This is a genomic window from Longimonas haloalkaliphila, from assembly GCF_055379825.1.
This window is the reverse complement of record NZ_AP043948.1, coordinates 2,503,158-2,560,828: the sequence shown is the minus strand read 5'-3', so window position 1 is coordinate 2,560,828 and position 57,671 is coordinate 2,503,158. Positions and strand designations below refer to the sequence as shown.

General features: G+C 58.9%; 45 protein-coding genes (2 of these 45 cut by a window edge). 26 read left to right on the top strand and 19 right to left on the bottom strand.

All coding sequences use genetic code 11. The features are described 5' to 3' along the window. The 18 genes from ACZ48V_RS09930 to menC all read left to right on the top strand — a co-directional run. On the top strand, nucleotides 1–2,337 hold the 3' portion of the coding sequence (locus ACZ48V_RS09930) for a SusC/RagA family TonB-linked outer membrane protein (RefSeq protein ID WP_464538695.1). It extends 555 nt beyond the left edge of the window; 2,337 of the gene's 2,892 nt are visible here — the last part of the coding sequence; the start codon falls outside the window, past its left edge; it ends in the stop codon at nucleotides 2,335–2,337. Between the two features lie 61 nt (nucleotides 2,338–2,398). Further along, entirely contained in the window at nucleotides 2,399–3,892 is a 1,494-nt protein-coding gene (locus tag ACZ48V_RS09925) for a hypothetical protein (protein ID WP_464538693.1), read from the top strand. 177 nt (nucleotides 3,893–4,069) lie between these two features. After that, complete coding sequence (locus ACZ48V_RS09920; protein WP_464538691.1) at nucleotides 4,070–4,720, top strand: peptidoglycan DD-metalloendopeptidase family protein; 651 nt, start codon at nucleotides 4,070–4,072, stop codon at nucleotides 4,718–4,720. A gap of 204 nt (nucleotides 4,721–4,924) precedes the next feature. Further along, nucleotides 4,925–5,254 carry a Smr/MutS family protein gene (locus tag ACZ48V_RS09915; protein ID WP_464538689.1) on the top strand — a complete coding sequence of 110 codons (330 nt, stop codon included), beginning with the start codon at nucleotides 4,925–4,927 and terminating at the stop codon, nucleotides 5,252–5,254. Between the two features lie 131 nt (nucleotides 5,255–5,385). Next, the gene (locus tag ACZ48V_RS09910; protein WP_464538687.1) at nucleotides 5,386–7,203 is read left to right on the top strand and encodes a hypothetical protein; all 1,818 of its coding nucleotides are present in this window, start codon (nucleotides 5,386–5,388) and stop codon (nucleotides 7,201–7,203) included. 163 nt (nucleotides 7,204–7,366) lie between these two features. Beyond that, nucleotides 7,367–8,212: an enoyl-CoA hydratase/isomerase family protein gene (locus tag ACZ48V_RS09905; protein ID WP_464538685.1), complete on the top strand. Its 846-nt coding sequence runs from the start codon at nucleotides 7,367–7,369 to the stop codon at nucleotides 8,210–8,212. A gap of 201 nt (nucleotides 8,213–8,413) precedes the next feature. After that, nucleotides 8,414–10,375, top strand: a complete 1,962-nt coding sequence (locus ACZ48V_RS09900) for an aconitate hydratase (RefSeq protein WP_464538683.1) — start codon at nucleotides 8,414–8,416, stop codon at nucleotides 10,373–10,375. Nucleotides 10,376–10,577: 202 nt separating this feature from the next. Beyond that, nucleotides 10,578–11,519 carry a sulfotransferase family protein gene (locus ACZ48V_RS09895; RefSeq protein ID WP_464538681.1) on the top strand — a complete coding sequence of 314 codons (942 nt, stop codon included), beginning with the start codon at nucleotides 10,578–10,580 and terminating at the stop codon, nucleotides 11,517–11,519. Between the two features lie 52 nt (nucleotides 11,520–11,571). Then, nucleotides 11,572–12,849 (top strand): glycosyltransferase family 4 protein, encoded by a 1,278-nt coding sequence (locus ACZ48V_RS09890; RefSeq protein WP_464538679.1) that lies wholly within the window; start codon nucleotides 11,572–11,574, stop codon nucleotides 12,847–12,849. Nucleotides 12,850–12,873: 24 nt separating this feature from the next. Next, nucleotides 12,874–13,869 (top strand): YbbR-like domain-containing protein, encoded by a 996-nt coding sequence (locus ACZ48V_RS09885; protein ID WP_464538677.1) that lies wholly within the window; start codon nucleotides 12,874–12,876, stop codon nucleotides 13,867–13,869. 24 nt (nucleotides 13,870–13,893) lie between these two features. Continuing rightward, nucleotides 13,894–14,877: a hypothetical protein gene (locus tag ACZ48V_RS09880; RefSeq protein ID WP_464538675.1), complete on the top strand. Its 984-nt coding sequence runs from the start codon at nucleotides 13,894–13,896 to the stop codon at nucleotides 14,875–14,877. 7 nt (nucleotides 14,878–14,884) lie between these two features. Next, nucleotides 14,885–15,586 (top strand): DUF4230 domain-containing protein, encoded by a 702-nt coding sequence (locus ACZ48V_RS09875; protein WP_464538673.1) that lies wholly within the window; start codon nucleotides 14,885–14,887, stop codon nucleotides 15,584–15,586. Between the two features lie 147 nt (nucleotides 15,587–15,733). Then, on the top strand, nucleotides 15,734–16,414 hold the full coding sequence (locus ACZ48V_RS09870; protein ID WP_464538672.1) for a hypothetical protein: 681 nt from the start codon (nucleotides 15,734–15,736) through the stop codon (nucleotides 16,412–16,414). Between the two features lie 16 nt (nucleotides 16,415–16,430). Next, nucleotides 16,431–17,063 (top strand): histidine phosphatase family protein, encoded by a 633-nt coding sequence (locus ACZ48V_RS09865; protein WP_464538670.1) that lies wholly within the window; start codon nucleotides 16,431–16,433, stop codon nucleotides 17,061–17,063. A 72-nt stretch (nucleotides 17,064–17,135) separates the two neighbouring features. After that, on the top strand, nucleotides 17,136–18,545 hold the full coding sequence (locus ACZ48V_RS09860; protein ID WP_464538668.1) for an isochorismate synthase: 1,410 nt from the start codon (nucleotides 17,136–17,138) through the stop codon (nucleotides 18,543–18,545). Between the two features lie 150 nt (nucleotides 18,546–18,695). After that, entirely contained in the window at nucleotides 18,696–20,462 is a 1,767-nt protein-coding gene (gene menD, locus ACZ48V_RS09855) for a 2-succinyl-5-enolpyruvyl-6-hydroxy-3-cyclohexene-1-carboxylic-acid synthase (protein WP_464538666.1), read from the top strand. A 440-nt stretch (nucleotides 20,463–20,902) separates the two neighbouring features. Beyond that, entirely contained in the window at nucleotides 20,903–21,811 is a 909-nt protein-coding gene (locus ACZ48V_RS09850) for a 1,4-dihydroxy-2-naphthoate polyprenyltransferase (RefSeq protein WP_464538665.1), read from the top strand. A gap of 78 nt (nucleotides 21,812–21,889) precedes the next feature. Beyond that, nucleotides 21,890–22,945: an o-succinylbenzoate synthase gene (menC, locus tag ACZ48V_RS09845; protein WP_464538663.1), complete on the top strand. Its 1,056-nt coding sequence runs from the start codon at nucleotides 21,890–21,892 to the stop codon at nucleotides 22,943–22,945. A 44-nt stretch (nucleotides 22,946–22,989) separates the two neighbouring features. Here menC and mce read toward each other — a convergent pair whose 3' ends face one another. Both mce and rlmB read right to left on the bottom strand, forming a co-directional pair. Continuing rightward, on the bottom strand, nucleotides 22,990–24,138 hold the full coding sequence (gene mce, locus ACZ48V_RS09840; RefSeq protein ID WP_464538661.1) for a methylmalonyl-CoA epimerase: 1,149 nt from the start codon (nucleotides 24,136–24,138) through the stop codon (nucleotides 22,990–22,992). 92 nt (nucleotides 24,139–24,230) lie between these two features. Continuing rightward, a complete protein-coding gene (gene rlmB / locus ACZ48V_RS09835) occupies nucleotides 24,231–25,010 on the bottom strand; it encodes a 23S rRNA (guanosine(2251)-2'-O)-methyltransferase RlmB (RefSeq protein WP_464538659.1) in 780 nt (259 codons plus the stop codon). Between the two features lie 137 nt (nucleotides 25,011–25,147). Here rlmB and ACZ48V_RS09830 point away from each other — a divergent pair, with 137 nt between their 5' ends. Next, nucleotides 25,148–26,443 carry an acetyl-CoA C-acyltransferase gene (locus ACZ48V_RS09830; RefSeq protein ID WP_464538658.1) on the top strand — a complete coding sequence of 432 codons (1,296 nt, stop codon included), beginning with the start codon at nucleotides 25,148–25,150 and terminating at the stop codon, nucleotides 26,441–26,443. Between the two features lie 54 nt (nucleotides 26,444–26,497). After that, the gene (locus ACZ48V_RS09825) at nucleotides 26,498–28,645 is read left to right on the top strand and encodes a 3-hydroxyacyl-CoA dehydrogenase NAD-binding domain-containing protein (RefSeq protein WP_464538656.1); all 2,148 of its coding nucleotides are present in this window, start codon (nucleotides 26,498–26,500) and stop codon (nucleotides 28,643–28,645) included. A gap of 36 nt (nucleotides 28,646–28,681) precedes the next feature. Here ACZ48V_RS09825 and ACZ48V_RS09820 read toward each other — a convergent pair whose 3' ends face one another. The 3 genes from ACZ48V_RS09820 to pncA all read right to left on the bottom strand — a co-directional run bounded on the left by ACZ48V_RS09820 (nucleotide 28,682) and on the right by pncA (nucleotide 31,497). After that, nucleotides 28,682–29,521, bottom strand: coding sequence for a hypothetical protein (locus tag ACZ48V_RS09820; protein ID WP_464538654.1), 840 nt, complete (start codon nucleotides 29,519–29,521; stop codon nucleotides 28,682–28,684). Nucleotides 29,522–29,855: 334 nt separating this feature from the next. Continuing rightward, a complete protein-coding gene (locus ACZ48V_RS09815; RefSeq protein ID WP_464538652.1) occupies nucleotides 29,856–30,731 on the bottom strand; it encodes a glycosyltransferase family 2 protein in 876 nt (291 codons plus the stop codon). Nucleotides 30,732–30,873: 142 nt separating this feature from the next. Further along, nucleotides 30,874–31,497 carry a bifunctional nicotinamidase/pyrazinamidase gene (gene pncA, locus ACZ48V_RS09810; protein WP_464538650.1) on the bottom strand — a complete coding sequence of 208 codons (624 nt, stop codon included), beginning with the start codon at nucleotides 31,495–31,497 and terminating at the stop codon, nucleotides 30,874–30,876. Nucleotides 31,498–31,601: 104 nt separating this feature from the next. Between pncA and ACZ48V_RS09805 the strand changes: the two genes are divergently transcribed. Further along, nucleotides 31,602–33,080 carry an aldehyde dehydrogenase family protein gene (locus ACZ48V_RS09805; RefSeq protein WP_464538649.1) on the top strand — a complete coding sequence of 493 codons (1,479 nt, stop codon included), beginning with the start codon at nucleotides 31,602–31,604 and terminating at the stop codon, nucleotides 33,078–33,080. Nucleotides 33,081–33,371: 291 nt separating this feature from the next. On the opposite strand, the gene ACZ48V_RS09800 is transcribed toward ACZ48V_RS09805, so the two are convergent. The 4 genes from ACZ48V_RS09800 to ACZ48V_RS09785 all read right to left on the bottom strand — a co-directional run bounded on the left by ACZ48V_RS09800 (nucleotide 33,372) and on the right by ACZ48V_RS09785 (nucleotide 37,142). Next, nucleotides 33,372–34,475: an NHL repeat-containing protein gene (locus ACZ48V_RS09800; protein WP_464538647.1), complete on the bottom strand. Its 1,104-nt coding sequence runs from the start codon at nucleotides 34,473–34,475 to the stop codon at nucleotides 33,372–33,374. Between the two features lie 97 nt (nucleotides 34,476–34,572). After that, the gene (locus ACZ48V_RS09795) at nucleotides 34,573–35,280 is read right to left on the bottom strand and encodes an alpha/beta hydrolase (protein WP_464538645.1); all 708 of its coding nucleotides are present in this window, start codon (nucleotides 35,278–35,280) and stop codon (nucleotides 34,573–34,575) included. Nucleotides 35,281–35,470: 190 nt separating this feature from the next. Then, on the bottom strand, nucleotides 35,471–35,830 hold the full coding sequence (locus ACZ48V_RS09790; RefSeq protein WP_464538644.1) for a nuclear transport factor 2 family protein: 360 nt from the start codon (nucleotides 35,828–35,830) through the stop codon (nucleotides 35,471–35,473). Between the two features lie 70 nt (nucleotides 35,831–35,900). Further along, nucleotides 35,901–37,142, bottom strand: a complete 1,242-nt coding sequence (locus tag ACZ48V_RS09785; RefSeq protein WP_464538642.1) for an IS256 family transposase — start codon at nucleotides 37,140–37,142, stop codon at nucleotides 35,901–35,903. A 176-nt stretch (nucleotides 37,143–37,318) separates the two neighbouring features. On the opposite strand from ACZ48V_RS09785, the gene ACZ48V_RS09780 reads away from it, so the two are divergent. Beyond that, nucleotides 37,319–38,457, top strand: a protein-coding gene (locus tag ACZ48V_RS09780; RefSeq protein ID WP_464538641.1) for an IS630 family transposase whose coding sequence is annotated in 2 segments (ribosomal slippage) — nucleotides 37,319–37,751 and nucleotides 37,751–38,457 — 1,140 coding nt in all. Because the reading frame shifts where the segments join, the coding sequence is not laid out codon by codon here. A gap of 238 nt (nucleotides 38,458–38,695) precedes the next feature. On the opposite strand, the gene ACZ48V_RS09775 is transcribed toward ACZ48V_RS09780, so the two are convergent. Further along, complete coding sequence (locus tag ACZ48V_RS09775) at nucleotides 38,696–39,181, bottom strand: MarR family winged helix-turn-helix transcriptional regulator (RefSeq protein WP_464538640.1); 486 nt, start codon at nucleotides 39,179–39,181, stop codon at nucleotides 38,696–38,698. Between the two features lie 132 nt (nucleotides 39,182–39,313). Between ACZ48V_RS09775 and ACZ48V_RS09770 the strand changes: the two genes are divergently transcribed. Then, entirely contained in the window at nucleotides 39,314–40,720 is a 1,407-nt protein-coding gene (locus tag ACZ48V_RS09770; RefSeq protein WP_464538638.1) for a pyridoxal phosphate-dependent decarboxylase family protein, read from the top strand. A gap of 126 nt (nucleotides 40,721–40,846) precedes the next feature. Here the strand turns inward: ACZ48V_RS09770 and ACZ48V_RS09765 are convergent, their stop codons facing one another. The 4 genes from ACZ48V_RS09765 to ftsH all read right to left on the bottom strand — a co-directional run bounded on the left by ACZ48V_RS09765 (nucleotide 40,847) and on the right by ftsH (nucleotide 45,621). Next, nucleotides 40,847–41,365 carry an SPOR domain-containing protein gene (locus tag ACZ48V_RS09765; RefSeq protein WP_464538636.1) on the bottom strand — a complete coding sequence of 173 codons (519 nt, stop codon included), beginning with the start codon at nucleotides 41,363–41,365 and terminating at the stop codon, nucleotides 40,847–40,849. Nucleotides 41,366–41,590: 225 nt separating this feature from the next. Next, complete coding sequence (gene deoC / locus ACZ48V_RS09760; protein WP_464538634.1) at nucleotides 41,591–42,427, bottom strand: deoxyribose-phosphate aldolase; 837 nt, start codon at nucleotides 42,425–42,427, stop codon at nucleotides 41,591–41,593. 266 nt (nucleotides 42,428–42,693) lie between these two features. Then, nucleotides 42,694–43,113 (bottom strand): peptide-methionine (R)-S-oxide reductase MsrB, encoded by a 420-nt coding sequence (msrB, locus tag ACZ48V_RS09755; protein WP_464538632.1) that lies wholly within the window; start codon nucleotides 43,111–43,113, stop codon nucleotides 42,694–42,696. A 492-nt stretch (nucleotides 43,114–43,605) separates the two neighbouring features. Beyond that, nucleotides 43,606–45,621, bottom strand: a complete 2,016-nt coding sequence (gene ftsH, locus ACZ48V_RS09750; protein WP_464543117.1) for an ATP-dependent zinc metalloprotease FtsH — start codon at nucleotides 45,619–45,621, stop codon at nucleotides 43,606–43,608. Nucleotides 45,622–46,231: 610 nt separating this feature from the next. On the opposite strand from ftsH, the gene ACZ48V_RS09745 reads away from it, so the two are divergent. Then, nucleotides 46,232–48,208, top strand: a complete 1,977-nt coding sequence (locus ACZ48V_RS09745) for an AMP-binding protein (protein ID WP_464538630.1) — start codon at nucleotides 46,232–46,234, stop codon at nucleotides 48,206–48,208. 291 nt (nucleotides 48,209–48,499) lie between these two features. Continuing rightward, the gene (locus ACZ48V_RS09740) at nucleotides 48,500–50,221 is read left to right on the top strand and encodes a PAS domain-containing protein (RefSeq protein ID WP_464538628.1); all 1,722 of its coding nucleotides are present in this window, start codon (nucleotides 48,500–48,502) and stop codon (nucleotides 50,219–50,221) included. Nucleotides 50,222–50,634: 413 nt separating this feature from the next. Here the strand turns inward: ACZ48V_RS09740 and ACZ48V_RS09735 are convergent, their stop codons facing one another. The 5 genes from ACZ48V_RS09735 to pgsA all read right to left on the bottom strand — a co-directional run bounded on the left by ACZ48V_RS09735 (nucleotide 50,635) and on the right by pgsA (nucleotide 55,459). Further along, nucleotides 50,635–51,180, bottom strand: a complete 546-nt coding sequence (locus tag ACZ48V_RS09735) for a phosphatase PAP2 family protein (RefSeq protein WP_464538626.1) — start codon at nucleotides 51,178–51,180, stop codon at nucleotides 50,635–50,637. Nucleotides 51,181–51,361: 181 nt separating this feature from the next. Then, nucleotides 51,362–52,417, bottom strand: a complete 1,056-nt coding sequence (gene recA, locus ACZ48V_RS09730; protein WP_464538624.1) for a recombinase RecA — start codon at nucleotides 52,415–52,417, stop codon at nucleotides 51,362–51,364. A gap of 379 nt (nucleotides 52,418–52,796) precedes the next feature. Then, entirely contained in the window at nucleotides 52,797–54,083 is a 1,287-nt protein-coding gene (locus ACZ48V_RS09725; RefSeq protein WP_464538622.1) for a competence/damage-inducible protein A, read from the bottom strand. Between the two features lie 41 nt (nucleotides 54,084–54,124). After that, nucleotides 54,125–54,781, bottom strand: coding sequence for an orotate phosphoribosyltransferase (gene pyrE / locus ACZ48V_RS09720; RefSeq protein WP_464538620.1), 657 nt, complete (start codon nucleotides 54,779–54,781; stop codon nucleotides 54,125–54,127). Nucleotides 54,782–54,847: 66 nt separating this feature from the next. Continuing rightward, on the bottom strand, nucleotides 54,848–55,459 hold the full coding sequence (gene pgsA / locus ACZ48V_RS09715) for a CDP-diacylglycerol--glycerol-3-phosphate 3-phosphatidyltransferase (RefSeq protein ID WP_464538618.1): 612 nt from the start codon (nucleotides 55,457–55,459) through the stop codon (nucleotides 54,848–54,850). A 354-nt stretch (nucleotides 55,460–55,813) separates the two neighbouring features. Between pgsA and dnaK the strand changes: the two genes are divergently transcribed. Then, nucleotides 55,814–57,671, top strand: partial view of a molecular chaperone DnaK gene (gene dnaK / locus ACZ48V_RS09710; RefSeq protein WP_464538616.1) — the 5' portion only. 92 nt of this gene lie beyond the right edge of the window; the window shows 1,858 of its 1,950 coding nt (coding positions 1–1,858); the start codon lies at nucleotides 55,814–55,816; its stop codon lies off the right edge, out of view.

Sequence of the window (57,671 nt, the reverse complement as noted above, 5' to 3'; positions counted from 1 at the left end):
CAGACACCGGTCATTTACGTGGATGGCGTGCGCGTAGACAACAATTCGGGCACGAGTTTTAGTTTTGGGGGCGAGTCAACCTCCGCGCTCTCCGATCTGCTCACCAACGACATTGAACGCATCGAGATCACAAAGGGCGGGGCGGCAAGTACGCTTTACGGATCCGACGCAGCCAACGGCGTTATCCAGATTTTTACGCGCCGTGGTCAGGAAGGGAGTCCAACAGTTCGGTTTCGAGTTGAGCAGGGACTTGACGTGCCCACAACGAAGTTTTTCCGTGATACCGGGTTTTCCTTTGCCGGCAACGTAGAGGATCCCGATGATCCGGACTTCGGGCGCTCAAATTTCATCCGGGATGAGATTCTCAGCACGGCGCACATGCAGAACTACTATGTGGGAGTGTCAGGTGGAAGCGCCGACATGACCTACAATGTAAGTGGGCGGGTACAGCAGAGTGGTGGCGTGCAGCCTAACAACGCCAGTACGCTCTACGCGCTGCGCGGTAACGTGCAGACCGAGCTTGCAGAAGACCTAAACGTGGGTTTTACAGGAGCATATACGCGGTCAAATTTCTCACGCCTCAATAACGGAACAGCAATTGCCGACCCACTCACCGCCTTTGAAGTAGGCGATGCCAAGTTCTTTTCGGGGCAGGGGACTTTCGACGAGGCCCTGAACCTGTTCTTGCTTCCCCGCATCAAAGAAGGTGTCGACCGCTTTACGCTTTCCGTAAATGCGCAGTACGCCCCCTCCGACTTGTTTAGCTCGCGCTTCACGGCAGGCATTGACAGTCGCACGAACGAACAGCGGCTCCGCAATCCCTCAGAAGCGGATCCGCTGACCGGATTCGACAGTGGGTCGCTGACCCGGTTTAACCGTGACTTTAAGTCGGTAACGCTCGAATATGTTGGAACGCTCAGCTATCCACGGGAAGGACGCATCACGTCTGACTTTACCTTTGGAGTGCAAGGGTTCCGCGACGAAACAAGCATCATCTTCGCCGATGCTGAAACCTTTGCGCTTCCAGGTACGGAAGACTTCGGCGAAGCCGGTTCTATCATTGCCGATGAGCAGCGGAGTGAAGTCTTCAACGGTGGGTTTTTCTTTCGTGAGCAGATCGGCATTGATGACCGCGTCTTTATCAACGCGGGGCTCCGCTTCGATGGAAACAGCGCGTTTGGTGAGGCTGTCGGCTTAGAGGCCTATCCGAGCTTGGGCGTAGCCTATACCATCTCCGATGAGCCGTTCTGGCAGCGGCTTGGATACGGCAATATCACGAACGAGCTTAAGCTACGGCTTGCATATGGCGAAACGGGCAAGTTTCCGACGCCTTTTGCACGCGACGTAACGTTCCAGGCTGCTTCATTTCGTGGGGAAGCGGCGCCACGCTTCGACAATCCCGGCAACACGGACCTGGGCCCTGAGCGGACTTCAACCCTCGAAGGAGGCATTGAAGCATCGTTCTTCGACGATCTGTTCTCTTTTAACTTTACCGTCTACAATGCTGTAACGTCCGATGCGATCTTCTCCATTCCCGAACAGCCTGTCACTGGACGAGGCTTGCAGCTGCGTAACATCGGGGAAATCCAGAACCGAGGAATTGAGCTTGATATGGATGTTCGCGTCTTGAATACGCGCAACGCGACATGGTCGCTGGGTGCTTCCTATGGATACGTGAAGAACGAGGTCACCGATATGGGTGGTGCTGCTGACTTTAGCCTTACCGAAACGGTCAGCGCCCAGCAGCGCGTCAGCGAGGGGCAGTCGGTTGGTGCGTGGCGAGCCGCTACGCCGTTCGACAGCAATGGTGACGGCTTGCTCGACGCGTCCGAGTTTCGGTTTACGGGCTCCACACCGTATCCCAACCATACCGGAGCCTTCACCACACGGCTCACGCTCTTCCAAGACCTGAGCATCTTCGCCCTGGCGGACTGGGCCACCGGAGCCGAGGTATTCGACTGGGGTAGCCACTGGTCGGCCTTCAACGGACTGGTCCGTGCTGACCGCCCAACACGCTTCGATCAGGACGGCAATGAGGTTGGTCTCTTCAGCACGGCAGAAGCGGGTACATCGCTGCTGCAGAGTGGTAACTATCTGAAGATTCGCGAGGTATCGATGAGCTACCGGCTGCCCGACCAATTGACGGGGGCGCTAAACATTGAGCGGGCTTCACTTTCGCTTTCGGGTCGAAACCTGTTTACGTTCTCCGAACAAGACCTGGTTGATCCTGAGCTGGCTGGCATAACCAGTGGAGGGGGGTTGCAGCTGGGAGGCACGCAGAGCATTACGCTCTCGCCGCCGCGCCAAGTGCGCCTGAGCCTGGAGGTTACGCTGTAGCGCTCCAAGCGACACCCACGTACCCTAATCTGCTGCTGTCTACCCTCAACCCGCCCATTTTATGTTTAGTACACACACGTTCCTTAAATCAACACTCGCGACCCTTGCGGTTCTCACGCTGCTCATAGCCGGATGTGACTTCCTGGACCCGACCGATGTTGAGAATCCGCGTACGACCGACGACGACCTGGCTGCTGCCGAGCAGCCGGTTTCGGCACTCCTTCCCGGCATACGCGCACAGTTCACCCGTGCTCTCGGAAGCACCGTCGTGACGTCAGCCGTTGCGACCGATGACTACTCCATCAATGGCACCGGGCTCGGCGGAAATGACATGGACTTCCCCAGTCTCATCAACCCAAACACCGCCGTCATTAACTCGACAGGAGCGGCATTCGGAAGCTACTGGAATCTGCAGGAGCTGAATGCTATTGCAAGTTTCGTGATCGATGACATCGCCCCAGGAGATGAGAGTGCGACCAACACGCTCCTTGCTGAGGCGCACTACTACCGCGGTATGGGCCGCCTCATGCAGGCAGAAAACTTCTCCGCGATTCCCACTGAGGTAGACGGCGAGCCGGTGCCTGCTTCTGCACTGTATACGCTGGCCCTTGATGATCTGCAGGCGAGTCTCGACCTGGACCCTTCGGGAGCCCTTGCTCTTCCTGCCGAGGCTGCTTTGGCGCGCCTCTACCGGGGGCAGGGGGACGCAGGCGCTGCAGCCTCCTTCGCGCAATCGGTTCTCGATCAGGATCCCAATTTCCTGTTTTCACAGGATTACGATGCCGACAACCTTGTGAACCCGGCGCACCTGTTTATCATAACCCGGGCGCTGAAAGAACTGCAGCCCCTGCCGCGTCTTGACTTCCTGGATCCGAAGTACACGTCGCGCTCTGCGCCTATTGCCGTTGCAAAAGCGGAGGAAATGCACCTTATTCTTGCTGAAGCTGCTCTCGACGCCGGTGATACCGGCTCAGCGCAGGAGCACCTGCAGGATGCTCGCACGATTGCCCTCGAACGAGCAACAGCGGAAATAGAGGATGATGATCAGCGCCTCGACAATGACCTTAATCCGCGTCCGCGTTCCGCTGAGATTGCAATTGCGTTTGAGCCCGGCGGTGATCTCGTAGAGGGACTCGTCCTCACCCGTCCGGGCGTTGTGGAAACGCCTACGGTGTCTAGCACGTCAGTCACCGAAGATCAGATCGACGGTGCGGCCACCGCTACCGAGCTCGCGCGTTTGCTTTACCTGATGCGCCAAGAAGTGTTATTTCTGGAAGGGCGTCGCCTGCACGACCTGGGTATGCGTCTCCCGATCATGCTACGCGAAATCGAGCAAAATCCCAGCATCAATCCTGGCGATCTGGGCACAGAGACGGTCATCCCGGCCTACATCCCGCCAAGCAATGAGTTGGATCTCTACACGCCGGTCGATATCTACGACAGTAACGATCTGGATGCAGCGCTCGAAGAAACGGAAATTGCGATGCTCCATGACATGAACCGCATTCTCGCGGAGGATCGCGGACTGGTGATCAGCAATCCACAACTGCCGTAGTCGCAGTAGATCGTTCTGTTGGTCGCATCGTGAAAGCCTGCTCCAACAAAAGGCAGAATTCCGAACGAAGAGCGCCCCTCTCTGATAAGAAGGGGGCGCTTTTTTATGCAGCGATTCGTTGTGAGGCAGCATGGCGCGCGCATCCACAGAGCCCGAGCGCGGTACCTTCTTCACGTAGTGATTGCACGAACAGGCAACGGAGACGAAGACCGTACCATGATCGACTTCAAAGCGTATAACTTTCATCCGGCTATTTTATTTCCGGATGGGGAGGTGCCCCCGGTGGTAGACCTAACGGCAAACTACGATCGTGACCGGCTTCGCGCGCTCACGTGGGCGATCGGGCGCTACAACGAGGTGCGCACGCAAGCCATGTACAGCGCGCCCCAGTACGACAGCGAGCGACGTGTTCACATGGGGCTTGACATATGGGCCCCTGCTGGTACGCCGGTTTATGCTTGCTATGATGGTGTTGTGGCCGCGTGTACGTACCACGATGAGCCAGGCAACTATGGGGGAACGATTATCACGCGTCACAAGCCAGGCGATACGCCGTTCTGGGTGCTATACGGACACCTGAGTGCTGAAAGCGCGGAGCGCCATGAAAAGGGAGCGCCGATCTGCGCTGGAAATGCACTTGGAGCGCTCGGTGAGGTGCACGAAAACGGCGGTTGGGTGCCGCATCTCCACTTCCAACTGGCTCTGCATCCGCCAACCGGATCCGACTACCCGGGGGTAGTACGCCTGGAAGACCGGGCTGCTGCGCGCCAGCGCTACCCCGACCCGCGTCATATTCTGGGCCCGCTGTATCGTAAAAAAGAGTGGTGAAAGAGCACGCGGCGGTCAGGTAGCGTGCAACATGTATTGCGACACGATGTGATTGATGCCAGGGCATCGTAAATTTGTAACAACAGCCCCGCATCATGGACCAGCGTAAAACCTTCGTTCGATCTACACGTTTACAAGAATGTATAGGTATAATTGCTTACTCTTTAACACCCTCGCGCGACGCACAACCAAGATAGATGGCGCATGGTCCGACTTGATGACGACGGAACTACTGTAACGCTCGATCTGCACGGGTTAACCGTAGACGAGGCATTATCAGTGACGCAGCAGACCCTGAACCTGGCTGAAGACCGAGGCCGGACCACCCTTAGAATCATTCACGGGCATTCAACCTCAGGCGGTATCGCGCCACGCACAATCAAGACAGCCTTACATGATGCACTTGATACTGGCTTCTTGCGCCCCTACCGAGAAGCGTGCCACCGGCAGCAGGGGGTCTTGCTGATATCACTCGGAATCACAGCCGGTGCTCAAGACCAGCCAATCCGAGCCACAGAGGTGTGGCCGCCCTGACTGCGGACCGCTTTTTGTTTGGGTTGTACTGTGATCAGCGTTTGAATTGGTGCGCCATACCTGTACGGTACCTGTCCGAGTCGCTCAATGCTGCTCCAGCCTCTGAATCCTGCTTAATGGAAGTACCTACTATGTTTTCACGTTTTTGGACATTCGGAGTTGCCGTGCTCAGACGCCGGTCGCAGGGGCCTACACCTATACAGATGATCGGGGGCTTCGTAGTTGTTTTACTGGTAACAGCCGTGCTGGCAGGTCCGCTCAAAGGCCTTGCGCAGCAGATGATTGCCCAGATGCCCATTGCGAGCAGTCCCGCAGCGGCTGACACAACGCAGGCTATGCATCCGGCAGCGTTTACAGTGGGCAACCACCCCAGTCATCCCGACACGCAGTATCCGGCGTATCTCATGCCAAGCGTCTTTGCGGGAGAGAAGCAGAATGCCCTGAATCAGTTCCACCAGATTCTCGACATCTACTCCAAGCGCCAGGGCGTCGATGACAACTTTACCATCCGCGTCTTCGACAGCCGCACATACGACGTCTTGGGTGTGTACAGTGTAAACCACCTGCGGAACCAGTGGCAGTCTGGAACTGCCATGGATTGGCTGGAGGTCGACCGTGAGCGTCGCCAGCTCTCGCGCCGCATGGTCGACAAGCACGTGCGCGAGGGGTATCCGCGTGAGCACATCGCTGTACGTTGGGGGCGGGCGAACCAGATCCAGGAAGCATATGAGCGCGACCTTCCGTTTGCGGAGTACGAGATCCGGTTAGCGCAGTACCTGGGGATGAGCCTGCTTCCGACCATGCTTGGCGTAGTCGAAACCTTTAACCAGGATGATCTGGTCTCTTCGGCAGGTGCACGCAGCCGGTACCAGATGATGCCTTCGGTGCTGCGCCAGTTTGACGTAAGCACATACACCCTTCCAACCGATGGCGGACAGCGTGTGCGGGTACGCGAAGAACTACACCCACTCATTACAATGGAGCCTGCGTTCACGCTGATGCGAGGCTATATCAACGCGGTAGGGCACGAGCTGCCAGGACTGTCCGCGTATCATACTGGACCGAGCAATATCTTTCATGTATACCGTTCCTACCTGATGGAGCAGGGCAGTAGCCTCGACAGCTCCCCCAGTGTCGTAGATGCTTTTGTGTGGGGACTTACTGACGGTTTCGATACGGTCAGTGAAAGCTCCACGTTCAAGACACGCTCGCGTGGCTACATTCCAGCCGTCATGGGCGCGATGCGCGCGTACAACCCCAACATCATTGATCCTTCGTACACGCAGCGAGCGGTACGCGTACAACTGGCTCCTCGCGAACGCACGACCCTGCGCGACCTGCTGGGTGACCTGGCCGACGAGCGGCTCGACTGGGGGCCGGATACATACGCCTCGTCGATGTACGAGCGGTTTCGACACCTGAACCCGCACATGCAGCTCCCCGCATCTGCAGATGGAAGTGTACCCGATCGAGGCAATATCGTCCTCACCGACCGGACCGGCAGTACACCGATCCGTTTCTTCCTGCCACTGGGAGCGCCCGATCTGCTTGCAGCCAGCGGGCGCGTGGCGCTCAATGACGAAGCGACGTTCGTATTCGATGAGTCAACGTACACGCATCCTGTCAACGGCACACGCACCGAAGCCGACCGCGCGTACGACCGGCTGGTAGAGCGCATCGGTGCGTTCGGGTTCACTTCTGAAAACAGGAGACAGCTCAATCGGCTGTATGAGCGTTTCAAGGAGCTGGAACGCGAAAATCCCACGCACTACCGTCAGATGCAGCTGTCCATCATTGAGACGCACCGGCGCGTCTGGCTCTCGCGTCCGTGGCGTGAAATGGCCCGCGCTGCCGAAGCCGTTACGCGCCTCTCGCGTGTGAATCCGCAAGCGCCGCACGAGTTTGACGTTGAGCCTGCAATCCCCTCGGCGCTGCGAGGTGCGCAATAGAATTGCGCTATAGCGCTATAGATGGTCAAAAGCGATAAGGCTTTCTCCACTTGTTTGGGAAGCCTTGCCCTGCAGCTGTTTCGTACGGACTGCATTTGGTGATGCCCGGCGCATCCTGTATATTGCAGGGTATCGCCATCTTCCTTGATCAGTCTGATGTTGTATGTCGCTCATTGAATCGACCATAGACCGCGGAACGCGCACCCTTACGCTTAATCGGCCTGACAAGCGAAACGCCCTGAATAGCGCGATGGTCGAAGCCCTTCATGATGCGCTAAGGGCCGATGCGAAAGATAGTACAAGCCGCGTTGTTGTCCTGACCGGTGCAGGCTCTGCGTTTTCCTCAGGAGCTGATCTGGAAGCGCTTCGCGGAATGCGTACGGCGGGTCCCATGCAGAACCGGGCCGACTCGGAGCGGCTCGCTGCGCTCTTCGACATGATCTACACGCATCCTAAGCCGGTTATTGCCAGAGTAAATGGCCACGCAATTGCCGGAGGCTCCGGCCTGGCGGCAGTGTGCGATTTTGCGATCGCCGTCGAGTCTGCCAAGATGGGGTTTACCGAGGTGCGCATCGGGTTCGTGCCAGCGATTGTGATGGTCTACGTGCGTCGGAAGCTTGGAGAGACGGCACTGCGTGACCTGATGCTTCGCGGACGGCTCATCAATGCCGCCGAAGCAGCCGAGCTTGGACTCATCCACCAGGCGGTTCCCGAGTCAGACCTGGATGCGTCGGTGCAGGCGCTTGCGCGCGAGATAGGCCGCGACACCAGTGCATCAGCCGTTGCACTCACCAAGCAGATGCTGGCGGACGTGCCGGGCATGGGCTACCGAGAGGCGCTCGACCATGCCGTGCAGATGAATGCCTTCGCCCGCGCTACAGACGACTGCCAGGCAGGTATCCAGGCGTTCCTCAATAAAAGTGAAATGCCATGGACGAAAGCCTTCGACGCAAGTATGTCAGGCAAGCCCGATGAGGAGCAGGGAAGGGGGCCGGGCAAACAGTCCTAAGCAAGACCCGATCAGCACTATCCGGCTACTATCCGGCTACTCTGTGCGCTTCCATTTCACAGCTGTATTGCCTTGTGGCAGCACCAGCTTGTTGTAACACTTGTGCAACAGCATCGATTCTTTCCACCTTTCCGAGAGCTTTGCTGTTGCATTATACAAAATCACCGTTACTGATTCCGATCATAAACACGACAACACATCATGGGCAAAAACGTAGCGGAAAAACTCATCGCGAGCCACCTGGAAGGGGGCACGATGAAACCCGGCGAGGAAATCGAACTCAAAATGGACCAGACGCTGACCCAGGATGCCACAGGCACCATGGTTATGCTGGAGTTTGAGGCGATGGGCATCCCTCGCGTGCAGACCGAAGTGTCGGCACAGTACGTAGATCACAATCTTATTCAATCTGACTATAAAAACCCCGACGACCATCTGTTTCTGCGGAGCGCGTGCAAGAAATTTGGAGTGTGGTACAGCCGTCCCGGAAACGGAGTGAGCCACCCGGTGCACCAGGAGCGCTTTGGCAAGCCCGGAAAAACACTCATCGGGTCGGACAGTCACACGCCGGCAGCAGGTGCTGTTGGCATGCTCGCCATTGGGGCGGGCGGACTCGACGTGGCCATGGCGATGGCTGGAAAGCCGTACACCATCAACATGCCTGAGGTCTGGGGCGTAAAGCTCACCGGTGAGCTTCCCGACTGGGTAAGCGCCAAAGACGTGATTCTGGAGATGTTGCGCCGCCATGACGTAGACGGTGGCGTGAACCGTATCATCGAATATTACGGTCCGGGGCTCGACAACCTGAGCTGTATGGATCGTCACGTCATCGCAAACATGGGTACGGAGCTGGGCGCAACCAGCACAGTCTTCCCGTCGGACGACGAGGTGAAGCGCTTCCTGCGTTCACAGGGCCGCGAAGACGACTGGAGCGAACTGAAGGCCGATGAAGACGCTACATACGACGTGCACGAGCACATCGAGCTGTCGGAGCTTGTGCCGATGATCGCCAAGCCGAGCAGTCCAGGCAACGTCGTACCGGTCCGCGACGTCGAAGGCAAAGAGATCTACCAGACGTACGTTGGCTCCTCAGCGAACCCTGGCTTCCGCGACTTTGCGTCGGCGGCTGAGATCGTAGACGGCAAGCAGGTGCATGACCGCGTGTCGTTTGACGTGAATCCCACGTCGCGCCAGATCCTGGAGAACCTGATGAACAGCGGCCACCTGCAGATGCTGACGCGCGCAGGCGCTCGCATCCACCAGGCCGGATGCAACGGCTGCATTGGGATGGGGCAAGCACCTGCCACCGGACAGATTTCGCTGCGTACGGTGCCACGCAACTTCCCGGGACGCTCAGGCACGAAAGAAGATGCAGTCTATCTTGTAAGCCCAGAAACGGCTGCCGCTTCGGCGCTCACTGGTAAGATTACCGATCCACGTGATCTTGAAGAGCTCTACGGTATGAGCTATCCGAATGCCAGGGAGCCTGAAGATATCATCGTGAATACCGACCAGCTTGTGGAGCCGCCTTCGGAAGACGAGGCCAAGCACCTGGAGCTGGAGAAAGGGCCCAATGTCGTGTCGCTGCCGGAATTCGATCCGCTGCCCGACGCTATGGAGGTGCCCGTGTTGCTGAAGCTGGGCGACGACATCTCGACCGACGAGATTATGCCTGCCGGTTCCCGAATCCTACCGTATCGCTCGAATATCCCCAAGATCTCGGAATTCGTCTTCGAACAAGTCGACGAGTCCTTCTTCGAGCGCAGCCAGGAAGTCAAAGAGACGGGGCACGCCATCGTGGCGGGCACGAACTACGGACAGGGATCCAGTCGTGAGCATGCGGCGCTGGCACCCCGCTGGCTTGGCACGCGCGTCAAGATCGTGAAGAGCTTTGCGCGCATCCACCGCCAGAACCTGGCCAACTTCGGTATCCTACCGCTGCTGTTCAAAGATGAGTCGGATTATGACCGTATCGACCAGGGCGACACCCTGAAGCTGACTGGGTTGCGCGACGCCATTCAGAAGGGCAGCGACGTAGAGGTGGAGAATGTGACGAAAGGCGAAACGTATACCGCCGAGCATGACCTTACGCCGCGCGAAATCGACATGGTGCTGGAAGGCAGTCAGATCGGCGTGGTGAAAGAGGAGTTTACCACGGCGTAAATGCAGGGTAAAGCTGCCATACTATGAGGGTAAAGCTGCCATACTATGTCTGGCATGCATCAGCTGCCCACGCAGTCAATGCAGATTAAAAATGGCGCCCTGCTTCCATTCGGGAGCAGGGCGCTTTTGTTGTGGCAAATAGCATCTTTGCAAAAGAGGCAGCATACAAGAGAACGTTAGATATCACCAATTTTTTATCCGTATGGCAGCCACATCTTCCTTTTTTATCGTAGGATGTCCACGTTCAGGAACCACGCTGGTACAACGGCTGCTTTCAAAGCATCCAGATGTGGCTGTCCTTCCCGAAACGTTCTTTGTACGTCGCCTGATGCCCTCTGGGGTGGCGCTGACCGACCCACTTACGCCAGACCAGTACACCGGTCTGCTGCGAGCCATAGCGAAAAGTGATGCGTGGCAGTTGCAATCGCTTGCGATGAGCGGGCTCCGTGCGCGCGTTGCTGCGCGCTCTCGTACCGGTGCAGGGGTGCTACGGGCATGGATGCAGGAAACGGCATATAATCACGGCGCTCGTGTAGTAGGAGAGAAGACCCCCGACCATGCGCTCCAGATAGAGGCGCTACATGAAGCGCTCTCCGAAGCGCGCTTTGTTCACGTAGTGCGCGACCCGCGTGCCGTTGCCAACTCGTGGCGCAAGGTGCCCTGGTCATCGGGGTACATCTGGCGCGACACGGACCTATGGCGCGAGCGGGTGCAGGCTGTGCGGCATGCCGCAGCGCATATTCCGGTGCACACGATTCATTTTGAGGCGCTCGTAAATGATCCGCATGCTGTCATGCAGCGAGTAGCTACGTTCCTGGGCGTTGGGCCGAACCACGAATGGACAGAGCCGCCCAATCCGGACCAGGTGGCAGTCGACACGGTTGCTGAACCCTGGAGGAAGAAAGCCCTTGCGTCAGTCAATGCATCTGCAGCGACGCGATGGCGCGATACGCTTTCGCTTCCGGATCGGGCGATGGTTGAGACGGTCGCGCACCACGAAATGCTGCACTGGGGCTACATGCCAGAGGCAACACGTGCGCTGCGTCGGTCGGCCGCCCGGCGATACTGGCCGGCGCGCATCCGCTGGAAAGCTGGACTTGTGGCTGAGGCATGCGGGCTGCGGAACGGATGCGAGCGCATCTAATACCGCACTCGACACCATCGCATTCTGATTATCTGTCTGCATCCCTCTGTATATGACCATTGGTTACCTGCATGCAGGTCCACCCGAACACGGCGTGCACCGATATGGGCGTCTGCTGGCACGTGCGGCGCGGCAGCATCTCGATGCCACGGTCGTAGAGGCTACGGTCGCGCTCGATGGCACAGCGCGCGACGCAGACCGGCTACGGCGCGCCTGTACCACGCTATCGGAGGCCGACGTATGTCACATTCAGTATGAGCCCACCATATGGGGGATACACCGTGCGGCTATGAATGTAAAGGCCTTTCAGGTGGGGTGCGAGGTGCCGTACGTAGCAACTGTACACGACGCCCGCCGTGGATACTCCGCGTGGGACCGCCTGCGTCAGCTGTGGGAGGCCCGGCAGCAGGCAGTGCGTAGCCGCACCTCGTCTACACGAGAAGCGAATAGAGAGCGAGAAAGAAGAGACGCTGCCCGGAACGACTCTGAGCAAGGCTCGGACCTGCCAGACGCGAGCCGTGGCGCCTCAAACGGCGCAGCAGAAGCGTGGTCGGCGCTTGTGCGAGCCTGGCAGTTCTGGCAGCAGGAACGCATCAATGCCGAGGCCACGCGTTGCGTTATTGAGGGCGCTTCTGCAGTGCTGGTATGTACAGAGGCAGAGGCCAGCCGACTTGCGTCGCTTGCCGGAGCCACGTCTCTGGTCTGCGTGCCACACTTTATCGAGCCGCGTACCCTTCCCGACCGCGAGGAGGCGCGTGCGGCGTTCGGACTGCCTCCAGAGGCGCTCGTAGTTAGCGTGCTCGGGTTTATCCACCGGCAGAAGGGACACGACCGGGTGGTGCGTGCTCTGCCGCATCTGCCTGAAGATACGCACGTCATGTTTGTAGGCACGCCGTCGGACCCAGACGAGCGATACGCCGCGGAGCTGCAGCGCCAGGCTACAGCGCTTGGCATGGCCGATCGTGTATACATCACCGGATACGTAGACGAGAACACCCTGAACCAGTACCTGGCTGCGACCGACGTAGCGGTGTGCCCCTTTCGTGAGGCGGCTGCATCGGGATCACTCTCTACCTGGATTGCTGCTGAGCGTCCGCTTGTGATGTCAGACCTGAAGCTCTTCGATGCGTATCAGCGCCATGCGCCCCAGGCAATTCGCGTTGTGCCTGACGAGCGAGAAACGGCATGGGCGCAGGCGATTCGTGACCAGTCGCATGCAGAGGGGGCGCAAGAGCAGCTCCGGAACCTACAGGCGCGCCTTTCGCTTTCCACCATCATCCAGCAACATGCCACCTACTACGAACAAGTGGTTCCGCTGGCGCGCTCCTAACCTCATCTGTGCCAGATCCTGCCTGTGGATTCTTCTGATTCAACGTCGAGCTATCCGATCTTCCTGGATCGCCTGAAGTCCCTGTTCACGCTGCACCGCAGCGGCACCACTTCGAACGGGACGGCCATCACGGTGTGTATCCTGATCGCGGCGGTGTCGTGGGCAGCGCTTACGCTGCAAGAGGTGCGTACGGTCTCGTTCAATGTGCCCACTCAGTTGGTAAACGTACCAGAGGGCAAGGCCCTGGTGGCTGAACCGCCCAGTCACGTGCGTGTGCAGGTAACCGGCGAAGTCTTGCAGCTGCTCTACCTGTACTTCAATCCACCTCAGGCCCCCATTGACGCCAGCAGCAGCCAGGTGCGTGTTGACGAAGTGCTGGGGCTTACCGGGAGCAACGTGAGTATCGACAGCATTACCCCCCGCGAAATTGCCGTACCCACCGAAGAACGAGTAGAGCGGTCAGTACCGGTGGAGCCCCGCGTCAACATCATGATGGATGACGGATACGAGCTCATTGAAGAGCCTACGCTGCAGCCTGATTCAATACGGGTGTCGGGGGCTAAGTCGATCATAGAAGGGCTCTCGTCGTGGCCTACGGCATCGCGAACTGTTGAAACCCTCCGGGATTCGGTCCAAATTCAAGTGTCCTTGGCCGATACATTGAATCCATTGGTTGACCGGTCCGTGAACGAAGTCTTGTTTCGTGCACGAGCAGGCCGCTTTGCGGAGGAATCGCGTGAGGTTATGGTAGAGGTAACCGGTGTACCGCCGGGGCAGAACCTGGTTGTGTTGGAGCCGCCGGTTGTACGGGTGCACTACCGGGTGCTCTTCGACGAGATGTTCGAAGCCCGCCGCTCCAACGACTTCTCTGCGGTGGTGACGTACGACCAGGTTCGGCGCGATACGACCGGCCAGGTTGAACCGCGCATCCACGTGCCTGCCGAACTGACGATACGCGATCCCGAGCCCTCGCCGGCCCAACTGCGTTACTTTACGCTGATGTCCTCCGAATCTGAGTAATCCCTTTGCTGACCGTCTCTGTCGATGATCTATCTGGCGTTTGCCATCCTATGCAGTGTTACCATTGGAGTCATTTTCAAGTACACCGGTCAGCGTGGCGTTGACCGGGTCTCGCTCCTCACCGTGAATTACGTAGCGGCCGTAGGGGTAGGGCTTGTGCTGTTGGCAACAGGGGGGAGCGTCGTTGAACAGGGCCTCGACGTATCGTCTGGAATGTTGGGACTTAGCGTGCTGGTCGGGGTCTTGCTGATTGGCGGGTTTTTTCTGCTCTCGCTTGCGACTGATCTGGCGGGTATGTCGCTCTCACTCGGTGTGTGGCGTGTGTCGGTCGTGCTCCCCTTTCTGGCTTCGTGGGTTATCTGGGCCGAAACCCCGTCGTTGTGGCAGGGGGGCGGTATGCTGCTCGCAGCCGTTGCCTTCTTCATGATCGCCCGCCAGCCCGAGCCTGCCGTTCCCGAACATGCCATGGCTGACTCTGAGGTTGGTTCTGGAGCCGATGGGTCTCTTTCCACAGGTAACGTTACTGAGGAGGAGCCCCTTTCAGAGGTGAAAGAAGTGGCGAGTGAGGCGCCTGCCGTGGCCTCGTTTGGGGTGCTCCTGCTCCTATTCCTGTCGAGCGGAGCAATCGACATCTCTCTGAAAGCGTTCGAGGAGACCTACAATGCCGGACAAGGACAAACAGCGCTTTTCCTGCTGCTATCGTTTGGCATGGCCGGACTGGTGGGGCTCGTCCCGGTTTTAAATAAAGGATTGCGCGAAGGCGTCTGGCCGATGCAAAACGCATACGTTTGGGGTACCGTGCTTGGCATCGTAAACTATGGGTCTCTTGAGTTCCTGCTTCGCGCGCTTGAGCACTTTCCGGGCACCGTGGTCTTTCCCGTTAACCATCTGGCTATTGTGCTGGTGGGGGCTCTGATCGGGGTCTTTACGTTCGGCGAGCGTCTCTCGCGCATCAATCTGTTGGGCATCACGTTAGCCACGCTGGCACTTGCCCTGCTCATGATGTAGCTCTCGGATGAAAGAACGAATTGTTGGCGGCACGTTAGCGCTTCTGCTCTTAGCTGTAGGTGCCGGATTGGCGCTGTGGATACGAGGCCCCTCTGAAGCCGATATCCAGCGGGCTGTTGTGTCTACCGTGCAGCAAGAGGCCCCTTCGGCGTTTTTGGTGACAGGTATTCTGTCGGTGCAGGTCGAGGAGAATGTAGCCTACACCGAAAGCGTAGCCCCCGAGTTCTACCAGACCCTACGCCGCTACGGCATGGCGCCAGGGCTCGATCTGGTTACGGCAGAAGCCAACGTACGGGTGTCTGGGCGCGTTACCTACGGGTTCTCGGTCTACGACCTTGAGGCCTCTATGATAGAGCGCACCAGCGACGGACGCGTGCATGTAACTGTACCCCGCCTGCAGGTACAGACGGTAGCCCCAGACCTGGAAACACTTGAGGTGCAGACAGAGCGTCGGGGATGGCTGCGGCTGTTTTCGGGAGAGATGGAAGACGTTGCCCGTGAGCAGGCAATGGCAGGTGTGCAGCGCGCACTGCGTGAGCAGGCCGAAGAGCGTATCCGAGAAGGTGCTCAGGCGCGCGAAAACACAGCCGATGCGCTCGAAGCTATGCTCACCCCGCCGCTCCGCGCTGCCGGGCTCACGCAGCCACGCTTCACGTTTGACTTTGATACGCACCGGAGCGACCCCATCTTCCGTATGCCCGAAGGGTGAATGTATATCGGCCCAGCATGTGCAGAAAGAGAGACCGCTCGAAGCATCTCGCGCCGCATCCCCACCGTTTTCAAATAATTCTGAAACTGCGTAGCGGAAGCGCGTGTAACTTCCATAATTCGCATTTACGTGTCTGACCAACCGTCCATGGGTTTATTTTCGTCAGATGACCTGACCATCCTCGACACGCCTTACGGCATGTTCACGTCGAACGGGCTCTGGTTTCATGTGCGTGAAGACGAGGTGCGCCGCTATGCCAGCGATGTACTCAACCACGTGCCGCTCGAAACCCTTGTAACCTACGCCGGGCGCTGGGTGCAGTCGCCACAGACGCTTGCTATCTGGCTGCTCCCAGTGCTGCTGGTACTGCTGGGGCCCACCCCCGCAGCGGCTTGTACGCTCGGGGCTTATCTGGGCTGGAAAGCCTTCTGCCCGGCTGTTGTAAGCTGGAAAGCCATGGGGGTGATGCGTGCACTCAATATTCCCGTTGTGCAGGGGCTCTTTTACGTGTTTGCGCTCAGCTACCTGGCCGTAAACGATGCCCTCGGTGCTGTAACGGTCGGACTGGCCGGCTTCGTGCTTCTGCGATGGGGGCTCGTGCGACGGGCTACCGATCCGCTCGTGCAGTGGATGTGGCGTGGTCTCTACCGGCTACCTGTCGCTGATCAAGTGCTACGGGCCGTTATCGTACGTGCCGCCCGCAACTACGGCACCTCGTTGGAACAGATCGACGAGATGCTCACCGACATCATCCGACACTGGACCGAGCGATCTGAGGATATGGACGATGTGCGTCCACCTCCTGATACGTCGCGTTCTTCTTCATAAGCGCCGCTGCCTTTTTATGCCTTCCGAATCGACCACGCTGTACGTTACGCGTCACGGCGAAACCGATTATAACCGCGACCACATTATGCAAGGGAGCGGTGTGAACACCTCACTTAACGAAACAGGGCGCGCGCAGGCCGAGGCCCTGGCCGAACGGCTATCCGACGCACGCATCGATGCCGTGTACGCCAGTACGCTCATCCGGGCACGGGAAACCGCTAAAATCGTGGCTGCACCGCATGAGCCCATCCCGTACGCCTACCTTGATGATCTCAAAGAGATCAGTTGGGGCGTCTATGAGGGCACACAGCCCACAAAAGAGCGCAAGGTTGCGATGCAGTCCATCAAAGAAAAATGGCGATCCGGCCAGGTTGACCTGCCGGTCGAAGGCGGCGAGTCGCCCCGCCAGGTAGAACGCCGCGCCCGCCGCGCCGTCGACATTATTATGGAGGCACATGCTGGGCAGCACGTGCTCGTGGTTACACACGGGCGATACATGCGCATTATGCTTGCCTCGCTGCTCTACGACCACGACCTCACGCAGATGCCCAACGTGCCGCATGCCAACACTGGACTCTACGTAGTGCGCCACCACGACGGCACTTTTGTCGCTGACGTTACCAATAGCGTAAGTCATCTTACCGCTTAATCCGTTCGCACCTATGCGTGTAGCGTCTACGAGCACGGGCCCTTTGCTGCTTGACTCCGTTTAGTTTTAGTTATGATTCCTCTTTCTCTGGCTCCTGTACATTCTGGCGACCGGGTCGATGCTGATGCGATACGTACCGCCCTTCGGCGAGCCGTAAAGCGCGCAATGCAGTCCATGAACGGCATCACGCAGGTGCGTTCTGTATCGGTCGACGTGCCCACCGCAATCAATCCGCTGGCCTGGGGCGCCGTTCAGCCACATGCGCCCTTCGTATACTGGCGCAGCCGCAACGCCAACGCGACCTATGCAGCCGTGGGAGCCGCACATACCTGGGGCGGAGCGCGTTCGAAGCGCAATAATACGCTACCCAGTGCTACGGTCCACAACCTGGAGCGCTGGCTCGAAATCCTACCGCCCGAGGTGCGCATCTGGGGCGGCGCTCGGTTCGACCCGATTGCACACCGCGAAGACGCATGGGAGGAATTCGGATCATGGAATCTGATGCTGCCGCGCTTTACCCTGCATCGTGAAGGCGGTACCACTCGCCTCTTTGCTACGCTCGTCGCGCCTCGCGATACAAAACACCAGGAAGCGGTGCTGCAGCAGGTGGATGCGCTGCGCTTTCCGCAGGAAGCACGTACCAGCGCCGCCGCGCACCGCGTTGCCCGGGCCGACCGTCCTACCCGCAACGAATGGATGCGCCAGGTACAGGCTGCTGTTGATGCGATTGCCGACGACCGGCTGCGTAAGGTCGTGCTCGCCCGAGCAGTCGACCTCACGTTCGATGTGCCGCTTGCGCCATGGGCGCTGTTGCACCGCCTGCAGGAAGAAACTCCGCGTTGCACCGCCTTTGGGTGGCAGCCCACACGATCTGGACCGGCCTTTATCGGGGCTACGCCCGAGCGTCTCTTCCAGATGGAGGGAACCACGCTGCGCACCGAAGCGATTGCGGGCACCCGCCCGCGCGGACGTACATCCGAGGAGGATGCTATGCTGCGCGATGAGCTCCTCACCAGTTCGAAAGACCGGCGCGAGCACGCGTTCGTACAAGAGGCGCTCACAGAAGCACTCGCTCCGCTGGCCAAAACAGTAACCGCCCCTGACGCGCCCGAAGAGCTGCAGCTGGAACGGAAACGACACCTGCGTTCTGAAATTACGGCTACGCTACGCGACAGCACAACCGCTGTTGACGTGCTGAACGCGCTGCATCCAACCCCCGCAGTAGGGGGCACGCCCACCAGATCCGCACGGGCCTTCATCCGAGAGTACGAGGCCTTCGACCGGGGCTGGTATGCCGGACCGGTGGGGTGGATGAGCCGCGATGCTGCCGAGGTGCTGGTTGCGATCCGGTCGGCGCTTGTCAACGACGACACGCTTACGCTGTACTCTGGTGCGGGCATCGTGGAAGGATCAGACCCCGCAGCGGAGTGGGACGAAATTGAAAACAAACTGGCTGATTTCAAGGCGGCGCTCGAACGCTGACCCGTAAGGCCTTCGCGTTGCGCCCGATGCGTGCACATGCGTACATACGTATATACGTATCTGCGTGCTGCATAGCGCGTTCTCGACCCCCGAGGCTGCTCCTCTATGCTCATCACAGCACACACTCTTTTCTGACTATCCCCTTCGTGCATGAACGACGTTGCTACAGAGACAGATCATCCCTTTGTACAGAAAGCGCCCAATCGAACCCACGGTTGGGCGCGTGCTATGATCGACGAGTGCGTGCGCGTTGGCGTCGACACCTTTTTCATAGCTCCGGGATCGCGCTCAACGCCACTCACCACTGCTGTCGCTCAGCATCCCGATGCACACCCGGTGCTGCACCTTGATGAGCGAGGGGGCGCTTTCGCAGCGCTCGGATATGCCCGTGCTGCCGGACGACCCGCCGGCTGGATCACGACCTCGGGCACTGCGGTCGCTAACGGCATGCCCGCGGTTGCCGAAGCCGCCCAGGAGGGTATCCCCATGCTCCTGCTCACCGCCGACCGTCCACCCGAGTTGCGCAATACAGGCGCAAATCAGACGATCGACCAGGTGAAGCTCTTTGGCGATCATGTGCGCTGGAGTGCCGACGTGCCACCTCCCAGCGCCGACGTCCCCCTGGCATCGGTGCTCGCGACCGTCGATCAGGCGCTGCATCATGCACGGCGCACGCCCCAGGGCCCGGTGCACCTCAACGTGATGTACCGCAAGCCACTGCATCCGGTCGACGCCCCGTTTGGCCTCGATGACCCAGCCGTGCAGGCCTGGGCCCAGCGTACCACGCCGTTTACCACGTACCCGGTGCCCGCACCCCATGCGCCCGTTCCACCGGCTCTCGTCAACGCGGTGCAGCACGCCGAGCGGGGCCTCATTGTCGCCGGACGCCTGACCGACGCTGAGGCGCAAGAGGTGCTCGAATGGGCACAGGCCCAGCACTGGCCGGTGCTCCCCGACGTTACGTCGCAGCTGCGTCTCGGCGCGCAAACACCGGTCGTTCCCTACGCGCACCAGATCGTGCAACACGCGCCCGACCTCGACGCCCTGCGCCCCGACCTTATCCTGCACGTGGGCGGACGCTTTGTGTCAAAGCAGGTGCGTCACTTTCTGCGCGATGCTTCTGCCGCCGTGCGCGCCACAATCCGCCCGGCTCCTATGCGCGTTGATCCCGACCATCGCTGCACCTATCATATTGAAACCACGATTGCAAAGGCGGTTGATGCGCTTCCGACCCGCACGGCCACCCCGGCATCGTGGAACGGCATGTGGCAGCGCTACAACGAAGCCGTCGCCGATGCGCTGCAGACGCCCCCCAGCGACCTGCCGCCGGTGTACGAGCCCGGCACCGCCGAACGCATCAGCACGCACATTCCAGATACACACGCCCTCATGCTGGCGAGCAGCATGCCTGTCCGCGATATGCAGCGATACGCTACGACCAGCGGGGCCGCCGTGCCGGTGTATGCCAATCGGGGCGCAAGCGGCATTGACGGTACCATCGCGACGGCCGCTGGCATTAGCGTAGCACGCAAGGCCCCGACCACGCTGCTGATCGGCGACCTCGCTACCTGGCACGATGTGAACGCTTTTGCGCTGCTAAAAGAGCATCCGGTTATCGCCGTGGTGGTGAACAACGATGGCGGTGGGATCTTCCACTTTCTGCCAATCGCCGACCACGACGACGTGTTCGAGCCGTACTTCACCACCCCGCAGGGGCGCTCGTTCAAGTCGGTGGCCAGCGCGTTTGAGCTGCCCTACGCCCGCCCCACCACGCTTAATGAGCTTGCAGAGGCGTACCAGGATGCGTGTGAGCAGGGGTGCAGTGCTCTCATCGAGGTGTGCACCGACCGCCACACCAACGCAGCGGTACACCGCCAGCTGGACACCCACATGGCAGATGCCCTTGCCAATGCGTAGCGTCCGAGTCTTGGAGGGGAGGCGACGTAAGCTACAAAATATGCCGTAAAACAGAGGTGTCAGAGGAAAAGCGGAAAGAAGACCAGGCAAACGAGGTCCCGCACGCGCCCCGGACTGGGAGTCCGTTATTGCAAGCAAAGTCTTTTAAACAGCTGTGTGTCGCAGTGTGGGGGTACGTCGCACATTCGAAAACGAATTCGCCTGCAAGGATCTACCTGCAACGCGTGTGCCGACCCGGAGACTCAAGTAGAACGCAAGTGGAATGCTGACTCCACATGACAGTGACTTACCGTGACTTACCATTGAACCGATATCCTCTACGCATCCATTCATACAATGGGAGTTACCCGTTTCGCCTACGCGCCCTTTTTGCTCGGTGTACGTGGCGCGTGCTGTTTGCACCCCAGCCTTGATCTTGCTTTAGCCCCCCCGCATTCTCCATGACAACCCGCGACGAACTGGCGAACGCGCCCTGGCGCATCTGGATACAGGCAGCCCGCCCTAAAACGCTCCCGGCTGCTGCGGCTCCGGTGATCATTGGCGTAGCACTTGCCGTGACCGATGGCGGGTTTCATGCGCTCAGCGCCTCGCTGGCGCTGCTGGCGGCGCTGCTGATTCAGGTGGGGGTGAACTTCCATAACGACTACACCGACTTTCTGCGCGGCACCGATACCGACGAACGGGTGGGACCGCTGCGGGTGACGCAGGCGGGACTTGTCGACCCGGATACGATGCGGCGTGCTACGTTCGTGGTCTTCTTCGCAGCCGTGCTTGCCGGGTCGTATCTGATCGTGCGGGGCGGCTGGCCGGTGGTGGCGATCGGGGTTGCGTCGATCGCTTCGGCGCTCTGGTACACAGCCGGACGCTACTCACTGGCCTACATTGGACTGGCTGATCTCTTTGTTTTTATGTTCTTTGGTCCGGTGGCCGTAGCGGGGACCTATTACGTACAGACGCTCACTGTAACGGCGCCTGCTGTGGCGGCCGGTGTAGGACCGGGGGCGCTTTCGGTCTGCATCTTGCTGGTCAACAACATCCGTGATCTGGAGGGCGATCGGGAAGCCGATAAGCGCACGCTTGTCGTGCGGCTGGGGCGCACGTTTGGCGTGTGGTTCTACGCATTCTGCATGCTGGTTGCGGCGCTGGTACCGCCGGCGCTTGTGGGGCATACAGGCGGACACTGGGGGGCGCTGCTGGCTACGCCGGCGGTGGCGCTGGCCTGGCCCGCGCTACAGACGCTGCGCTCAGGCACGACCAACGCCCACCACCTGAATCCGCTTCTGGCTACAACCGGGCGGGCCCTGGCGCTCTACAGCCTGTGCTTTGCGCTGGGCTGGGTGCTCACGTAACGTGCCCCCTGCGCGGCGGTAGCCCATTCTACCTCTGCTCACAACGACGCACAATCTTCTGTTATACGTTCTGTGCCTATGCCTGACGTGACGTGCTATCGCTACCGGATTCCGCTTGCCAATGCTCTGCCCGGTCCCGACGGACCCATCACGCACCGAGAAGGGGTGCTCGTTGAAGTGCCGCATCCATCGGGCGCTACGTGCTGGGGCGAGGCGGCGCCCCTGCCGGGCTTCAGTCCAGAGTCCCTGCAGGATGTTATCTCGCGTGCTCGCGCCTGGGCGCACGACGGCGGTCCGTCTCGGCTGAGTGCATCCGATGCTGTGCGCTACCCCGACGACACACCGGGCTCGCTCCGGTTTGCCCTGGACCACATCGCCCTGCAGTGGGCCGCGTACGCCGAAGAGATCTCGTTGCGTGCGCACATGGGCATCGACCGGGTGATGCATGCCGGAAATGCGCTGTGGCGCACGCCCGACGACCGCGACATGCGGCAGGCGCTGATGGAACTGCAGGCCGAGGGCGTGTCGACGGTAAAGGTGAAGGTAGGACGTGATGCTGTCGATGACGACCTGGACCGCCTCGATGCGCTGTTTGCGTCGCTTCCGCAGGGCATGAACGTCCGGCTGGATGCGAACCAGGCGTGGTCGGTCGAGCAGGCACAGACGGTGTGCGAGGCGCTGCAGCACCGGCGTGCGCTTGAGTATCTGGAGGAGCCGCTCGTGCCTGAAGCGGACCTTCGTGCGTTTGTGGAAGCGACTTCGGTGCCCATCGCGCTCGACGAGACGGTGCGTGAGCAGGGGGGCGAGGCGGTGGCGGACTGGCCCGTGGCCGCGTTTGTTGTTAAACCGGCGTGGATGGGAATCCGCCGCGTGCAGGAACTGGCCGACCGGACCGGCGATACGCCTGTGGTCGTAACCAGCGCATACGAGGCGGGCGTGGGGTGGCGTGGCACGCTGGCTGTAGGCGCCCAGGTAACTCCCGCTGAACGCGCTATTGGGATGGGAACCTACCGCGCGCTGTCTGAGGAGATCACGCATCCCCCGATCCCGAATGTACAAGGCAAGCTGCTGCTTACGGCGCCAGGTACCCTCGATAACTGGCAGGTTCACCGGGAGCGCCTGCACGTTGTATAGCGCGAAGTTGTGCGGCGCGCGAGCCACTGCTTCTATCGGGGGCCTCAGTTCACCTGCAGGAACGCGCGGATTTGATGAGCGAGCGGAGGGAGTGGATGCTTCTGCAGCGCGTGGTGGCGTCCGGGTAGGATAGCAAGACGGCTATTGGGGAGCGCATTGTGGAGCGTGAGCGCCGCCTGCAACGGGAAGAGATCGTCTGCATCTGCCATACTAACAAGCACGGGCTGCTGCACGCTCTGCATCTGGCGGCGCAGGCGTAGCGCTGCTCCCGGAAGCTGCTCTACAAACGCACGCAGCGCGCTTGAAAGCGCTGCCCAGTCGCCGTGCAGCGCGTCCATGCGGGTGCCATTGGCATCGGCGCGGTCGAGTCGATGCATCATAGCATCGACCGTAGCGGCCTTCCAGTCAATGTGTCCGCCATGAGACACGACCCGGTCGACGCGGTCGGGGTGACGGTGGGCCAGGTGCAGCGCGATGTTGCCGCCCATCGAGAACCCGAACACGTGCGCGCGGTTGCAGCCGAGCGCATCGAGCACAGAGCAGGCATTATCCGCAAAGCCGTCGGCGGTGAGTGGCGTGTCGGGTGTTGCATTGGCCGAGGCACCGTGTCCGGTAAAGTCGAGCGCAACTACGTGCAGATACGGCTCCAGGTAGGGGGCCAGCAGGCTCGTTTCCGTGTGGGTGGATCCGGCTGCGCCGTGCAGGAGCAGAAGGGTGGGGCGCCCCGGATCGCCCCAGGTATAGTACGCAACGGGGCCGTGCTCGGTGGATACGTGCGCAGGAGGGGGGCAGTGAGGCTGGCTGCTGCAGCACTCGATGAGCACGCCATGCGTGGCCTTCGGATGCAGAAAGAAGATGCGCTTCTGGTCGGCCCCATCGAGGGGCGCGTCTGAGAGCGGCGTAAACCCAGCTTCATGCAGACGCGCAAAGGCAGCGTCAATATCAGGCACCTCAAACGCGAGATGATGAACCCCCTCGCCCTGCCGGTCGAGGAATCGCTGCACGGGCGAGTCTTCGCTTATTGCTTCGAGCAACTCAATCTTGGTGTTCTGCAGCGCAAGAAAGTGCGTCGTGACGCCCTGCTCGTCGACAGCTTCTGACTTATACGTAAGCGCCTTCAGGACATCGGCATAGGTAGCGCAAACGGCAGGAGCATCGTGGACGGCAATGCCGACATGTTCAAGGCGAAGCATAAAGACGATAACGGATTGGTAGGGGGGCGAATGGGAGCAGCAGCACGCGAGAGCGAAGCGCTTCACCGTTTTCTACAGTTACGGACACGCTGTTAGGCGGCAGCCTGCACGCGGGGCCTGGTGGCCTCGGTGAGGAGGATGCCGGTAGCAACGGAGACGTTCAGGCTGTCTGCGGCGCCGCGCATCGGAATGCGGGCAAAGAGGTCGCACGCATTGGCCACACCCGAGGTGAGTCCGGTGCCCTCACTGCCCATCACCAGCGCGATAGGGCGGTCCCAGTCGGTATCCCACATGGAGTCCGCCTCGGCCTGCTGGGCGCCTACGATCCAGTAGCTGCGCTCTTTGAGGGAGACGAGCGTTTCGGCCAGGTTGCTACAGCGGGCAATGGGGATGCGCAGGGCCGTGCCCGCGCTGGCCTTGATGGCGGGTGTGGTAAGTGGAGCCATGCCGCTGTTGGGCACGATCACGCCGTCGACACCGGCAGCCACAGCGCACCGGAGCATCGCACCAAAGTTGCGCGGATCGGTGACGTGATCCACTACGAGAAGCAAGGGTTTCTGGGATTGCACCGCATCCCATGTGGGAGCGACCTGCTGCATCAGCGCGTTCACCGTAAGATACGAGACGGGGGCAGCCCAGGCAAGCATGCCCTGATGAGCGGCTCCGTCGGATTCGTGGTCAAGACGGTTATAGGGAACGTACTGTACTGGCACAGAAGCCTCTTCGGCCAGGGTGCGCACCGTGTCGGCTTCGGGGCCAGACAGGCCGTGGCGCATCATCACCTTGTCGACCGCAGACGGGTCGCGCTCCAGCATTTCGATGACGGGCTGGCGGCCTATGATGCAGGTGCGTGCGTTGGAATCGGCGGGCATGGCACGAAACAGTATAAGAAGACGTAACAGATAATAGGACGATACGCACGTACCGGTGTGAGACAGGGTTGATTCTCTTGGTTAACACCGTTAAGTTAGATATCGATTATTCTTCGCTCCAAACCGTTCTGGATTCTATGGCTGCTTCGCCTGGTGCACGCACTCCCGTTTTTATTGATGGCGGACGTATTCCGTTTCAGCGCTCGGGGACTGGCTATGTCGACCTGATGGCGTACGACATGGGTCGCATGGCTCTGAAGGGGCTCTTGAGCCGCACTGACCTCGACCCGGCAACGATCGACCGCGTGGTGATGGGGACGGTGGTGCAGGACGTGGAGACGAGCAACGTCGCGCGCGAGTCGGCGCTGGCGGCAGGCATCCCAAACACGGTGCCCGCACATACGGTGACGCAGGCCTGCATCTCCAGCAACCAGGCGGTGACGTCGGGCATGGACCTGATTCGTGCAGGGCAGGGTGACGTTGTCGTTGCCAGCGGCACGGAAACGCTTTCAGATCCCCCCATCCGGGTGCGACGCCCGCTGCGCAAGAAGCTGTTCGAGGCGCGCAAGTACAAGTCGCCCCAGGAATTCTTGTCGCTCCTGAAGGACTTGAGTCCGTCGGATCTGCTGCCGGAGTCGCCGTCGATCGCGGAGTTCTCGACGGGCGAGGTGATGGGCGAGAGTGCAGATAAGCTCGCTGCCATGTTTGGCGTGTCGCGCGAGGCGCAAGATGAGTATGCGTTGCTCACGCACCACCGCGCTGCAGCAGCCCAGGAAGACGGGCGGATGCAGAAAGAGCTCTTCCCCGCGAGCGTGCCGCCGGACTTCGATCCCATTACAAAAGACAATGTGGTGCGTCCGGATACGACGCTGCAGAAGCTGTCGGGTCTGAGTCCAGCATTCGTGAAGCCGTTTGGCACGGTGACGGCCGGCAACAGCTCGGCGCTCACCGACGGTGCCTCGGCCTCGCTCATCATGAGCCACGAATATGCAACGGCAGAAGGCTTCTCCCCCCGTGCGGCGCTACGCGAGTACACCTACGTGGCGCAGGATCCGGGGGCTGAGCTGCTGCTTGGTCCGGCGTATGCTATCCCGAACGTGCTCGACGCTGCGGGCATGACGCTGGGCGACATCGACGTGGTGGAGCTGCACGAGGCCTTTGCCGGACAGGTGCTGGCGGTGCTGGAGGCACTGGCGTCAGATCGCTTTGCGGAGGAGTCGCTCAATCGGTCGGAAGCGGTGGGCCGCATCGACATGGACATCCTGAACACGCGCGGCGGCTCGGTGTCGCTCGGCCATCCGTTTGGAGCTACAGGCGTGCGGCTCGTAACAACTGCTGTGAACCGCCTCTACGAAGAAGATGGCCAGTGGGCCCTCGTAAGCGCCTGTGCAGCCGGCGGACAAGGCCACGCGCTGCTGATTGAGCGCGTATAGTTCGCCCCGCCAACCGGCAGCCCCCCTTTCTCCTTTACAACGACAACGATTCTTATGCCTGTGACCCTCGACACCGAACTGCTTCGCACCGATCTTGACGATGGCGTGCTCACGGTCTGGATTGACCAGCCGGATGCGTCGGTCAATACCATCGACGAAGCGATGATCAACGCGTTCGAGTTGGCGATCGAACATGCCGAAACCAGTGCTGACGTTGAGGCGCTGGTATTCATCAGCGGGAAAGCCAACTCGTTCATTGCAGGTGCCGATCTTGACATGCTCAAGTCGTTTGATCAACCGGCTGACGTGCGAGCGCTCTCGCGGCGTGGCCACGCCCTGATCAACCGCTTGCAGTCGCTTGATGCGCCCTCGGTGGCCGCGATTCATGGCGCGGCGATGGGCGGCGGTCTCGAAATGACGCTTGGCTGCACCTATCGCATTGCGACTACGAGCAGCAAGACGCAGATGGCGCTCCCTGAGGTTAAGCTCGGCCTGCTCCCGGGCAGCGGTGGTACGCAGTATCTGCCCCGTCTGGTGGGCCTGCAGCAAAGCCTCCCCATGATGCTAACCGGGAAGACCACGTACCCCAAGAAAGCCAAGCGTATCGGACTGGTGGATGCGCTGACTCATGCGCCTGGACTGCATCAGGCCGCCCAGAAAGCAGCGCGTCAGCTGGCCGATGGCACGCTCACGCCAGATCGTCCGGCGGACTGGACCGATCGGCTGCTGGAGAGCAATCCGCTTACGCGGCGCGGCGTCTACTGGAAGGCGGCGCAAGACACGCAGAAACAAACACGCGGTAATTATCCGGCGCCGCCGCGGATCATCGAATGCGTGAAAGCCGGACTCGAAAACGGGCTGGAGGCTGGGCTGGATGCCGAAGCCGTCGCGTTTGGCGAGCTGGTGTTCACACCCGAATCGAAGGCGCTCGTCAGTCTCTTCTTCGCCAAGCGCCAAGCCGATACCAACGAGAATGCCGACAAAGCGCGACCCGTCAGCCGGATGGCTGTGCTGGGGGCCGGGCTCATGGGGGCGGGCATCGCCGACGTGAGTGCCCGCGACGGACTCGACGTGTTTGTGAAAGACGTCGATCTGGAACGCGCCGCTACGGCACGGAAGCACGTCTACAAGGCCGCTTCGAAGCGTAAGAAAAAGGGCATTATCTCGTCGTTTGAGCGCGACACGCTCATGGAGCGCATCCAGCCCGTGGGCTCGTACGAGGGACTTGCCACATCGGACCTCGTCATTGAGGCGGTGCCCGAGGATATCAACCTGAAGCAAAACGTACTGGCGGATGTGGAGGCGGTCGTCTCCAACGACTGTGTGATCGCCAGCAATACGTCATCGATTCCGATTGCCGATATTGCCGAACACGCTGCGCATCCAGAGCGCGTGTTGGGGATGCACTACTTCTCGCCGGTCGAGAAGATGCCCCTGCTGGAGATCATTGCTACCGAATCCACCAGTAAAGAAGCTGTGGCAACAGCGTACGACGTGGGCTTGCGTCAGGGCAAGTCAGTTATCGTAGTGAACGACGGGCCTGGCTTTTACACGACGCGGATTCTGGCGCTCTATATGAACGAGGCCCTGCTTCTGCTTGAAGAGGGCGCCGACGCCTTACAGGTCGAGAACGCGATGAAAGACTTTGGCTTCCCGATGGGGCCATACGAACTCTTTGATCTGGTTGGCATCGACGTGGCCGCCAAGATCACCGAGGTGATGGGGCGCTACCTGGAGGGCGACCGCTACCGCATCAGCGAGGCCGCCTCGCCGGTCGCCAACGCGGGCCTTCACGGGCAGAAGACGAAAACCGGTTTCTACCGGTACGAGGGGAGCGGCAGCGATCCAAAGCGTGGCGACTTTAACAAGGGCATCTATCACTTCTTTGGAGGCGGCGAGCGCTCCGACATCGACGTGCAGGCGGTACAGCAGCGGTTGACGCTGACAATGGTGAACGAGGCCCTGCGGTGCTTTGACGAAGGCATTCTGCGCGACCCCGTTGACGGTGACATCGGCGCGGTGTTTGGGCTCGGCTTTCCGCCGTTCCGGGGCGGACCGTTCCGTTATGTGGATGCGGAGGGGCCCGGACGTATCCATCAGGTGCTACAGCGCTATACCCAGACGCACGGCGACCGCTTCATGCCGGCATCGTCGCTGGCGCGCCACGCCGAAGACGGCACAACGTACCACGGCGAGGGCTGATGCAGTTAGCTGGTAATAGGTTCATGGCTGCGCAAGCTAATCCACTTGCGCGCGCAGCGCTTTGGCGAGCGGGTCGTCATCGGGGAGCGGCGTGATAGCCCCGCTGGGATCAATGACGAACGCCCCATGCTTCGTAAGAAGTGCAAGCGAAGTGCTGCGCTCCATGGCATGTAGCACGTCTACTGGAGAGGGGATGGGGGCGTTGGGGACGATGAGGGCTGGCATATCCGTTTCCCCCGAAAGATCAGCAGGCGGTGCCATGGGCACGGAGATCAGTCGGTGGTGAAAGCGCATCTCTTCTAAGATGGTGCTGTGTGTACGGTCGATGCTATACATGACATCGTTGCCTGCATGGATCACCGATCCGCTGGTCTGGGAGGGAGAGACGAACGCAGTGAACTCACCCTCGGGAAAGGGAAGCACGGCTACGCGATAGTCGGCAGCCTCAAAGCTGCCATCCAGGCGCATGCGGCGCTGAAACGCAGTGATGACGCTACGAAGCGCACGTGCAGCCTGCGTATGATAGGCGGAGGCTTCGCGCGGCGCTTCGAAGTGACTGAACGAGTCGATAGCTCCGTTACCTTCAACGATAACGCCGTACCTGATCAGGAACGCGTCGTCATCGTTGAGCGCGCCGAACCCGAACGCCCATCCGTCGCCATCAGGGCGGGCGGCAAAGAACGGCGGCATCTCGGCAGGATCGGTCTGCTCCTCAATAGCCTGGATCGCGGCATAGTGGGCCGTATGGTAGCTGTGCAACTGCTGCCCGGTATAGGTCGACCAGGCAAGCCCCTGCTCAAGGTCAGATGCAGGCTGCTGCGCGGGAGCGGGGAGCGCTATCAGAATCAAGAACAGAACAAGTGGTGAAGTGCGCATAGCAAGTAGCTAACCAGGCTTTAAGAGCCTGTTTTGATTTCTTAATTTGGGCTTCGAGCGGCGGCGCTGGACTGGGGCCGAAGGTCATGCCCCTGGTGCAAATTGCCCCCAATGTCGGCCCGTAGCCCCGGCTACGAACCTCCATCGGGGTCCAATTTTCGCCTCAGCGGCGCTCGCTCTCGCCTACAAACCAAACCCCAAACAGGCTCTAAGAGAGATAGTGCGTAGAAGAAAGATAGCTCCCGAACAAGCCAAACGCTATCATAGACCTCGCTCCGCTGGTCTATGGAAGGATGAAGAAATAGACGGCTGAACGAGGACGCTGTTCGTCTTTTTATTCCGCTTCGACTTCTTCCTGCGTCCCCTCTTGAGCGTACTGGTTTTGGATAACGCGGGTGCCGCGCTGCAGGTACTGGAGATTATGCCGCTGCAGTGAGCGTGAGATCATTTCTTGCTCGCGACCATACCGAAACGCAGTGTACTCATTATTGCTCTCATGCGCTTCAGCATGGTGGTAGATGCCAAAGGCCCGTGTATGACCCACCTTGAGTCCGGCCTGCTTGCAGCGATAGAAGAACTCCCAATGCTCGCCGATGGATTTGAGCGGAGCATGCCAGCCGCCCACTACGTCGCGGACGGAGTGAGTGCGTGCAATGAAGAAGTTGTGCGTCAGGTCGCAGCGCTGGAGCGGAGTGTTCCGTTTTTCGCGAGTGACAGCGATACCACCGTCATCCGTTTCAGTAAGGGTCGCCATCCACTCGGATAGCTGCCATTCATTTGAATAAAGGCGGAGTAGATTCGAGATGCGTTTGGGCAGTGCAGGCCATGCGTAGACACGTTTCTGTTCAAGCAAGTAGCCGCCTAAGATGTCAAGCTGCTCGTTATCAAGCTGTTCTACGGCTGCAGCCAGGTTGGTCTCGGGGCCATAGAAAAAGTCGTCATCGTTGAGTACGAAATAGGGTGTTTGAACAGCATCGAGTAGCGCGTTGCGTCCAGCCGACACCCCACTGTTGAACGGGAGGGAGAGGTAGACGTCAACCACATCGCCGTACTCAGCCATAATCTCGTCTTTGTACGGCGTGCGGCTATCATCAGCTACGAGTACGGGGCAGTCGGTAAGCGATTGGCTGCGTATCGACTGAAGCAGGCGCTTTAGACATAGAGGACGTTCGAACGTCTTAACGATAAGAGATACATCTGAAAGATCCATAGATTTGACAGTTGGTGCTTAAATAGATTGCACCTGGTAAAATACATGCCAAATCAGCAGCGTGATGAGCTTGGAGAGCAATAAAGGTATCGAAACAGATGAGATTGTGACAGTCTTTGACACATATCTTGTGTTCTAAGAGCTAAGCAGCCAGCGAACGGGCGGCATCCGAGGAGATAACCTGCACGCCAGCCTCGTTCATGGCCTGCCAGGCGGCGGCGAGCGACCCATCCTGGTCGATGCCCCGCGTTGCGTCTTCCACCACGTAGACGTCAAATCCTTCGTTACGTCCATCGGTGGCCGACCACTTCACGCAGAAGTCAGCCGCGAGGCCAACAACCACAAGCGAGTCGACGCCGCGCTCGCGAAGGTAGCCTGCAAGTCCGGTAGGTGTTGTGCCGTCGTTCTCGTAGAACGCTGAGTACGAGTCGATCTCTGGCCGAAACCCTTTGCGAATAATCAGGTCGGCCCGGTCGGCGTTCAAGTCAGGGTGAAATGCTGCGCCTTCGCTGCCCTGGATGCAGTGATCGGGCCACAGAACCTGATCGCCATACGGCATCTCAACCGTGTCGTACGGCTCGTGCCCGTCGTGCTGCGACGCAAACGACTGGTGAGCTGCTGGATGCCAGTCTTGCGTGAAGACCACAGCATCGAAGTCGTCCATCAGCGCGTTCACCGTAGGTACGATCGTATCGCCCTCAGGTACAGCGAGGGCTCCACCAGGACAGAAGTCGTTCTGGATGTCGACAACTAAAAGAGCTTGCATACGTCTAAATCAGTGTGTGCGTAGAGTACTTGCGTTATGAATCGCCTGTTACGTGCTCTATGTACCGTATCCACGAATCATCCACTCCTTTTTTCCAGTCTGTCATGGAAACGTTACGAACCGATGCCTCCGTCAATTCCAACGGTGCACGGGACTCTAATGGAGAGCCCTCTATTGAAACGCGCATCCGGCAGGCGTTTGAAGCGCAGCGTGCCCACCGCCCTGATGTGCGCACGCAAGACGCAGAGGCACGCATCAGCAAGATTCAGCGTCTACATGATCATGTATGGGCGCGCCGCAAAGAGATTCAAGCGGCGATGTACCAGGACTTCCGGCGTCCGCCCATAGAAGTAGACATGAGCGAAGTCAAGATGATCGCGGAGGAGGCCGATTTTGCTATGAAGCACCTGCGCGAGTGGATGGCACCCGAGCCCGTGCCCACGCAGCGCATGCTTGTAGGCACCCGTTCGCGCATCGAACCGACCCCGAAGGGCGTGGTGTGCATCATGAGTCCGTGGAACTACCCGTTCATCCTCACAATGGGGCCGTTAATCAGTGCGCTGGCAGCAGGCAACAGCGTGATTGTGAAGCCGTCGGAGTACACGCCGCACAGCAGTGCGCTCATGGCTGAGATGATCGAGCAGCTCTATGATCCGCGTGAGGTAACGCTCTTTCAGGGCGACAAAGAGGTAGGACAGGCATTGCTCGACCAGCCGTTCGATCATTTCTTCTTCACCGGGAGTCCGGCCGTTGGACGCATCGTAATGAAGGCAGCGGCCGAGCATCTCAGCTCCGTTACCCTCGAACTGGGGGGGAAGTCGCCGGCAGTGGTGGATGCAAGCGCCGATATTGAGCACGCAGCAACGACGCTCGTGTGGGGCAAATTCTTAAATGCGGGGCAGACCTGCATCGCGCCGGACTACGTACTGGTCGAGGAATCGGCATCCGATGCGCTTGTGGATGCGATGCGCGCTGCCGCAACCCGTGCCTTCGGGGCTACCCCGAGTGAGCGGCAGCAGAGCGCCGACTATGCCCGCATCGTGAACGAGCGCCATTTCAACCGGCTCAGCAATGCCCTCGACGATGCCATCGAGCAGGGCGCGCGCCTCGAGTATGGCGGCACGGTGGATGCCCGCGGGCGCTACATTGAGCCTACGCTTCTTACCGACGTTCCCGACACGGCCACGGTGATGCAGGAGGAGATCTTTGGCCCGATCCTGCCGATTCGCAGCGTACGCCATCTTGACGACGCAATTGCTGAGATCAGGTCCCGCGAGAATCCACTGGCGCTCTACCACTTCACAACCAACGAAGCAGCTACTCGCCGCCTGCTCGATCATACGCAGTCGGGCGGCGTCTGTGTAAACGACGTGATTGTACACTACCTGAGCCCGCATCTCCCGTTCGGAGGCGCCGGGCATAGCGGCATCGGGGCAAGCAGCGGGCGGTATGGATTCGAGGCGTTCTCGCAAAAACGCAGTGTGATGAAGCGCGAGAGCAACGCAGCGCTTATGCAGCAGCTCTATCCGCCGTACAAACCGGTAACCAAGAAGTTGGTCGATTGGCTCTTGCCATGGGCATAGCGAAAAGCAAGGTGAAAGCAGCACGGCGATGATACGGAGCGATCGGAGAGAGGGTGTTCAGAACCTGTTTTGATTTCTTAATTTAGGCTCCGAGCGGCGGCGCTGGACTGGGGCCGAAGGGCATGCCCCTGGTGCAAATTGCCCCCGATATCGGCCCGTAGCCCCGGCTACGAACCGCCATCGGGGTCCAATTTTCGCTTCAGCGGCGCTCGCTCTCGCCTACAAACCAAAACCCAAACAGGCTCTCAGAGGGGGTTCCTTCCCAAGTAAGCTCCGTGCAGGGCTCTCTGCCTACTGTACCATTGCTGGCAAGGCAGCAGTCATAATTTTTACCCGGTTGGGGATGCTGAGGTAGATCTGCGTGCGGTCGGGGGAGAGCGCAAACGAACGGGCGCCCTCGGCCCCGGGAATGTGCAAGCGATGCCGTACGGTACCTTCACTGTCGAGCACGATAAGCTGGGCAGGTTCGTCCTCTGGCATCCCGACCATAAGCCAGAGCGCCTCCCCAACGGCTACGGGACGGTGAACGTACTGCAGCGGGAATAGCCGATTCGGCTCCTCCAGCGCAGCGTTGGCCTCCACAAAGGCATCGTAAATGCGATCGGTCTCAGGAATATTCAGGGTGTGTGTCCATTCCTGTTGGCCCGAAGACGTGTAGCGCATCACCTCAGCGGTGGAGGGACGTACAAACCAGAGCCCGCCGTTGGTATCCAAAGCAATGGATCCTGACATAGCATGGAGCACATCGGGTACCTCACCGTCTACGATCCGTGATCTCGTGTCTTGCATGTCAATCGCAATGCGGCCCTCCTGCAGTGGGGTGACGGCCTGGTAGAGTTCGGTTCCCGCGTCGTCGTACACCGCGACTGTAGAATCAGGTGCCGTGGCTCCCAGGATAGCGACATGGCCGTCCGGTCCAAACGCATAGCGCGACCCAGATACCGGAACAGGTACAAGACCGACGTACGCGCCATCGGTCGTGAACGTGACCTGTCCCTGCTTTGCCAGGTCTACCACAAAGACCGAGTCATTGCGCACGTTCATCCCCATCGGAAATTGAATCTCGCCCGGCCCCTCGCCGGGGCCTCCGAATGAAACCCGATGTGTGCCATCAGTACGGAAAGCGTGGAGGGTATTCCCATCACGTACGAACAGCTCGCCGTTTTCAGCGACCTCCATTGCCGAGATCGTGCCTATCAGCGTGTCGGGCTCGCCTGCAAAAAGTGTGAGGTCTTCGATTGTGTGGTCCGTTGTCCGCTCCATGGCCGTCTCGGGAGCGTCTGATGTCCCGCATCCCCCTGCAAGCAGGAGAAGCAGGACCGTCGGGAGCAGGCCCGTGAAGACGAGCACTGAAGCGCGAGTAAGCGTGTGCAGCAGTCGGCTGAGCGTGGACATGGAGAGTTGGTGCTGTGAAGTGTCTAATCATCTCAGTTAACACAATCTACAAGCACTTTTCCCTACATGCAAGCCGGAATACGCATCAGCATCACGTTCAGGCCGGTTCAACGAGGCGTGCGAGCAGTTCCTGTACGGACTGCCGCTCGTCGTCGTTTACGATGTGCCCCATGCCTTCATAGATGCGCTTATCGACCGATGCGTTGAGGTCGCGAAAGACAGCAGCGGTGTCATCGACGCGTTTCTGTGGGATGTGCGGGTCGCGATCGCTGCATCCGAGAAAAACGGGCGTCCCCTCAAAATCGCCGCCGTAGTTAAACTGTTTGTCGTTTGGAGGGGCTTCGTTCGGAATCATGCCATTGCCGATGAGTCCGCCACTGAGCCCGACGATGCCGCCGTATCGGGTGGGAAAGCGAGCGGCATACTCGGTAGAGAGGCAGGCGCCCTGCGAGAATCCGCCGATCATGATACGATCGGTAGGGATGCTATACGTGGCGTTAAGCGTGTCGAGAAGCGTCCCGATACGGCGCAGTCCTGAAGAGAGGCCAGGTTCGTTGTCCTCTAACGCGGCCAGGAAAGAGTTCGGGTACCAGGTGCGTCCGTGGGCCTGAGGGGCGATAAGGGCGACGCCTTCAGGGGCCAGCGGGGCAATGAGACGCAAGATGCTTTCCGCGGTGGCGCTGCGCCCGTGAATGAAAACAACGGCAGCATGGGCAGCATCCAGATTCGCGCCGGCCAGCACCACCTGCGTCTTGCTGTGCGGATCGTTGCCATGATGACGGTCGGAGGAGGAAAGGGTAGACATGGGAAAAAGCAGTCGGTGAGTGGTAGGGCGAGGCGGTATGCGCAAACACGGTGTACGCAAACACAGGGTGGCTTCGGTACCACCACAACATACAAACGCCCCGGCGTAACACACAACAGGGTGCGCTATGCGCCGGAGCGTTTGTGGGGGACGAGTCGTGTGCTGTACGGGCAGCGGAGTCGCAGAGGCCTTACCCGATCTTGTAGAACTTCTCGTGCACAATCTGGCCGTTTTCCCAGTACTGCACCGAAGTTTGCTTTTGTTCAACGTCGCCCACGCCGTCAAGCGTGAAGTCCATGTACCATTCGACAAAGGCAACACCGTCTTCTTCGTTGACAGCAACGGCTTTAATTTCGGCTGCTCGGAAGTCTGTCAGGGCGTTCACAAACTGCTCTTCGTACTCGCGATTGGCCTCTTTGCCTTCGCGGCGCACGTCATCTTCTTCCATGACAATGTTGTCGGCGTAGTACTCCTCGAAGGCACCGAGAATGTCGCCTTCAAGAATACGGGCGTTCAGGTCGTCGACTTTGGAGCGAATAGAATCACTCATACCAGGGTAGGGGGAGGCAAAGATGCAAACTTAGTTGAAACCTTTGGAGAAGGAGTTCTCCCCAGTGGTCTCATTCTTGGTCAGGGAGTGCGTCCTTCAACGCTTCCTGAAGTTTCGGTAGATGTTCGTAGCCGGTAAGTCGTCGCATGCGCGTTTCTGCTTCAAGAAGCGCCAGTGCCATCCATCGATGACGTTGCGGGGAATGGTGCCACCGCTTGACCTTGCCGAAGCGACGTTCCACTTGGCCGTTGAGGTTTTCAATGCAGTTGGTTGTTTTCAGGCTCCGACCCAGCTCGTCGAAGAGGCCGAGTCGGTGCAGCGTTAACGTCTCTTCCTGGCCTTCCTCAAGGGAGCGAGCCGCATTTCGATTGATCTGTTCAAGCTCGGCTCGTAGCTTCAGAAGCCGCTGTTTGGCCCGTTTGTAGGTGAGCTCTTGGTAGGCCCGCCCAAGTTTCTTGCGCCATGTGCTCTGATCGGCCTTTGGTAGATAACTAACCACGTTTTCGCGTTTGTGCCATTGGCAACGCTGCACTTGAGCACAGGAGCCAAAGACCTCCCGAATCGCCTTGCGCAGGCCCTTGCCTCCATCAACGATGCAGAGGAGGCCTTCCTCGAAGCTGAGCCCACGCTGAATCAGGGTACGAAAAAGTTCGATAATCGGCTCAGCCCGCTCGGTGGTGGCCTGTGTAAACCCGAGCACCTTTTTGTGTCCTGTCTCGGTTACACCCATACAAATGATCATTTGCTCGCCTGCTACGTGCTTGCCGTCGATCCAAAGCGCCAGAACGGTGTCTTCCTCCAACGAGCGATGCTCAAACTCCTTCAGCGCCTCCTCCGCGCGCTCCTGGAAGCGGCGACTCACCGACGACTGGCTAAGGCCAAAGCCGTCGATAAACTGGCTTGCTACTCGCTCATAATCGCGCTGGGAAAGCCCCAAAAGGATGGCCTCGGCGAGTTCCTTACTTGGAGCCCCCTCCTTCATCGCCTGGTAGCTCTCTAACGGGCGCTCTGTGCCGGCTTCCGTGTCGCGCACTCGGGGCACATCGATCGGCACCCGCTCGTCCCCGATCCGAATCGATCCCGGATTCGAGCCCCAGCGCCGCAGAGAGTGCCCACCCGGCTTGCGGCTGTAGCGCTCGCCAGTAAGGGCTTCCACCTCTTCATCGAGAATGGTCTCGGCCAGAAGACGAGCCATCCGGGTGTGATGTTGGAGAAGATGGAGTTTCACGTCGATCGGTTGGTCTATCAGGTGGTCAAGCGATTCAACCGCTGGCGTCTCTGCACTGCGTTTGTTATGTTGAGTACTCATCATAAGGGGTTCTTTTCTGTGTGATACTCTCGCGCGAGGTCACTGGAGAAGAACCCCTTTTCTTTTGAGACTTTCAACTAACTCTGAATCTACGCCTAGTGTACTGTCAGGCGTGAATCTGTGATCTCTGTTTAGTATATTGTTGAGAGTCGCTCTTTGAACGCTTGTCGCCCAATGCCATGCCCACCAAGAAATACCGAGTCGAACTCACTGAAGAGCAGCGGTCCCATCTCCTCGAACGCCTCGGGCGCGGGGAGCGTCCAGCAGCTGAGCAGGCGCGCGTTCGTGTTTTACTGAAGGTGGACGAAGGTCCAGACGGGCCGGCTTGGACAGACGATCGCACGGCCGAAGCGCTGGAAGTGGCCTCCAGCACGGTTGCGGGGATCCGGCAACGCTTCAGCGAGCGCGGCCTTACCGGCTGCGTTGAGCGAAAGTCCCCAGACCGCGAATACGACCGCAAGCTCGACGGGGAGCAGGAAGCAGAGCTGATCCGTCTGGCCTGTTCTGAAGCCCCCGACGGCCGCAGCCAGTGGAGCCTGCGCCTTCTGGCAGACCGGATGGTTGAACTGAACGTCGTGGAAGACCTGTCCCACGAAACGGTCCGACAAACGCTAAAAAAAACCAGCTCAAGCCTCACCAGAACCAGCAATGGGTGATCCCACCGGAGCAAAACGCAAACTTCGTGGCGAAGATGGAAGACGTGCTTTCCGTCTACAAGCGCCCCTACGACCCGGAAAGGCCGGTGGTCTGCATGGACGAGATGCCGCGCCAGTTGATCAAAGAGGTCCGGAAGCCGCTCCCGATGGAATCCGGCAAGCCGAAGCGCCACGACTACCACTACGAGCGAAATGGAGTGGTGAACCTGTTTATGTTCTTTGAACCGCTGGCAGGGTGGCGCACGGTGATGATTCGAGAACGGCGGACCAAAATAGACTGGGCCCACTGCATGAAACGCCTCCTCGAACAGCACTACCCCGATGTCGACCGAGTTGTCTTGGTCATGGACAATTTGAACACGCATGGCTTATCGAGCTTCTATGAGGCGTTTCCTCCAGAAGAGGCTCGCTCGTTAGCCCAGCAACTCGAACTTCACTACACGCCGGAGCACGGAAGTTGGCTGAACATGGCGGAGATCGAAAACAGCGCAATGGCCCGACAGTGCCTCTCGCGCCGCATTCCGGAAAAGAAAGCCATGAAGGAAGAAGCATTGGCTTGGTCAAAGCGACGCAACGAAAACGGCACGGTGGCAAACTGGCACTTCCGGACCGAAGATGCACGCATCAAACTACGACGACTTTACCCACACATTGACGGCTGACACTACACTAGGGGGAAAGTATAAAGGGATAGTGGATACGCAACGTACAGGCTTACAACCCGGCCGACATTACTGTGTTGCAACACGTATATAACGAACTCATGACGAATCCATCGTATCATAAGGTTTTTTCTGGCGGATCTGCGCAAGTCGTCGTGTGGGGTACGGTGTTATATGATTACCGTACTGCAGGCGCGTACGACAGATATAAGCCTCCACAGCGAACTGTATGCTGGGATTATTCGTCCTCGCGCTTTTCCATATTTGAGTAGATGCCCTCGCAGATGCGGCTCAGGTGTGCCATATCGCGTTCGCTCACGCTGGCTGCGAAGTCGTCTTGTACCGCCTGGATGTCGGGGCGCATCTCCTCAAGCAGGCCGACCCCTTCTTCTGTGATGAAGTGCAGGGTTACGCGGCGGTCTGCCTCGCTACGGCGACGCGCTACGCATCCGAGATCCTCCAGTTTATCCATGAGCCGGGTAACGTCGGGCGAGGGGTCGAGCATGCGGTCGATGATGTCGCAGCGTGCGTATCCTTCTGGATGGGCGCCCCGCAGAATACGAAGCACGTTGTAGTGACTGAACTGCAGACCGTATGAGCGGCAGACCTGCTCAATGGCTCGCCGCACATGTGCTCCCGCAATGAACAGATTGAGCATGGCTTCGTGCGCAGGTCCGTCGAACGGCTTGGTCTGCTGAATTCGATTTGCGAGTATGCGTCCCATTGTGTATTCAAGAGTAACTGGTGAAGAGCGTAATTACATGACGAACAGCAACAGGTGGCGTTTCGCAATGACCTGTGCTTCGTCGTGTACTTCTTTCCGACCTCACTATTCTGCCTGACTGTTCTGCTGCCTATGTACGATCCGCGCTCGCTGCTTCCGCTGGTTCGCCGTCTATCCGATCATATTGCAGACTGGCAAGATAGATACGTTGACGCCACGGTTGCTGAGGCGGCATCTGAACGTCCGTTTGCAGGCTGTGACGTGGAGGCGCTTGAAGAGACGCTTGCGGGCTATCTTGACCGGCTTACGGAAGACAACTATCCGTTTTTCCACCCGCGGTATGCCGGGCAGATGCTAAAACCGCCCCACCCGGCTGCGTTATTGGGCTACTGGGCCGCCCAGATCATCAACCCGAACAACCACGCGCTCGACGGCGGGCCGCCCACCAGCATCATGGAGAAGGAGGCGATCGATTTGCTGCGCAAGATGGTGGGGTTTCCGGGGGATGCGCTGGGGCATCTTACATCCGGCGGTACGGTGGCCAATCTGGAGGCGCTTTTCGTAGCACGCGAGATCCATCCTGATGCGTCTATTGGCGTTGCCCCGAGCGCACATTACACGCACAGCCGCATGAGCCACGTGCTCCGGGTAGACACCACGCCTCTGCCAACCGATACAGCAGGACGCATCGACCCCGAGACGCTCGACCAGACGCTTGCGAATGAAGACATTGGGACTATCGTCTGCACGCTGGGCACAACTGGACTGGGCGTGGTAGACCCCCTACACAAGCTCCTGCCGATCTGCCGGGCGCACGGTGTACGTATACATGTCGATGCAGCATACGGCGGCTTTTTTCGCCTGGCTGCGTCTCCGCCCCTTTCATCCCCTACGAAGGCTGCGTTCGATGCACTTAGCGAAGCCGATTCGGTCGTGATCGATCCGCATAAGCACGGACTGCAGCCCTACGGATGCGGATCGGTTCTTTTTCGGGATCCGACGGTCGGGCGGTTCTACGCACACGATTCGCCATACACGTACTTCACCTCCGACGATCTGCACCTGGGCGAGATCAGCCTGGAGTGCTCGCGGGCGGGAGCGGCAGCGGGGGCGCTCTGGTGCACCCTCCAGGCCGTGCCTCTAAGACAAGACATCGGGCTCGGGCCTATCGTGAACGCATGCCTTTCTGCAGCACGATCGTGGACGGCCCGGATCCATAAGAGCACCGAACTGGCTGCTTACACAGAGCCCCAAACAGACATTGTGTCGTTTTTCCCTATGCCGGAGGCACAACACACCGAGGCCGTGAGCGCGTACAGCACGCTGGTGTTTGAGCAGGCGATGCGCCAGGACGACCCCGTGTTCTTAAGCCTGTATAACGTGCCCAGCAAGCAGTTTACGACGTACTATCCAGCTTATGCAGCAACGACCGACACGGTTACGATACTACGGAGCGTGCTCATGAAGCCAACCCACGAGGCGTATGTAGACCGGCTACACGCTCAGGTGCTGCAGGCTGTTGCGAAAGTCAGCAGATAAGGCCGCCGTCGGCCCGAGAAAGCACGGGCTCACTCCCGGTGGAGGGCACCCAGGCAGGCATCCGTCCCGGTGGAGGGCACCCAGGCAGGCATCCGTCCCGGTGGAGGGCACCCAGGCAGGCATCCGTCAACGAGTGATTGTGACCTGGGCGCGTGCGAGAAAGGCGTCATCGAATGTGCGGCGAACAAACTGAAGGGCTTCGAGCGCAGACTCGCGTTCTGCAAATGCTCCGATGCGAACCCGGTAGTAGGGCTGCCCAAACTCGATATTGATGGGCATCCCTTCAGGAAAAAGATTGGCTCGTTCGCTATCACGGTGTTCTTCCCACCAGTTCTGTACCTCTTGGCGGACCTCTTCGGCGGCCGAGCGATCAAGCGAAGAGTACACCTGAATCTGGAAGCCATCTACTACCTGCTCGACGCCTCGGTCGGCACGCACTTCTAACAGTTGGGGCGGTACAGCATGTTCAACCATCGTCGCTTCAAGCCGAGGAGGACGCTCTTCAAACTGATCTGGGTTGAAGGTCTCGTACGGAGCAACCGATATGGTAGCCTCTACACGCCGCTCTTCCTCAGCGCCATTTGCTGGCTGGGAGGTCGTCTCTGTGCTGGCGCAGCCCGTCACAACGAACAGGGCAACGGACATCACAGCGAGTCTGTATAGCAGAGTCATAGCGAACGGTTTGTCAGTCATCAAAAGTAAGAGCAGCGGTTGAGAGCCTGATTTGAGCGCTCGGTCTGGACTGCAATAAGCAAAAGGTGCGTCTGTACTACATAAAGTTATGTGTGAGGCACACCATATGCAATATCAAGATGGCACTGGGCAGCCTCACACATATAGCCATATATACAGGCACGTATAGAGGTAGTATCAGTACGTGGTTTCAGCATTGGAGAACCCCTCCATAATGCCGACCGATCCGCTGGCACCGATGCGAGTGGCGCCGTGCGCAACCATGCGAGCCACATCATTCGCTGATCCGACACCGCCGGAGGCTTTCACCCCTGTCTCTTCATCCACCATATGGCGCATCAGCGCAACGTCTTCCACCGTGGCGCCGCCGGTGCTGAAGCCTGTGGAGGTCTTCACGAAGTCAGCACCTACTGTGTCTGCAATGTAGCACGTAACGGCCTTCTCGGCGTTGGAGAGGAGGGCTGTTTCAAGGATCACCTTCAGCATGGGACTGCCGGGTTCAGAGCGTAGCGCTTTAACAACAGCCCGGATATGGCGGGCTACGCGTTTCCACGCATGCGCCTTTACAGCCCCGATGGGCACAACCATATCGATTTCGCTGGCTCCGTGCTGCAGTGCCCATTGCGCTTCAGCAGCCTTCACCTCGTGATGGCTGTGTCCGAGCGGAAACCCAACCACCGTACAGATAGCAACCTGCGTATCTGCCAGGGACTTCGTGGCGGCGGGTACATACGCGGTGGGAATGCAGACAGAGGCAAACGTGTATCGACGTGCTTCCTCAAAACACTGCGTGTAGTCTTCGGGGGTGGCTGTTGGGGCCAGTTGCGTATGATCAATGAGGGCCGAGAGTTCGCTTGCAGTAAGCTCTGGAAGCGTTGTGGGGCCTCCCAGGCCGGGAGTAGAAGAGGCCCTCAATCGATTGATTGTGGGGCGTAAATACGATGCACTGACGTCATCGGAGGCGTCCCACGAACGTATGGTCTCAATAATCGATTGGGGACTGGGCAGAGCCATGGGCGAGCAGGGGGTGAGTACACAAAATGCATCGATAAGGTACTCAGTAATATGCGCAGGCGGTGCGACTCCTGCAAGCAAAAAGGAGCGAGACCAGGCTCTCACTCGTAGATATCACAGCAAATAGACGAACAGGCTGGATAGATAGAACGGACCGTAAGACGAAGAGCAGCAGAGACGCACTCGCAGAGAAAGCACAGCGGACACAGGCAGCGAATGCTGGCAAAGACTATGCAGGGTAGAAGGAGAAATAGAGGCTGGGCCTGTTAATTGCTGGTGCTTTCGGCATCGACCTCATCTTTCGGGGTAAAGTCGAGCGACACGGAGTTAATGCAGTATCGTTTGCCAGTTGGCTTCGGTCCGTCGTTAAACACGTGCCCAAGGTGCGCGTCACACGATGCACAGGTCACCTCCGTCCGACGCATGCCGAGACTCTTGTCGGGACGCAGCACTACGTTGCCCTGGTCGACCACGTCCCAGAAGCTGGGCCACCCCGACCCGGACTTATACTTTGTATCTGAGTCAAACAGAACGGCACCACAGCAGACGCAGCGGTAGACGCCGTCTTCGTCATGGTTCCAGTACATGCCAGTGAATGCGCGCTCCGTTCCTCCCTTGCGGGCAACTTTATACTGTTCAGGGGTGAGCTTTTCTTTCCAGGCGCGGTCAGATACAGAAGAGGTCATAGTATTAAGAGATGTTGAATCATTTAGGGGTGAATGCATACGTATGCACGAGACAGTGAAGCAAGGCGTTCCCACCGGGTAGAGCTGTTACCGCCATGTAAAGAGATGACTATCAAGGAATCCTCTGATTAGGGGCAAAAGCGTAACAGAGACGGGAGAGATGGAGGGCAATGGAGGCAAGGCAATGAGCCTAAACGTGTGAGGCCCCCACCGCAATCCGGAGGAGGCCTCGATTAAGAACCTGTTTTGATTTCTTAATTTGGGCTCCGAGCGGCGGCGCTGGACTGGGGCCGAAGGTCATGCCCCTGGTGCAAATTGCCCCCGATGTCGACCCGTAGCCCCGGCTACGAACCGCCATCGGGGTCCAATTTTCGCTGCAGCGGCGCTCGCTCTCGCCTACAAACCAAAACCCAAACAGGCTCTAAGGCTACAGCTCTGATGTGTTGAAAAGACGCCTTCAGGAAAGATGTCGAGAGTTCGGTCCAGAGCCGATTACGACGGACGTTCCTCTACGCTTTGCTCTTCCGAGGCACCGTCGCCCTTAGAGCCATACGAGGGACCGTCATTCCCTTCTTCAGAGTCCTCGTCTGAGTGGGAAGCATCGGATTCATCTTCAGGGGTGCCGTTGTCCTGTGCGTCTGCATCAGGAGTCGACTTGGCGCCAGTTACAGACACCTCTTCAGCGACGAGTGCTTTCCCATTGGTTTTTGATCCGCCATTCAGGAGCTCAAGTACGTCTTTACCTGGCACCTCTTCACGCTCAATGAGCAGATCGGCCAGTTTGTCGAAGGCCTCATGATGATCGGTCAGCGTATCTACCGCACGCTTGAACGCGTTTTCCGTAATTTGTCGGACTTCGCTATCCACTTCACGTGCTGTCTCGTCGCTGTAATCGCGTCCGCGAGAGAGTTCTTCGCCGAGGAACACGTTGCCCTGCTCATCGCCAAGAGCAATGTGCTGGAAGCGTTCTCCCATGCCCCAGTCGAGCACCATCTTGCGGGCCATCTTGCGCACCTGTTTCAGGTCGTTTTCTGCTCCACTGGTTGCCGTGTCGAAAATCATCTCTTCAGCGGCACGTCCGCCCATAATAACGGCGAGCCGGTCGAGCAGGTACTCTCGGCGGTAGATGTACTTCTCTTTTTCGGGCATCTGCTGCGTAACGCCCATGGCCTGTCCGCGGGGCACGATTGTGACCTTGTGCACCGGGTCGGCATGGGGAAGAGCGGCAGCTACAATCGCATGACCGGCTTCGTGGTACGCAAGCAGGCGCCGTTCCTCATCGTCGAGCACCACGCCTTCGCGGCGAAGTCCCATGATGACTTTGTCGCGAGCCTCCTCGATATCAGCGTTTGTGATATTGTCCCGGCCGTAGCGTCCAGCAAGGAGCGCCGACTCATTCAGAAGGTTTTCGAGATCAGCCCCACTGAACCCGGGCGTGCTCGACGCGATCTTATCGAGATCGACATCCTCATGAAATGGCTTATCCTTAGCATGAATCTTCAGGATGGCCCGCCGTGCTTCGCGTGTGGGGAGTGGGACCGTGATCTGGCGGTCGAAGCGCCCCGGACGTGTAAGCGCCGAGTCGAGAATATCGGGTCGGTTGGTGGCTGCCATAACTACCACACTCTCGCTCTTCTCGAAGCCATCGAGCTCAGCCAGCAGCTGGTTCAGGGTCTGCTCGCGTTCGTCGTGGCCTCCCCCTACGCCAGCGCCACGCTGGCGGCCGATAGAGTCGAGCTCATCGACGAAGATGATGCTCGGCGAGTTCTTCTTGGCCTCCTCAAACATGTCACGGACACGCGAGGCACCCACCCCTACGAACATCTCCATAAAGTCGGAGCCTGAAACGCTGTAGAACGGTACATCTGCCTCTCCTGCCACGGCGCGGGCAAGCAGGGTTTTACCTGTGCCAGGGGGGCCAACCATTAGAACCCCCTTCGGTACCTTGCCGCCCAGATTTTCAAAGTGGTCCGGGTTTTTCAGGAACTTGATGATCTCTTGAAGCTCTTCTTTGGCTCCATCGGCCCCGGCGACATCTTCGAAGGTGGTGTCTTCATCGTTCTTGTCGAACAGCTTTGCTTTGCTTTTGCGTACCGAGAAGAGCCCCTGGCCCTGCGACTGCATGCGCCGCAAAATGATATAGCCAATTACGAGAATAAGCACAATGGGAAGCAAGCCGATGATAACCAGTCCCCACGGAAACGTGCTCTCAGGCTGCGCAACAACGTCGACCTCGGCTGCTTCAAGCTCCTCCATCAAGCGTTCGTCGCCGAACGACGGCAGATACGTCACGAAGTTTTCGTACTGTATCGTATCCCCCTGTGGCGTAACGCGTTCTGCGCTTTCCTTCAGGCTACCGCTCATCTCATCACCGACCACCTCAACGCGGTCAATATTGTCGGCGCGAAGCTCGGCGCGGAACTCACTGTAACTAATTTCGGGACCGGCTGCCCGTCCACCACCGAAGTAGCTCCAGGCAAACAGGAGGCCAATACCAATCGCAACGATGAGAACGGCCGAGCTGAACGGTGACCGCCCACCCCCTTCGGAGCGTGAACGCTTTTCCTTTTTCCCCTCTGGCTCGTTCGGGGTCTTACGAGAATCCTTTTCAGCCACGTTATGATAATGCGTCAAGTGAAAATAGACGGCGACGGAACAGACGAATCGTCGTCCTACTGCATCCATACACGCGTCTCACAGGAAAGTGTCTCAACGAAGGCCCGAAGATGGATTCGTGCCCAATTCTTGACATGCCAGAACGGCCTGTTACGGCGCTGTTGCAGTTACCCGCGTTCTGGCCCCGAAGGCTTCTTCCGTTTCGTGCAAAACAGATCATGCATAGGTCGTACATATCCGTCAAACCCCTTGAACATAACCCCTGAACATAATCATGCTTGAGTAGGGCAAAAAATCTCGGCAAAGGAGCCATGCGAATTAACTGTCTGTTGCAGGCGCATGCGGTTGCCATGATTGGCATTTCCTTGTATCATTACGTTCCATGCCAAATGTAGAGACACGCAGGCTGTGCTGCCCGGGCTGCTAATTCCAGACGCCATGGCTGCAGTGTTCTCGCATTCCTGCATACTACCTGTACTCGTTCACTCAACTACCCCCTGTTATGTCGAATGAAAGCGCTTCCGATACGTCGTTTCCATTTCAGCAAGATATCGTGTGGCATCCCGATCCCGAGGTGGTAGCCGATTCGAACCTGCAGCGCTTTATGGATGCACACGGAATTGCTTCGCTTGAAGACCTGCACGACCGCGCGGCGTCTGATGTCGGGTGGTTCTGGGAAGCTGTGCTGGATGATCTGGGCATTGAGTTCTACACGCCCTATGAGCAGATCGTGGATCTGGAAGAAGCGCCGCAGTTCCCTGAGTGGTGCGTAGGGGGCTCGATGAACATCGTGCATAACCTGCTCGACCGCTGGCAAAATACACCGCGCGCCAACCAGGACGCGCTGCGCTGGGAGAGCGAAGGGGGGGAGGTTCGCACATATACGTATGCTGAGTTGTACGCTGCTACGAACCGGTGCGCTAACATGCTGCGCGAGAAGGGACTGGGCGCTGGCGATGCTATCGGGCTCTACATGCCCATGGCTCCAGAAACGGTGATCGCCTTTCTCGCGATCGCTAAGATAGGGGGGATTATCTGTCCGCTCTTTAGTGGATACGGGCCGGGGGCGATCATCACGCGGCTTCAGGGCGCCGAGGCAAAGGCGCTCTTTACAGCCGACGGGTTCCATCGTCGCGAGAAGCTCATCCGCATGAAAGAGACGGCCGACGACGCGCTGCAGCAGTGCCCCACCGTCGAGCACGTCATCGTAACGCGTCATGCAGGACGTAGCGACACTCCCATGCACGCTACGCGAGATAGCTTCTGGAGCGATGTGGTGCCTCAGCAGCCCGACAAGGCACGCACCGAGCGAACGGCGGCCGAAGATCCTGTCATGCTCATTTACACAAGCGGTACAACCGGAGCCCCCAAGGGAGCCGTGCACACGCACTGTGGCTTCCCGATTAAAGGAGCCCAAGACATGTACCACTGCATGGACGTAAAGCCCGGCGAAACCATGTACTGGATGAGCGACATGGGATGGATGATGGGGCCATGGCTCGTTTTTGGCACGCTTGCCATTGGAGCGACGATGGTGCTCTACGATGGCGCGCCCGACCATCCCGGTCCTGACCGTCTCTGGCAGCTTGTCGACGACCACAACGTGACGCACCTTGGTATATCGCCTACGCTGATCCGTGCGCTCAAGACGCATGGCACTGAACCGGTGGACGCACACGACCTGTCGGGGCTGCGGGCTGTAGGGTCTACAGGGAGCCCGTGGGACCCGGAGTCGTGGATGTGGTGCTTCAACACGGTGCTCAACGCAGAGAAGCCGATTCTAAACTACAGCGGTGGCACCGAAATATCAGGCGGAATCCTGTGCGGCAACTTTCTGCAGCCGCTCAAACCCTGCGCGTTCAGCGGGCCGGTGCCTGGCATGGATGCCGACGTGCTCGATGCAGCCGGGCGTCCTGTGCGAGAGGCGGTAGGAGAACTGGCCATCCGGGCTCCCTGGATTGGTATGACGCGCAGCTTTTGGAACGGAGATGAGCGCTATCTGGATGCCTACTGGCGGCGGTTCGACGATATATGGGTGCACGGCGACTTTGCAGCCATCGACAGCGACGGGCTCTGGTATATTCTGGGACGCTCCGACGATACGATCAACGTAGCAGGGAAGCGACTCGGGCCTGCTGAGGTGGAGGCGCTCATCAACGCGCATGATGACATTGCTGAAAGCGCGGCCGTGGGCATCCCACATGAAGTGAAGGGGCAGGCAGTCGTCGTGTTTGCCGTACCTCGTGATCCGGATCGTGCCGACGACGCGCTCCGCGAGTCGCTCATGCAGCAGGTGGTTGATGCAATGGGTAAGCCGCTTAAGCCCGAAGCTATTCGCTTCACAAAAGCGCTCCCCAAAACGCGGAATGCAAAGGTTATGCGCCGCGTAATCCGCTCAGCATACCTTGGTAAGGAGTTGGGCGACACCAGCAGCCTCGAAGATCCTGAAACAGTCGAAGCTATTAAGAACGCCTGGTAACACAGGTAGACATCGGCAGCGTGTTCATTGACAGCGTGTTCATTCGTAACATTTGCAATAAAAGCGCGGACTTAGGGTGCGGGATAGGCATCCAAGGAAGGCGAGGCAAGTAGATGATGTTTGTATCGGCCTCCACATCGACCGATGTACCCGGTTCGTAGCATCCAGATAAAGCATCCAAACCTGCGCGCATTCAGCTCAGAGTGAGTGTCGTAGTGAGCGTGTCGTTTGTAGCGCCTTTCTGGATGCTTCCACTGTCACTAATTAGTCCACCGGTCTTCTGACAGATCCATGACGAATTTGCCCGCCGACCGCAATCCCAATGAGCGCCAGCCGCGGCCTTCTTACGAGCAGATTGATCTGCCACGCACCGATGCGGAAGTGAAAGATCTGCTTCAGCGAACCATCGAGGCCGCGAATAACTCGGTTGTCGTAACGGATATGCGCCAGCCCGACAACCCGATTATCTATGTCAACCAGGGGTTTAAAAATCTGACGGGCTATGACGAAGACGAAATACTGGGATACAACTGCCGGTTTCTGCAGCGTTGCCCCGGTGGCACGATGGACGGCGACCAGGCAGGCGTGCGGGCCCTTCGTGAGGCGGTACGTGAAGGGCGATACGCCCGGGTCGTCATCCGCAACTATCGAAAGTCGGGCGAGATGTTCTGGAACGAGCTCTACCTGACGCCGATCGATGATGAGCAGGGCGAGATACGCTACTTTGTGGGGGTGCAGAACGACATCACCGAGCGTGTCGAGCTCAACCGGTCGCTGGAGCGCCGCGTGGAAGAGCGCACCGAAGCGCTCAAAGAGCAGCGTGACGAGCTCGAAGTGGCCAAAGAGCAGGCAGAGGCGGCAAACCGGGCCAAGTCGGTTTTTCTGGCCAACATGAGCCATGAGGTGCGAACGCCCCTTACCGCAATCTTGGGGCTTGCCGATGTCATACGCGCCAAAAGCACCGACGATGCCTTCGAAGAGCACGTTACACGCATCAAAGCCGCCGGCAGTCGGCTCATGGACACGCTCTCGTCGCTGCTTACGCTGGCACGCATCGAGGCAGGGTCCATGGACATGGAGTTGACGCCGGCTACCGTGGTAGACGTTGCGCTCGAGGTGACTGAGCTTTTTCGCGAATCAGCCGAAGAGAGCGGCCTTACACTTGACTTTCAGGTGACCCCCGAGGCGCGAGATGCCGTTGCACAGCTTGACACAGGAGCTCTCAACAGCGCGCTGCAGAACCTTATCTCAAACGCAATCAAGTTTACGGACTCGGGGCGCGTTGAAGTCAGGGTGTACATAGCTGAGCGTAGCGACTTCGATGCATACGATGCAGGACGCGGGGGAGACAAGCGCAATGCGATGAAGTATGTAGCCGTCGATGTTGAAGATACCGGCGTGGGTATCAGCCAGGAGTTTCACCCGTTCCTATTCGAAAACTTCAGTCAGGAATCGGATGGACTCACGCGCGAGTTCGACGGCTCAGGGCTTGGGCTCTCAATCACCAAGCAACTGGTGGAGGCGATGCACGGCATCATCGAAGTGAATTCCGTGCTGGATGTGGGGAGCAGGTTCACGATTGCATTTCCACGGGCCGATGAGCACGAAATTCACTCGCAGGAAGCTCCTGACGCACGTGTGATAGGGCAGCAGGGGGCAAAGGTGCACCTGGTCGAAGACAATGATAACACCGTCTTTCTGCTTGAAAACCTGCTTGGCGATGAGGTCGATCTCTCCGTATCGCTTAACGCGTCAGACGCCATAGAGCGGGCAGAAGGCGAAGACTTCGATCTCTTTCTGATTGATATTAACCTCGGGGCCGGGGGAAGCGGGGTAGACGTGCTCAAACGGCTGCGTCAGATGGACCGCCATGCCAGTACGCCTGCTGTTGCTGTGACAGCTGTCGCGATGCCCGGCGACCGTGAGCAGCTCCTGGAGCAGGGCTTCGACGACTACCTGTCTAAACCGTTCGAATCAGACGCGCTCCTGGAGTTGGTGAGTCGACATCTCTAAGAGCCTGTTGGGGTTTTGGTTTGCAGGCGAGAGCGAGCGCCGCTGAGGCGAAAATTGGACCCCGATGGCGATTCGTAGCCGGGGCTACGGGCCGACATCGGGGGCAATTTGCACCAGGGGCATGCCCTTCGGCCCCAGTCCAGCGCCGCCGCTCGGAGCCCAAATTAAGAAATCAAAACAGGTTCTAAGCACGAGCGATCGGGGCGTGGTGCGCACCAGTGGACGGGTACGTCACAACGCATCCGTATGCTTCTCCGTATGCTTCGCTGAGACAAGAGCGTCCGAGCGGACAAAACGTCTGCCCTTTATCCGCTTCCATTCTTGGATTCGCCTAAGAGGCAAACGAGGGCGCAACACTGCAATGCTGTAGCCACACTTGGTAGAGCACAGTGGGGACAGGCGGTGGGTTCTGTCTACAAGGGTACTACAATCCCTATTTTGGGAATCCCTATTTTGGGCCTACTTCCTTTATCGGCGTCGAACACTGAGGGAGTGATGGAAGAGCGTATGCTGTGTACAAGCACAGCAGTCCCGCTTCCAATCAGAGCCCCTACAGTGACGTCGCTTACATAGTGTACGCCCAGGTGTACACGGCTTGCGCTGGTGGCTGTCGCCCATACTGCAGCAGGAGCAATCACGTACCAGTGCGGGTGGCTAAGGCTCCAAGACGTAGCCAGCGCTGCCGCGAGGGTAGCGTGTCCTGACGGCATCGACGACCGGTCATCCAGAGAGAGAATAGGGGCTTCTTCTGCGGGGGCAGATGGATCGCGGCGCTCCACAAGGCCAGTAGCGTACGGTCGGGGGCGTCTGATGAGCCGCTTCAGGCTGTGGGTTACAACGTATGCCCCAGTCATGGAAACGCCCAGCCGATAGGCGTCTCCAAAGCGAGGCTGCGAGCGGGTAGCTACGGCATATCCCCCGGCTGCGAGCGGAGCGCCTGCAAACAGGGGAAGGGCCATGCGATCGGCGACGACTGATATCGTAGGCAGAGGATTTCCTGCACAATAGACCGAAACCGAGACCTGGGCGTCCCATGTGTTGGGGGCATGAGATGCGCACGAAGCAGCTTGGGCACGCGCATCCCCCGATGCTAACAGGCCTGCGAGCAGCATAAGGGCGCTCCAGGACAACGCGATGCGCTTATGCATCTTCTTCAGCGGTCTCTTCTTCGGCCTCAGCCTCTTCGTCATCGGGTTTAATCATTCCGAGTTCGATCCGGATCTGACGTTTGATTTCCTCGCGTTCCTCATCGTTCTCTTTTAACCACTCTTTGGTGGCTTCGCGCCCCTGCGCAATGGTGTCGTCGTTGTAAGAGTACCACGAGCCACGTTTCTCGATAATACCAGCTTCGGAGCCCAGGTCAATTAGCTCACCGAGTGACGAGATGCCCTCGCCATAGATAATCTCAAACTCAGCCTCTTTGAACGGCGGTGCCACCTTGTTCTTCTTAACGCGTACACGCGTCTTGTTACCAATCACATCAGACCCGTCTTTCACAGCACCAATGCGTCGAATATCGAGCCGTACCGACGAGTAAAACTTCAGGGCACGTCCGCCCGAGGTAGTCTCCGGGTTTCCGAACATGACCCCGATCTTCATGCGAATCTGGTTGATGAAGATAAGTGAGGTTTTGGTACGGTTGATGGTGCCTGCAAGCTTGCGGAGCGCCTGGCTCATGAGGCGTGCCTGCAGGCCCACATGGGTGTCGCCCATATCGCCTTCAAGCTCGGCTTTGGGCACGAGTGCCGCGACCGAGTCAATGACGACTACGTCGAGGGCACCGCTGCGTACAAGCGTATCAGCGATGTTGAGGGCCTGCTCGCCGGTGTCGGGCTGTGAGACGAGAAGCTCTTCGGTATCCACACCCAGGTCGCCTGCGTAGTTTGGGTCGAAGGCGTGCTCAGCATCGATAAAAGCACACGATCCGCCCAGTTTTTGAGCCTCGGCAATGATATGCGTAGCAAGGGTCGTTTTCCCCGAGGATTCGGGACCGTAGATCTCGATTATACGTCCACGCGGCACGCCGCCGACGCCCAGAGCACTATCGAGCGTGAGTGAACCGGTTGGAATAGCTTCTACTTCCTGTATCGGTTCATCGCCCAAGCGCATGATAGAGCCTTTGCCGTGCTCGCGTTGAATCTGCTTGACCGCGAGGCTCAGGGCTTCGTCTTTTCCGGATCCGTTATTTTTGGCCATGGAGAAGGGGGGATGTCAGTCGAAAGAATGCAACAAGGGGAGGGTAACAAAGGGAGGAGCACGCTGGAGCAGCGTATACCCTGTACGCTACGGGGCGGTATGTCCTGCTTCTATGTATGTACCGTTGTGTCGCGCAGGAGTGCCATGCCCGTATGCAATTCATGCCTCGTGCAGCAAGGCAATGAAGACACGCTACACCGTGGCACACGCTGTTTCTCAAAGCGGCCTTGGAGGCACAAAAGAGCAGGAATGCATGCTGCACCGAAGGAACACATCCGGTACATGACAGGGCATGTCGGGTCGAACAGAGCATCTGGAACGCAGCCCGCGTGGCGCAGGAGGCTCTACAAGGAGGTCCTACAAGATAGACTCATTACGTTTACGATTCATAACGTGGCGAAGTGGCTACCCGTCCGTCACGTCGGTTAAGCTGGCGGCGAATCATGTCGAGTGCAGCCGTGGCAAACAGTTCCTTGTTCATGCTACGGTCGTTTACGAAGCGGATGTGTGCTGCGTGGGTGCCATGAGCATCAGCATAGCCGACCCACACTGTGCCTACAGGTTTGGCATCGCTGCCCCCGCCTGGTCCGGCAATACCGGTGGTTGCAACGCCGATGTCGGTGTTGAGCACGCGACGCACGCCCGCGGCCATCTGCCGCGCTACAGGTTCGCTAACAGCGCCATGGGAGGCGAGCGCGTCGGCATCCACTTGTAGCTGTTTGACCTTCACGTCGTTGGCGTATGCGATGATGCTTCCGCGATAGTACGCCGACGCGCCCGCTACACCGGTTAACCGGTGTGAAATGAGGCCGCCCGTAGCGCTCTCTGCGGTAGCCACGGTGAGACTGGCTTCGTTGAGGCGGCGCCCAAGTGCCTCAGCAAGCGAGACCTCTCCGACTGCAAAGATGTGGGCAGCGGCGCGTTCGCGTATGCGGGCTTCTGCGGTATTCAGCAGTTGCGTAGCAATATCGTTGTCGGGCGCATGGGCCGTAAGGCGCAGGCGTACGCCGCTGGTCGACGGCAAATAAGCGAGTGATACCCGGTCGGGGAGCAGGGCATCGGCATCACCGATTTCGGCTTGCAGGTCCGACTCGCCGATGCCGGTGGTTTGCAGGGTGCGGTGCGACGTAGAGCGCAGGTCGGTGCGCTCGGCCAAGAGCGGTTTCACAGAGGCATCGAAGATGGCTTTCATTTCAGAAGGCACGCCCGGAAGCACGACAATGAGTGCGCCATGAGAGGCCGCGCCCTGAAACCGAAGTCCAGGGGCCGTTCCAATGGGATTTGCGAGCTTCTCAAAGCCTTCGGGTACATCAGCGATCTGGGCGGCACGCTCGGGCACCGTGCGATTGCGCTTTCTGTAGTACGTCTGTATGCGACGCCAGAGCGCGTCGTCTCGCACGAGCTCGACTCCCAGAAAGTCGGCTACGGCATTCTTTGTAAGATCGTCGTGTGTGGGGCCCAGTCCGCCAGTCAGAACCACAAGGTTGGCTGTGGTGCAGGCGTCCTGCAGGGCCGACTGGATGCGGGCACTGCGGTCGGTAAGGGTGCGCCCCTCGACGACATCAACCCCCATCTGACTCAGACGCTCACCCAACCAGGCGGCGTTGGTATTTACAGTCTGGCCGATGAGCAGCTCGTCGCCGATAGAGAGAAGGTAGGCGTTCATGCAGGTAGATAGAAAGAAAGAAGAGAAGCGAACATGGCCGGTCAGGCGGGCGACCAGGCGCCCGGAGCGCTGTGCCAGCGAAGCAGGTCGTCGTACTCTGTGGTAGAGAGGCGTCCGGTATCGCGCGCCACGCGAGCCACCGTTTGAAAAGTCGTGAGGGTATGAAGCGCGCACCGGGCATCAGCAAACGCTTCGTGAGCCTCAGGAAAGTCATACGAGAAAATAGCGAGTACGCCCACAACAGGGGCCTTGCGGTCACGAACGGCCTTAACGGCGTCGAGTGCAGAGGCGCCGGTCGAGACGAGGTCTTCAACCACGAGTGCTTCTGTGCTGCTATTTACGCGGCCTTCTACCTGACGGCGGCGGCCATGGGTTTTGGCCGAACCGCGCACGTAAGCGAGCGCAGTGCCCAGGCGATCGGCCAGCAGGGTGGCATGCGGAATGCCCGCTGTGGCCGTTCCCGCGATCACGTCGGGTTGTGCCGGAAGCCCAGCACAGTATGCCAGAAAGCCTTGCTGTACGGCATTGCGCGCGCCAGGCGTACTCAGAAGCAGACGATTGTCGCAGTAGACGGGGGCTGTCCAGCCCGACGACCAGGTGAACGGGTCTGCAGGCTGTACGCGAACCGCTTCCTGGTCAAGCAGCACATGCGCGATGCGTTCAGCGAGAACAGGTGGAACCGTGGTGCAGGAAGTCACAGGTAAAACGAGAGTGGTCAAGGAATGCATGCGAAGCGAACCCCCGTTTATTACTGCGGCACACCGTTACTGTGACACAGAAGAAGAGCGGGGGGGATTCGGGTGGATGGTTTCTTCCTGGGCGCCAAACGCATACAGGAGACCGGTGCCTACCGTTAGCGCAACCACGGCCAGCAGCGCACCATACAAAATCTGGCTACTGATGAGGTAGGCTGCAAAGTCGCTGGCTACGGGACCGCTGTACTGCGCTACGCGAACGGCAAGCAGCGCCAGCAGAAAAGCCATCTGCGCAGCGGTTTTGGACTTGGCGATGCGAAACGTGGCGAGTGTTCGTCCCTGAGCTTCGGCATAGCTACGCAAAGCGGTTACCCCTACGTCGCGCAGCGCAATAAGCGCCACGGCCCACCAGGGAACGACGGAAGGCTCCAGGAAAGCAAACATTCCGAAGAGCCCGAGCACGAGAATCTTGTCGGCGAGCGGGTCAAGAAACTGACCGAGGCGCGACTTCACGTTCCAGGCCCGTGCCAGATGGCCGTCGGCATAGTCTGAGATCGACGCTACAACAAACAGAATAAGCGCAGACATCTGCCCCCACCACGTGGGAACGGTGAGCAAAAAGAGAACGACCGGCGTGAGCAGGATGCGTCCGATAGTAAGTGCGTTCGGGAGGTAGCGCATAAGCAAAGGGCTAACATGTAGTGCGCTCAATCATATCGGCATACCCGGAAAGCGGTTTCCCTGTTCATGCATAGATCTGTTGAGGGTCGTGGTAGATGCAAGGTGTGCATCCGGTTACGACAACCCAGCGGGCTTGATGCACGCACCGTGTCAGGATTGGGCACGACAGCATACGCCGCTCTGACACGATTAGAGACACGCGACGAAGAGTTAGACGATCTGCTGCCAATGTGACACGCTGTCAGGCCGCTTTTGGCTTTCGGCATCGTGTTTGAGAATAAAAACCAGTGGCTGTCGCGATGCGCGACGGCACCACTGTTCACGCGCTTTGTTGACTGACCGAACTTGACATCAATGGGTAAAATTATAGGGATTGACTTAGGAACGACCAACTCGGTTGTTGCCGTTATGGAGGGCGACGATCCGAAGGTGATTGAGAACGCGGAAGGTGCGCGTACCACACCATCGGTCGTTGCATACAAGAAAGACGGCGAACGGCTTGTCGGCGCTCCGGCGAAACGTCAGGCCATCACCAATCCAGAGAATACCGTATCGTCGATCAAGCGGTTCATGGGCCGGAAGTACGACGACCTCAACGAGGCACTGGACGAGGTGCCGTACGAGGTTGTGCGCGGTGACGGTGGTACGCCCCGCGTTAAGCTTGGCGACCGCGAGTACACGCCGCAGGAGATTTCGGCGATGATTCTGCAGAAGCTCAAGAAGACTGCCGAAGAGTATCTCGGTGAAGAGGTCACCGAAGCGGTGATCACCGTGCCGGCGTACTTCAACGATGCGCAGCGTACCGCGACCAAAGAAGCCGGCAAAATTGCAGGGCTTGAGGTAAAGCGGATCATCAATGAGCCTACCGCAGCATCGCTTGCCTACGGCCTCGACGACGATAAGGATCAGGTCGTGGCGGTATATGACCTGGGTGGCGGTACCTTCGACGTCTCCATCCTGGAGCTGGGCGATGGCGTCTTTGAAGTGAAAGCTACATACGGCGATACCCATCTTGGCGGCGACGACTTCGACCAGGCGCTCATCAACTACATCGCTGATGAGTTCCAGAAAGAGCAGGGCGTCGATCTTCGTAAGGATGCGATGGCACTGCAGCGCCTGAAAGAGGCAGCTGAGAAAGCTAAGATTGAGCTTTCTAGCGCGACGACAACCACGGTCAACCTGCCGTTCATTACGGCAACCGATGAGGGGCCAAAGCACCTCAACCTCGATATCAACCGTGCGAAGTTCGAGCAGCTCATCAAAGAGCATGTTGACCGCACGATTCCGCACATGCGGAAGGCGATGGAAGACGCCGGGTTCAAGAAAGGTGACATCGACGAAGTGCTCCTGGTTGGCGGATCCACACGGGTACCGCTCGTGCAGGAAACCGTAACTGACTTCTTTGGGCGTTCCCCCAACAAGTCGGTCAACCCCGACGAGGTGGTCTCGCTTGGTGCAGCCATTCAGGGGGGCGTGCTCTCCGGCGACGTCGACGACGTGCTGCTCCTTGATGTTACACCGCTCGGGCTTGGCATAGAAACACTGGGCGGCGTGATGACGCAGCTCATCCCGTCGAACACAACCATTCCGACCAAGAAGAGCGAGGTGTTCTCAACGGCTGCAGACAACCAGGAGTCGGTTGAGGTACACGTGCTCCAGGGCGATCGGGAGATGGCGAAAGACAACCGCACGATCGGTCGCTTCCACCTGACAGGCATCCCGCCTGCTCCACGGGGCACGCCGCAGATTGAGGTGACGTTCGACATCGATGCGAACGGTATCCTGAATGTCTCAGCAGAAGATAAGGCAACTGGCAAAGAGCAGTCGATCCGTATCGAGGCCTCCAGCGGACTCACCGAGGAGGAGATCGAGAAGATGCGCCAGGAAGCTGAAGCAAACGCTGAAGAAGACAAGAAGCGCAAAGAGCGGGCGTCGACCATCAACGAAGCAAACTCGATGGTCTACACCACGCAGCAGAATCTCGAAGAGTACGGCGATAAAATTCCGGAAGAGAAGCGAAGCGCGATCCAGCAGTCCACCGACCGCGTTGAAGAGCTTCTCGAAACGGCAAGCGCCGACGAAGACGTAAGCGAGCTTGAAGCTGCGCTCGAAACGCTGAACGAGAAATGGTCAGCGGCCAGTCAGGAGATCTACGCTGCGCAGGCTGAAGAAGCCGGTGCTGGCGCCGGAGCCGCTGCCGGTGGTCCACAGG

Coding starts and splice junctions, on each gene's coding strand:
- ACZ48V_RS09850 (WP_464538665.1), top strand. CDS start 20,903: ATGACAACCCGCGACGAACTGGCGAACGCGCCCTGGCGCATCTGGATA.
- ACZ48V_RS09860 (WP_464538668.1), top strand. CDS start 17,136: ATGATTCCTCTTTCTCTGGCTCCTGTACATTCTGGCGACCGGGTCGAT.
- ACZ48V_RS09765 (WP_464538636.1), bottom strand. CDS start 41,365: ATGTCCGTTGCCCTGTTCGTTGTGACGGGCTGCGCCAGCACAGAGACG.
- menD (WP_464538666.1), top strand. CDS start 18,696: ATGAACGACGTTGCTACAGAGACAGATCATCCCTTTGTACAGAAAGCG.
- ACZ48V_RS09830 (WP_464538658.1), top strand. CDS start 25,148: ATGGCTGCTTCGCCTGGTGCACGCACTCCCGTTTTTATTGATGGCGGA.
- ACZ48V_RS09895 (WP_464538681.1), top strand. CDS start 10,578: ATGGCAGCCACATCTTCCTTTTTTATCGTAGGATGTCCACGTTCAGGA.
- ACZ48V_RS09790 (WP_464538644.1), bottom strand. CDS start 35,830: ATGAGTGATTCTATTCGCTCCAAAGTCGACGACCTGAACGCCCGTATT.
- ACZ48V_RS09770 (WP_464538638.1), top strand. CDS start 39,314: ATGTACGATCCGCGCTCGCTGCTTCCGCTGGTTCGCCGTCTATCCGAT.
- ACZ48V_RS09800 (WP_464538647.1), bottom strand. CDS start 34,475: ATGTCCACGCTCAGCCGACTGCTGCACACGCTTACTCGCGCTTCAGTG.
- ACZ48V_RS09925 (WP_464538693.1), top strand. CDS start 2,399: ATGTTTAGTACACACACGTTCCTTAAATCAACACTCGCGACCCTTGCG.
- recA (WP_464538624.1), bottom strand. CDS start 52,417: ATGGCCAAAAATAACGGATCCGGAAAAGACGAAGCCCTGAGCCTCGCG.
- ACZ48V_RS09805 (WP_464538649.1), top strand. CDS start 31,602: ATGGAAACGTTACGAACCGATGCCTCCGTCAATTCCAACGGTGCACGG.
- ACZ48V_RS09735 (WP_464538626.1), bottom strand. CDS start 51,180: ATGGCCCTTCCCCTGTTTGCAGGCGCTCCGCTCGCAGCCGGGGGATAT.
- ACZ48V_RS09875 (WP_464538673.1), top strand. CDS start 14,885: ATGAAAGAACGAATTGTTGGCGGCACGTTAGCGCTTCTGCTCTTAGCT.
- rlmB (WP_464538659.1), bottom strand. CDS start 25,010: ATGCCCGCCGATTCCAACGCACGCACCTGCATCATAGGCCGCCAGCCC.
- ACZ48V_RS09900 (WP_464538683.1), top strand. CDS start 8,414: ATGGGCAAAAACGTAGCGGAAAAACTCATCGCGAGCCACCTGGAAGGG.
- ACZ48V_RS09725 (WP_464538622.1), bottom strand. CDS start 54,083: ATGAACGCCTACCTTCTCTCTATCGGCGACGAGCTGCTCATCGGCCAG.
- deoC (WP_464538634.1), bottom strand. CDS start 42,427: ATGGCTCTGCCCAGTCCCCAATCGATTATTGAGACCATACGTTCGTGG.
- ACZ48V_RS09915 (WP_464538689.1), top strand. CDS start 4,925: ATGGTCCGACTTGATGACGACGGAACTACTGTAACGCTCGATCTGCAC.
- ACZ48V_RS09890 (WP_464538679.1), top strand. CDS start 11,572: ATGACCATTGGTTACCTGCATGCAGGTCCACCCGAACACGGCGTGCAC.
- ACZ48V_RS09745 (WP_464538630.1), top strand. CDS start 46,232: ATGTCGAATGAAAGCGCTTCCGATACGTCGTTTCCATTTCAGCAAGAT.
- ACZ48V_RS09740 (WP_464538628.1), top strand. CDS start 48,500: ATGACGAATTTGCCCGCCGACCGCAATCCCAATGAGCGCCAGCCGCGG.
- ACZ48V_RS09880 (WP_464538675.1), top strand. CDS start 13,894: ATGATCTATCTGGCGTTTGCCATCCTATGCAGTGTTACCATTGGAGTC.
- mce (WP_464538661.1), bottom strand. CDS start 24,138: ATGCTTCGCCTTGAACATGTCGGCATTGCCGTCCACGATGCTCCTGCC.
- ACZ48V_RS09785 (WP_464538642.1), bottom strand. CDS start 37,142: ATGATGAGTACTCAACATAACAAACGCAGTGCAGAGACGCCAGCGGTT.
- ACZ48V_RS09910 (WP_464538687.1), top strand. CDS start 5,386: ATGTTTTCACGTTTTTGGACATTCGGAGTTGCCGTGCTCAGACGCCGG.
- ACZ48V_RS09825 (WP_464538656.1), top strand. CDS start 26,498: ATGCCTGTGACCCTCGACACCGAACTGCTTCGCACCGATCTTGACGAT.
- menC (WP_464538663.1), top strand. CDS start 21,890: ATGCCTGACGTGACGTGCTATCGCTACCGGATTCCGCTTGCCAATGCT.
- ACZ48V_RS09815 (WP_464538652.1), bottom strand. CDS start 30,731: ATGGATCTTTCAGATGTATCTCTTATCGTTAAGACGTTCGAACGTCCT.
- ACZ48V_RS09905 (WP_464538685.1), top strand. CDS start 7,367: ATGTCGCTCATTGAATCGACCATAGACCGCGGAACGCGCACCCTTACG.
- ACZ48V_RS09865 (WP_464538670.1), top strand. CDS start 16,431: ATGCCTTCCGAATCGACCACGCTGTACGTTACGCGTCACGGCGAAACC.
- ACZ48V_RS09870 (WP_464538672.1), top strand. CDS start 15,734: ATGGGTTTATTTTCGTCAGATGACCTGACCATCCTCGACACGCCTTAC.
- pgsA (WP_464538618.1), bottom strand. CDS start 55,459: ATGCGCTACCTCCCGAACGCACTTACTATCGGACGCATCCTGCTCACG.
- pncA (WP_464538650.1), bottom strand. CDS start 31,497: ATGCAAGCTCTTTTAGTTGTCGACATCCAGAACGACTTCTGTCCTGGT.
- msrB (WP_464538632.1), bottom strand. CDS start 43,113: ATGACCTCTTCTGTATCTGACCGCGCCTGGAAAGAAAAGCTCACCCCT.
- ACZ48V_RS09820 (WP_464538654.1), bottom strand. CDS start 29,521: ATGCGCACTTCACCACTTGTTCTGTTCTTGATTCTGATAGCGCTCCCC.
- ACZ48V_RS09775 (WP_464538640.1), bottom strand. CDS start 39,181: ATGGGACGCATACTCGCAAATCGAATTCAGCAGACCAAGCCGTTCGAC.
- ACZ48V_RS09795 (WP_464538645.1), bottom strand. CDS start 35,280: ATGTCTACCCTTTCCTCCTCCGACCGTCATCATGGCAACGATCCGCAC.